We start from the raw sequence: 55,821 nt of genomic DNA, 5'->3' as shown, positions 1-55,821 counted from the left end.
GCAGCCAACCTGCTGACCAATCCGCAGCTCGATCCTTTTGGAAAGATTCCCGAATTCAAGTTCTGCGCGGCGAAGGTGGAGCGCGTGGTCGTCAGCGCGCCGGCTTGAGGATCATTCCCAAGGCCATCGCCACCAGAATGAGCGCGGCGAATTCCGGCCAGCCAGGCTGTTCGCCCAGCATCAGCATCGACGAGAAGACGCCGACCACCGGGATCATCAGCGTGCTCAGCCCGCTGACGCCGGCAGGCAGGGTGCGCACCAGCGTATTCCAGGCCCAGTAGCAGAAGACGAAGCAGATTGCGGCGTTATACAGCGCCGCCAGCCATGACCCGGCGGAGTAGACATACCAGCGGTCGCTCTCCAGCAGCGGCGCCATGACGAAGATCGGGATGCCGCCGAGGATCATCTGCCAGCCCACGAAAGGCACCGCCGCCATTGGCACGGCAAAGCGCTTGATCAGCACCGTACCGATGGCCCAGCTCAGGGCCGCGCCCAGCACCAGGGCAACGCCCAGCGGTGCCGAGGCCATGGCTTCCCATTCGCCGGCGATCAACACGATCAGACCGGAGAGGCCGACTCCTAAGCCAGCGAGCTTCCAGCCGGTCAACCGCTCATGCAGCACCAGCGCGCTCATTGGGATCACCCAGAGCGGCATGGTGAAAGCCAGAATGGTCGTACGGCCTGCCGGCAGCATGGTCAGGCCGTAGAGCACCAGCACATTCCAGGCGGTGATGTTGAAGAAGCTGATGAGGATCAGAGGCCATAGATGGCCGCGCGGAATATGCAGCGGCATGCGTTTGGCCAGTGCGATGGCAAACAGTCCGATGGCACCGCCGCCCAGGCAAAGGACGCGGAAGGTAAAGACCGGAATCTCCGCCAGCGCGATCTTCATGATCGGCCAGTTGACGCCCCAGAACAGCGTCAGCAGCGTCAGCAGGACAAGCGAATAAGCGGAGATGGTCTGGGCTGGACTGCCTGGATTGGAACGGGCAGCCGCGGCGCTTTCGGTCATGGGGAGGTCATTCCGTTTGTGTGCGGATAAATTAGCGTATCCGCCCCACGAAACTAGAGGAGATCGAGCACTTTCTCCGGCGGGCGGCCGACCACGGCATGGCCTTCATGCACGAAAATCGGCCGTTCCAGCGCAGCTGGATTGGCGGCGAGGCCGGCGATCAGATCGGCCTCCTTCATATCGGGGCTAAGGCCGGCTTCTGCGCCTTCCTTCTTGCGCAGAACGTCCCTGGCCTTGAGCCCGAGCAGGCCGAGCAGGCGTTGCAATTCGGCGGCGCTCGGCGGGGTCTTCAGATATTCGACAATGCGCGGTTCGATGCCGCGCTCCTGCAGCAGCGCCAGGGCCTGGCGCGATTTCGAGCAGCGCGGGTTATGATACAGAACGCTTCGATCCATGCTGGTTATCCTAATGCCAGGTGGCTGAGAATGCCATAATTCCAGGCGGTTAGCATCGACTCGCAAGAGTTGCAATTTGATGACCAGGGCTTAAATAGTGAACCCATGGCTGTACATTGGACGCTGGACGACATCCCCTGGGACCGCTTCGACCCCTCGAAGGTCGACCCGGACCTGCTGCGTGCGGTCAAGGCTGCGGCCCTCGTCGAGCATAATGCCGATGATTATGTAGCCTATCTTTGCAATGTTTTCGCGGATGACCCGGAATTCTGCGACGCCGCCCGCCACTGGGGCGTCGAGGAAGTCCAGCATGGCAAGGCGCTGGCGCTTTGGGCGCAGAAGGCCGATCCGAATTTCGATCCTGCCGTTGCCATGCAGCGTTTCACGGAAGGGTTCCGCCTGCCGCTCGATGCCACCGCCTCGGTGCGCGGCAGCCGCAACGGCGAACTGGTTGCACGCTGTGTCGTCGAATGCGGCACATCCAGCTTCTACAGCGCCATTCGTGACGCGACCGAGGAACCGGTGCTGAAATTCATCGCGGCCAAAATCGCCGCCGACGAATTCCGGCATTACAAGCTGTTCTACGACCATCTGCAGCGTTATCAGCAGAAAGCGCCGCTTAGCCGGCTGCGCCGCCTGGCTGTGGCGCTGGGCCGCATGCAGGAAGCCAGCGACGACGAACTCGCCATGGCCTATTGGTGCGGCAATGGCTGTGAAGGTGCCTACAGCCGCGAGAGACAAAGCGCCGCCTACGAGCTGCGCGCCAGCCGGGTTTACCGCTTCGGGCATATTCAGCGTGGCCTCGCGATGGCCTTGAAGGCCTGCGATCTCGATCCGCAGGGCCTGTTCAGCCGGTGGTTTGCGGCCATTGCCTGGCGCATGATCCAATGGCGCCAGCGCCGGCTGGCTGCAATCGCCGCCTGATTTTATTTTTCCGGCATTCCTTTTCTCCGGGTTGCCGTCCCTCCAAATCAGCTTAGGCTATTTGGGATGGGGCAAGAGCAAGAGCCGTCATCGCTGTCCCGCTATGGCATGGTTACGGAATCCGAATTGGATCCGCGCCTGAAGGGATTGTTGCGTTATTGGGAGGTCAAACGCGCCGGCCGGCGCTTCCCTGCTCGCGCCGATATCGATCCGCTCGAACTGAAGTCCGTGCTGGGCAACATCGTGATGGTCGATGTGGTGCCGCAGGAAAATGGCGAGGTCCGCTTCCGCTATCGTCTGTTCGGTACCGAGTTCGTTTTCTATCACGGCGCCGATCTGACCGGCCATTGGCTGGACGAGATTCCGAATGCAGGATTCCGCGAAGCGCTGATCGCCATGTACCGCATGGTGATCGACGATGGCGGCGTGCGGATGGTCTCTTACGATTACCTGCTGGAAAGCCGCCGGCATCGCTTCCAGGCGGTAATCCTGCCGCTGTCCAGCGACAACGAACAGATCGACATCATCCTGAGCTGCGGCTTGCCCGTCGCCGTTTTCTAGGGGACGCGTTCAGGTCCGCACTTTATCGATGAACTCGGCGACGATCATTTCATAGATCGGCCGCTTGAAGGGCACGATCATGTCGGGCAGAGAGCGGAAGGGCTGCCAGCGCCATTCCTTGAATTCCGGATGCGCGGTGGCGATGTTGATGTCGCTGTCCTTGCCCAGGAAGCGCAGCAGATACCATTTCTGCCGCTGGCCGCGATAACGGCCGTTCCAGACCTTGTCGGCCAGAGCCGGCGGCAGGTCGTAGGATAGCCAGCCGCGGCTTTCGGCGATCACCTCGGCCAATGAGGGGCTCACGCCGATCTCTTCCTCCATCTCGCGAAGAGCGGCTTTCAGCGGATCTTCGCCGGGATCGATGCCGCCCTGCGGCATCTGCCAGGCCTCCGCCGTCTGATCGATGCGCTGGCCGACGAAGACGAGATCGTCACGATTGAGCAGCGCCACGCCCACACCTTCGCGATAGGGCCGGGCTTCATATGGCTGCAGCGCGGCACCGGATGGGCGGCTCATGATAACAACTCCTCGCAGATCAACTCAGGTCATCACTCCGGCGTCTGCCGGTTGGCGATCGCCGATACAGGCGCCAGTGCAATCCCCTTGGCGTCAAGCGTTGCGGTCCAGGCCAGCAGCCGGTCGAGGGTCACCGGATAGGGGAAAGCCGAGCCGACGGCAACGCCATTGACCCGCGCGGTGCGCTCCAGCTCTTCCAGCCGCGCATCGATCAGCTGTGCGCTGGGCTGGGCATCGATCTGCCGGTTGGCGAAGGCATAGATGCCGCCGGTCTCGCGGACGACGCGGGCGGCGACGCTGCGCGGCGCTGTGCGGGAATCGAAGAACATCAGGCCGCGCGCTTTCAGCACAGTGGCGATGCTGCGCATGTGATCGGGCGAGGAGGTGTATTTTCCGCCCATCAGATTGGTGAAGCCGATATAACCCGCCGCGCGCGCCAACGCCCAATCCAGCCGGCGGTGATTCTCCTGCTCGTTCAGCGAGGTCAGCAGCGTGTAGGGTCCCGGGTCGCTGGAGGGGTAGTCGAACGGCTCCATCGGCAGGCCGAGCAGAACTTCATGGCCGGCCTGGCGCGCACGCTCGACCTGCGCGGCCAGATCCTGCGCGTAGGGATTGAAGGCAAAGCTGATTTCCGGCGCCAGCCGCTCGGCGGCCAGGGTCGTCAGCTGCGCGTTCAGCCCCATGTTTTGCAGCACGATGGCCAGGCGCGGCCGGGTCGGCGGCTCGTCGAAGGGGCGCGCATAGGCATTCCAGGGCTGGCGCCCATCGGCGCCGATTTTCGGGATCAGGCCGCGCGGCGAGGTTTCGCTCAAGGCCGGGTCCGGCGCCATCAGCAAGCCGCTGGGCAGGCGCCCGACGCTCGCAGGCGGGACTTCGCTGCTGACCTTCTGCTCGGGTGCCAGCTTGGCCTCCGGCGGCAGGGCCAGCCGCGCCACGCTGATGATGACTTCCGATCCAGGCAGTGCGGTCAGCGATTGACCCGCCGTGACCAGCCAGCCCCCGGTGCCGGCGAGCAGCAGCAGCACCAGCGTCCAGGCCGCCAGCAGCAGGCGGCGATTGACCGTGCTGGCATCGCCGCGCAGGAAGGGCGGCCACAGGATCAGACCGATAATGCGAAACAGCCGGGCCAGCTTGTGCTTGAAGCCTTCGCGGCGGGGCGGCGTGGGATAAGGATCGTCGGGGCCGCCGCTGATGCTGTGGATCAGGTCCGCATCCTCGTCCACCAGACGGGCCGGGTCATGCCCGTGCATATGCGTGGCGGCTGACTTTTTCCTCTTCCACCGCCGCAGGCCGAACAGACGGCGCAATAGACCGGCGTGGCGCCTGCCCCCTTCGGGCAGCGCACGATCGTCGGGATCGACGTGCAATCCGGTCTCGTCAGCCATGACTATGTCTCACGCCGCCAGACTAGCCCGGAGCGTGTTAACAGTCACTTGACGGCTGGCCGGCGGCTGGCAGCCGCCGGAGACGCCGCTGGGCTCCGGAGGCCGTCACTTCCGGGCCGAAGGCTTCGGCGGGGCCCGCAGCACTTCGATCGCGGCCTGCAGCACCAGATCGGGGCCGTCCTGGCCGGGGGCGGGAATCTGAGACGGCGGAGTGACGTTGTTCGGCTGCTGCTCCTGCGGCCGGTTTTCATCGGTCTCCCGCGTGCCGCTCAGCTCACGGCGTGCCTTCAGCGCGGCGGCGATCTGATGGTCACGCTCGTTCCAGGCCTCGACATCGGGGGTGATGCCGACCGTGTCGATCGAGCGGCCTGAGGGCGTGAAATAGCCTGCGGTGGTCAGCTTCATGCCACCGAATTCGCCCAGCGGAATCATGGTCTGGACCAGACCCTTGCCGAAGGTGGTGCTGCCCACGATCACAGCGCGATGGTGATCCTGCAGCGCGCCGGCGACGATCTCCGACGCCGAGGCCGAGCCGCCGTTGATCAGCACAGCAATCGGTTTGCCTTCGGCGATGTCGCCCCGCTTGGCGTTGTAGCGCTGGCCTTCATCGGCGGTAGAGCGCAGCGACCGCGTCGAAACGATCTCGCCCTGATTGAGGAAGGTGTCCGCCACCGAAATGGCCTGGTCGAGCAGGCCGCCCGGATTGTCACGCAGATCGATGATATAGCCCTTGAGTTCGGGGCCCATCTCCGCCTTCAGCTTCTCGATGGCGGCAACCAGATCCTGGGTCGTATGCTCGTTGAAGGACGAGATGCGCAGGTAGCCGAACTCGCCCTCGCGGCGCGAGCGCACGACGCGCGTCTTGATGATCGCGCGGGTGATCTTCACGTCGAAGGTCTTGGCGCTGCCCTCCACGCCGCGCCGGATCGTCAGCACGATCGGCGTATTCGGCGTGCCGCGCATTTTTTCGATGGATTCCTGCAGCGACTTGCCCATCACCGGATCACCATCCAGATGGGTGATCAAATCGCCCGGCAGGATGCCGGCGCGCTGCGCCGGCGTGTCGTCGATCGGCGAGACAACCTTGATCAGGCCGTTCTCCTGCGTGACCTCGATGCCGAGGCCGCCGAATTCGCCGCGCGTCTGCACGCGGGCTTCCTGGAAATTGCGTGGCGGCAGGTAGACGGAATAAGGATCGAGCGAGGCGAGCATGCCATTGATGGCCGCCTCCATCAGTTCCTCGTCCTTGGTTTCCTTGTAATAATCGTTGCGGACCCGTTCGAAGATTTCGCCGAACAGGTTGAGCTGCCGATAGGTTTCATTGGCCTGGAGCGAGCCGACTTTGCTCGGAGCGGCAAACAGCGCGACCGAGCCCATCAAAGCGAAGGCACAAACACCGCCGAGAAAGAAATTGCGCATCAGCCGCTTACCTTTCTGTCGCCCGAAGCCAACCAGGGCAAGGGGTTCACGGGTTCACCCTTACGCCGTAACTCGAGATATAGGACGGGTTTTTCGTTTGTCGCGGCGGTTGCGCTCATCAGGCCTACCGGCTCTCCGGCAAGCACCCATTGGCCGACCGCGCGGTCGATCCGTCCAAACCCCGCTAGTAAACTATGATATCCACCGCCATGGGCGATGATCAAGAGCTGCCCATATCCGCGGAATGGCCCGGCAAACATCACTTTCCCGTCAGCAGGCGCAATAACCTGTCCGCCGGGCCGCGTCTCGATGCGGATGCCCCGCAAGGGCAATCCGTTTTCATCCGTCTGCCCATAGCGGCCGATGATGCGCCCGCGCGCCGGCAGGGCCGCGCTGCCTTCCAATGCCGCATAGGCCTCAGGCGGTTCCCGGTCGGAGCCAGGCTTGGGTGAGGCCGCACGGCTTCGCGCCTCGGCGGCGCGCCGCTCCTGTTCGCGGCGTTCCTGCTCCAGGAAGCGATCTACCAGAGCGCGCAAATCCTTGGCCTGAGCCGCCAGTTGGGCTGCCCGCTCGCGCTCGCTTTCGCGCTGTTCTGCGGTTTCCGCCGCGGCGGCATTGGTCTCGGCCTGCAGCAGTTCCAGCTCGCGACGCTCCTGATCCAGCCGGGCGATGGCGGCGCCGAGCTTCTCCTGCTCGGCGGCCACCTCGGCGCGCAGCTTGCCCAGGCGGGTCAGTTCGTCTTTCAGCCGTGCGGCGCGGCCTTCGATCTCCGGCACCAGGGCCGCCATCAGCTGGCTGGCGCGCACCATGTCCAGCGCCGAGCCGGGCGCCAGCACCATGGCTTCCGGCGGCTGACGGCTCAAATGCGCAAGGCTCGCCAAGGTCTGGGCCAGTTCCGCACGGCGGCTTTCCAGCGCCTCACCCGCCTGCTTTTCATCGGCCAGCAATGCGGCGAGTTTTTCCTCGCTTTGCGAGACCAGATCCTCCTGCGCCTGCAGCTTGCGGGCAGCGGCGACCAGCTTGTTTTGCAATTCACGCTGCTTCTGCGCCAGCCTGGCGGCTTCCTGGCTCAGTGCGCGCTGGCGCTGCTGGCTTTCCTGCAGCTTCTTCTGCACATCGCGCAGCTGCTGCTGGGGCGCCGCGCTGTCCTGCGGCCATGCCGGCGCTGCGGCCGCGATGCCGATGCTCAGCAGCAAAGGCCCGATCAGGTTACGCAAGGCGGCGGGCGGCGTTCTGCGTGGTGGCGCCAGGCTTGGCAAGGCAGCGGCCGGTCATCTCGGCGGGCTGCTGCAATCCGAGGAAATGCAGCAAGGTCGGCGCAATGTCGCACAGCCGGCCATCTTCCAGCGCATAGCCATCGGTGCGCGCGCCGACCAGCAGCAGCGGCACGAGATTGGTGGTGTGCTGGGTATGCGGCTGGCCGCTTTGCGGATCGCGCATCTCTTCCAGATTGCCGTGATCGGCAGTGATCAGCAGCACGCCATCCATCTGCTTCACGGCCTCTTCCACACGGCCGACGCAGGCATCGACGGTTTCGGCTGCCTTGATCGCCGCCGGCATCGAACCGGTATGGCCGACCATATCGGGGTTGGCGTAGTTGACGACGATCAGATCGTATTTGCCCGAAGTGATCGCGGCCGTCAGCTTGTCGGTCAGTTCCGGCGCCGACATTTCCGGCTGCAGGTCATAGGTCTTTACCTTCGGCGATGGCACCAGGATGCGGTCCTCGCCCTCGAACGGCTTTTCCTCGCCGCCATTCAGGAAGAAGGTGACATGCGCATATTTTTCGGTTTCGGCAATGCGCAGCTGCGTCTTGCCAGCCTGCGCCAGCGTCTGGCCCAGCGTCATCGGATAGACCATCGGGCTATAGGCGGTGGCGAGGAATTCGTTGAGCTGCGCAGAGTATTCGGTCATGCCCACGGCGCCGGCAAACGCGATGGTCTTGGCGCGCTTGAAGCCGTCGAAATGCGGATCGAGCAGGGCGGTGAGGATTTCACGCGCACGATCAGCGCGGAAATTCGCCATCAGCACACCATCGCCATCCCGCATGCCGGCAAAGCCGCCGATCACGGTAGGCGTGACGAATTCATCGGTTTCATCGGCAGCATAGGCCTGCTCGATAGCGGCCTCGGCGCTGTCTGCCGTCTTGCCCTGGGCCTCGGTCAGCGCGAGATAGGCCTTCTCGATCCGCTCCCAGCGCTTGTCGCGGTCCATGGCATAGAAGCGGCCGGACACCGTGGCGAAGGAAATGCCATCGATGCCAGCGATCTGCTCGCGGAAACGCGCCAGGAAGCCGAGCGCGCTTTTCGGCGGTGTGTCGCGGCCATCCATGAAGGCATGGATCTGCACCTTGACGCCGGCCTGGGCGAAGATTTTCGCCACCGCGGCCATGTGATCCTGATGCGAATGCACGCCGCCGTCAGACAGCAGCCCCAGCAGGTGCAGGGCGCCGCCACTGGCTTTCAGCTTGGCGATCAGTCCGGTCAGCGCGGGATTGTCCTTCAGGCTGCCATCGGCAACGGCATTGTCGATGCGGCCCAGATCCGGCACAGCGATGCGCCCGGCGCCGATATTCATGTGGCCGACCTCGGAATTGCCCATCTGGCCATCGGGCAGGCCGACATCCCGGCCCGAGGTGCCGATCCGGGCGAAGGGCCGGGTCTCCAGCAGGCGGCGGTAATTCGGCAGCCGCGCCTGGGCCAGGGCGTTGTCGGCGGGATCATCGCGCAGGCCCCAGCCGTCGAGAATGCACAGAACGACGGGCTTGCGAGGTTCAGTCTGGGTCATGGCAGGCACCGGGTCGGCAATGGTTAAAATTCAGGCTCTAAATAGCGCATGCCGGGTCATACGTCACGCCGAGGCTGTCCATCACTCTGATCGAAAATTCTCATGCAATCACATCAACCGGAACGAGGCCCGTCAGTCGCGGTGCCCGTCAGTCGCGGTGATAGGGATGGCCGGTCTGCAGGCTCCAGGCGCGATAAAGCTGCTCCAGCAGCATGACCCTGGCCAGCAAATGCGGCCAAGTCATGGCGGATAAGGACAGGGTCAGCCGGGCCTTGCTCAGCACCACCTTGTCCAGCCCATCGGCGCCGCCGATCAGAAAGGCAATCTCCTGCTCACCGCCGTCGCGCCAGCCCGCTAAGGTATCGGCGAACTGGCGGCTGGTGAGGCTTTTGCCCTTTTCGTCCAGGGCGACGATCACCGCCCCCTTGGGCAGGCCGGTCAGCAGCAGGGCCGCCTCGCGGGCCCGGCGCTCCACCACCCCGCCGCCGGCTTTGCGGTCTTCCACCTCGCGGATGGTGACCGGCCAAGGCAGGCGGGTACGGTATTCGTCTATCAGGGCTTGGGCCGCGTCATGCTTGGCGCGGCTGGCTTTGCCGACGCAGGCGATGGTGATCTTCATGGCCCCAGCCTAGCAAAGCCGGGGCCAGTCGTCAGTCGGCTCGCTCAGGCAGCGGCCGGTTCCGGAATGGCGGCGCCCCACATCTTCTCGAGATTGTAGAAGCTGCGCACCTCGGGCCGGAAGATATGGACGACGATGTCGCCGGTATCGATCAGCACCCAGTCGCCGGCGGTCTTGCCTTCGGCCCGGACCTTGCGGCCGGTTTCCTTGGCGATGCGCTCGACCAGATGCTCGGCGATCGCGCTGACCTGACGCGACGAGCGGCCGGAAGCGATGACCAGATAATCGGCGATCGACGACTTTCCGGTGAGGTCGATGGATACGATGTCCTCGGCCTTATCATCATCCAGCGATTTCACGATCAGTTTGTGCAGCTTCTGGATCTCGGCGGGGATGCCGGTCTTCTTGGCAGCGGTCGGCGTCTTCTTGGCCGGTTTCGGCTTTGCCGCCGCCTTCGCGGCCTTGGTCACCGCGGTGGTCGCGGATTTCTGCTTTACTGCAGCCGCCGTCTTCTTGGCGCCTGGCTTCTTCGATGAACCTGGCTTCTTCGATGACTTTGCGGCCTTATTTGCGGCCTTAGGCTTGGACCCGGCGGCCGCGGCAGCGCGTTTGCGCGTCGTGGTGTTTGCGATGGCTCGGTCCTCCTGCAGTGTCACGCTCGATTCGAGCGAACCCGAATCGCGGTCAGTCTACCGCGACTCGGGGCTATCCACAATTACAGCCGTATGAAGGTTCAGCTAGAGCAGCCAGAGCCAGGTGACCAGGGCGAAAACCGGCAGCAGGATGGGAACCGACCATGCCATGTAGCCGAAGAAGCTCGGCATGCGGACGCCGGACTGCTCGGCGATCGCCTTGACCATGAAATTCGGGGCATTTCCAATGTAGGTCAGGGCCCCCATGTAAACCGCACCCATGGATATCGCGAGCAGGGTGCTGGCCAGCGGCCCCATCAGCGCTGCCGCGTCGCCTCCGGCCATGTTGAAAAAGACGAGATAGGTCGGGGCGTTGTCAAGGAAGCCCGACAGCATGCCGGTCAGCCAGAAATACATCTCGTCGCGCGGAGCGCCATCCGGGCCGGTCGCCAGGGCGATGATCTCGCGCAGGCTGCCATCGGGCCCGGCGCGCAGGATGGCGATCACCGGCACGATGGTAACAAAGATGCCGGCGAATAACTTGCCGACCTCCAGCATCGGTTCCCAGCTGAAGCCGTTGCCCGAGCGGGTTTCGCGCCGCGTCAGCAGCAGCGACAGCCCGGCCAGCCCGAGCAGGATGGCGTCGCGCAGCAGATTCTGCGGCAGCACCTCGATCCCGGCGACGCTGAATGCGTAATCCGGCTTCCACGAACCTGACATCAGCACGGCGCCGACAACGCCCGCCAGCAGGAAGATGTTGACGCCCCCCTCGACGCGGATGGAGGTATCCGGCGTCGGGTCGCGGGTTACGCCTTCCTTCACATAGAAATAGCGGTCGATCACATAGAAGAGCGCCAGCAGCAGCATGCTGACCAGAAGAGTCGGCGGGAACATCGCTTCCATTGTCCAGAAGAACCGCACGCCCTTCAGGAAACCAAGAAACAGCGGCGGATCGCCAAGCGGCGTCAGCGCACCGCCGATATTCGCCACCAGGAAGATGAAAAAGACCACCACATGGGTGCTGGTGCGGCGGTTGTCGTTCGCCCGGATCAGTGGCCGGATCAGCAGCATCGCGGCGCCCGTCGTTCCCATCCAGCTCGCCAGCACGGTGCCGACCGCCAGGATGCCGGTATTGAGGCTGGGGCTGCCATGCAGGTTGCCGACGATGCGCACGCCGCCAGCGATGGTGAACAGCGACAGCAGCAGGATGGTGAAGGGAATGTATTCGTGCAGCGCCACTTCAAGCACGACATGCGCGGCGCTGCCGATCCCGTCATAGATCGCGAAAGGGATCAGGAAGGCGAGCGCCCAAAGCGCTGCGATTTTGCCGTAATGGTGGTGCCAGATATTTGGCACCAGCAGCGGGCAGAGGGCGATCGACAGCAGGATGCCAACGAAAGGAATGGCCCAGAGCAGCGTAAGAGCCGCGCCATCGATGGCGGCCGCCTGCGCTGGCGCGGCGAACAGAACCATACTGAGCGCCGCGCCAACGACGCGAAGCGTTGCAACCGTCATCTAGAGATCCCCTCTCAGCCTTATCGTAGTTTTATGCCACGAATATGGGGCGAGAGGGGAAATTGACAACCCTGCCGTGTTTAAGCGGCAAAGAAGATCAGAGTGATGATGACGAAGCTGGGGATCAGGATGCCGATGCTCCACAGCATGTAACCGAAGAAGCTGGGCATCTTGACGTTCATTTCTTCGGCAATCGCCTTGACCATGAAATTGGGCGCGTTGCCGATATAGCTGTTCGCCCCCATGAACACGGCGCCAGCCGAAATCGCCAGCAGGGTCGTCGCAAGCGGGCCCATCAGGGTCGCCGCGTCGCCGCTCGCCATGTTGAAGAAGACGAGGTAGGTCGGGGCATTGTCGAGGAAGCTCGACAGAATGCCGGCAAGCCAGAAATACATCACGTTGTCCGGCGTGCCGTCTGGGTTGGACGCGAGACCAACCAATGAGCCCAGCGCACCATCGGTGCCGGCACGCAGGATGGCGATGGCCGGGATGATGGTGATGAAGATGCCGGCAAACAGCTTGGCTACCTCAACAATCGGCCCCCAGCTGAAGCCGTTGCCGATCCGGGTTTCCTTCGAGGTCAGCCGCAGCGACAGGAAGGCGATGACCAGCAGCAGCACGTCGCGAACAAGATTCTGCAGCTCCACGCCGACGCCGAAGATGTCAACGGTGACATCCGGCTTCCAGGTGCCCGACATCAGCACCGCAAGGATCACCGCACCCAGCAGGATCAGGTTGACGCCGCCCTCGATGCCGATGGCGCTGTCCGGCGTCGGATCGGGCTTGATGATGCCTTCCTTGCGATAGAGGTAGCTGTCGATGGCATAGAAGATGCCAAGCAGGATCACCACCATCACCATGGTGGGCAGGAACATGTATTGCGTGGTCCAGAAGAAGTCGACGCCTTTGAGGAAGCCAAGGAACAGCGGCGGATCGCCCAGCGGCGTCAGCGCACCGCCGATATTCGAAACCAGGAAGATGAAGAAGATCACCACATGCACATTGTGCTTGCGGTCGTCATTGGCGCGGATCAGCGGCCGGATCATCAGCATCGACGCGCCCGTCGTTCCCATCCAGCTGGCCAGCACCGTGCCGATCAGCAGCATCGCGGTGTTCAGGCTCGGGCTGCCATGCAAATTGCCGGTCAGGCGCACGCCGCCGGCCACGGTGAACAGTGCAAACAGCAGGATGATAAACGGGATGTATTCGTGCAGCGCGACTTCCAGCAGCACATGCGCGGTGGAGCCGATGCCGAGCGCAAGAGCAAACGGCACTGCAACGCACAGCCCCCAGAAGGCGGCAACCTTGCCGTAGTGATGGTGCCAGAAGTTGGGCAGGAACAGCGGCATCAGCGCGATCGACAGCAGGATGCCGGCGAAGGGCAGGGTCCAGAGGATGCTCAGCGTCTTGCCATCGAGCGAGGCGGCTTGGGCTGGCGCTGCCAGCCCCAGGCTCAAGACAATGGCTGGCGCAATCATGCGCATGACACGAATACCAGACATGGATCCCCCCAACAGAACGCAAATACCGCCGTGTGAAGGGGCGTAGATTAACGGCGCGGTGCCGCGCAATCAACGCGCGGCGTCGATGGGACTATATACGCCAATGTCGCCGGAAATCGGCGCTAAACCGTGCGGCCGGCAAAGGGTGGAAGATCCTCCAGCATCCCGGCCGGGTCCTGGTGGATGATCACCTCGGCGCCGGGAAACAGCACCAGCACCTCCCGCTCGATCTCTACCGCGATGGCATGGGCCTGGCGCAGCGGCATTTCCGGATCGAGCTCCAGATGAAACTGGATGAATACCTGATTGCCTGATTGCCGCGTGCGCAGATCGTGCATCGCAGCGGCCTCGGGGTGGCGACGCACCACATCCTTGATGCGCTCGCGTTCCTCGTCGGCCAGCTCGCGATCCATCAGATGATCCAAGGCACCGCGCACGATATCGATGGCGCTTTTCAGCACCACGGCGGCAACGATCAGCGCGCCGACTGCATCCACCCACAGGAATCCCGGCAGGCTGGTGATTGCGAGCGCGACCAGAACGGTGAGATTGGTCAGCAGATCGGACAGGTAATGCAGCCGGTCCGCCGAGATCGCCAGCGAATTGGTGTTGCGGATGACATGGCGCTGATACAGCACCAGCACCCCGGTTAGCAGGATGGAAAACACCATCACGCCGATGCCGGCCAGGCCGTAAGCCACCGGCTGCGGCGAAATCAGCCGCTGGATCGATTCCACGACGAGAAACAGCGCCGACCCGATGATCAGCGCGGCCTGGCCAAGGCCGGCCAGGGCCTCGGCCTTGCCATGGCCGAAACGGTGCTCCTTGTCGGCCGGCGTCAGCGCCTGGCGAACCGCAAACAGGTTGACCAGGGAAGCCAGCGCGTCGAGCAGGCTATCGATCAGCGATGCCAGCAAGGCAACGGAATCGGTCACCAGCCAGGCCGCCAGTTTCGCTGCGATCAGCACCACCGCGACTGTCACCGAGGCATAGGTGGCCCGCCGCATCAGGCGGTCGCGCATGGCAGGATTATCGACAAAATCGCGAGCCGACTGGGTCACGGGAACAGGCGTTCTGTCGTCCAGGCATCGCCAACGCGCCGGTAAACCAGCCGGTCATGCAGACGGAAGGGACGGTCGGCCCAGAATTCGATGCTCACCGGCGTGATGCGAAAGCCCGACCAATAGGGCGGCCGCGGCACTGCGCCGACGACGTATTTGGCAGCGTATTTGGCAACAGCGGCTTCCAGCGCAAACCGGCTTTCCACCGGGCGCGATTGCTGCGACGCCCAGGCGCCGATCTGGCTGTCGCGCGGGCGTGAGGCGAAATAGGCATCGGCCTCGGCATCGCTGACGCGGCTGACGCTGCCGCGGATGCGCACCTGGCGGCGCAGGCTCTTCCAGTGAAACACGGCGGCGGCTTGCGGATTGGCAAGCAGCTCCTGGCCTTTCTGGCTTTCGAAGTTGGTGTAGAAGACGAAGCCCTGCTCGCTATGCTCCTTCAGCAACACCATGCGCACATTCGGCAGGCCGTCTTTATCAGCGGTGGCCAGCGCCATGGCATTGGGATCGTTCGGCTCGCTCTTTTCGGCTTCGGCAAGCCAAGCGGCAAAATGAGCAAAGGGCGTGGTGAAAGCTTCCATGGCGTGCCTGCAACATCCTGAAAACGAACATACTTGTAGCGGCTTCATTTTGCGCCGCCTATAGCGGAGCCGCAACAATACCTAACGCCTGCCGCAATCCCGCCGCAATCCCCTCGCATATCTGCGCCGTGCCCGCCAGGGGCATGCTGCAAGGGAATCACACGTCATGCGCGCGCATGAGAAGCACAATCAGGTAGCGCCCCAACGTATCGCCTCAGGACGTATCGCCTCAGGACGCATCGCTTCAGGCCGCATCGCCTCGGTGGCCATCGCGCTGGTTACGGCAGCGGGCCTGTTGAGCGCTTGCGCCGATACCGGCCAGAAGCAGAATGTCGGCACCGTGCTTGGCGGCGTCGGCGGCGCAGTTGCTGGCGCCCAGTTCGGCAGCGGCACCGGCCGTCTCGTTGGCGTGGCAGCCGGTACGTTGATCGGCGCTTTGCTCGGCTCAGAGGTTGGCAAGTCGCTTGATCGCGCCGACCATGTCTATATGGAGCGGGCCAATCAGCGCGCCTTCGAATCCACGCCGTCGGGCACGCAAGTCTCGTGGCGCAATCCGGATAGCGGCAATGCCGGCACCGTGGTGCCGCAGCCGGCCTATCAGACCAAGAGCGGCGAATATTGCCGCGAGTTCCAGCAGACCATCACAGTCGGCGGTGAAACCCAGCAGGGTTACGGCACCGCCTGCCGCCAGCCGGACGGCAGCTGGAAAGTGGTGCAGTAAGCAGTTTCAGTCGAAGCGTCTTTATTCTCCCCTTCCCCCCAGACTCAGCGGCGCGTTCCACCCGGACCGCGCCGTCTTTTTTTGCATCGGGACGCGTAGCGATCAGGCTCGCCCGACGATCAGCGCGGCATTGACGCCGCCGAACCCGAAAGCATTGGACATCGCATAATCGATGGCTTTCGGTTTCGCCCGATGCGGCAGCAGGTCGATACCGTCAAAAGCGGGATCGATATTGTCCAGATTGCGTGTCGGCGGCAGCAGATTGTCCCGCACCGCCAGCAAGCTGTAGATCGCCTCTACGGCTCCGGCTGCGCCCAGCAGATGGCCGATGGCGGATTTGGTCGACGACATGGACAAGCCGCTGACGGCATCGCCGAACACGGCTCTGACGGCGGCGATTTCCGCCGCATCGCCCACCGGCGTCGCCGTCGCGTGGGCATTGATGTAGCCGATCTGGCGCGGCTGCAATCCAGCTTGGTTCATCGCCATCTGCATTGCCCGCCTGGCGCCCGCGCCGTCCTCCGGCGGCGCGGTGATATGATGGGCATCGCCTGTGGTGCCATAGCCCACAATGCGCCCGAGAACGGCAGCGCCGCGGCCGCGGGCGTGCTCTTCCGCTTCCAGCACCAGGATGCCGGCGCCCTCGCCCATCACGAAGCCATCGCGCGCGGCATCAAAAGGTCGCGAGGCGCGCGTGGGATCGTTGTTCTGCGCGGTCGCCAGCGCGCGCGCCGCCGCGAAACCGGCAATGCTGACGCGGTCGATGCAGGCCTCGGCGCCACCGGCGATCATCACATCGGCATCGCCCGCGCGGATCAGCCGCGCTGCGTCGCCAATGGCCTGCGCGCCCGCCGCGCAGGCCGTCACCGGACAGCCAAGCGGGCCTTCCAGCCCCCAGGCGATCGAGATATGCCCAGCCGCCAGATTGCCAAGGAAGGAAGGGATGACAAAGGGCGACAGGCGCCGCGGGCCGGATTGCTCGACGGTGCGGGTTGCTGCCGCAATCGCAGGAAAGCCGCCAATGCCGGTCGCAACGATGCAGCCTGCGCGCTGCTTCTCGGTATCGCTGCGCGGCTGCCAATCAGCCTGGCGCATCGCTTCCGCCGCCGCAGCCAGGGCGAAATGAATGAAACGATCCATCTTGCGGCGGTCTTTCGCAGGAGCCGCCTGCTCCGGATCGAAGCCATGCGGATCCCCGGCAATATCAGGCACGATTCCGGCGACCCTCGCGGGCAGGTCGGTGGTGTCAAAAGCCGTGATCGGCCGCAGGCCCGATGCGCCTGCGGTCAATCTGTCCCAATTCGCCGCCACGCCGCTGCCCAGCGGCGTAACCATGCCCATCCCCGTGACCACCACATCGCGCATGTCGCTCTTCCAAAATATGTATATACATGAATTGTAGATACAGTTAAGCCCGTCTTTGCCGCTTTGCAAGGGCCGGGAAACGCGTTATCACCGCTGCATGACGAAAAAACGCGGCGATCCCGCCGATCTTGCTTTTCAGCAGCTTTGCGATCTGGGCTGCACCGGTATGCGGCTGCAGGCGGCCACGCGGCTCGTCATGCAGCTTTACGGTGAGCATCTGGCCAAGGCAGGCCTGAGCAGCCCGCAATTCGCCACGCTTGCCTATTTGACCCGCGACGGCAGCCATTCGGTCAGCAGCCTTGCCGAACTGCTCCATACCGACCAGACCACGCTGACCCGTAATCTCCGCCTGATGGAAAAGCGGGGCCTGATCGCGCAAATGACCGCACCTGAGGATCGCCGCCGCAAGGTGATCCGCATCACCCCGGAGGGCCAGCGGCTGTTCCGCAAGGCGCTGCCGCTCTGGCAGCAGGCCCAGGCCGAGGTGACCAGGCGGCTGGGCCAGACGCAGACGACCCAGCTGAATCGTCAGCTCGATTTCGCTGTGCCGCGGCTGCAGACCTGAACAAGACTGACAAAAACTGACGAGGAGCGCCCGATGCTTTCACCGATATTCGATCTGGAGGTTGAAGTCGCCACGCCGCAATCCATCGGGCGCGGAGAGATGGGCGAGCGCCGCTGCATCCCGATCGCCGGCGGCCGCCTGAAGGGCAAGCTCAACGGCAAGGTGCTGCCGGGCGGCGCGGACTGGCAGGTTCTGCGTCCGGACGGCATGGCCGATCTGGATGCGCATTACATGCTTGTCACCGATGCGGGCGAGCAGATCGAAGTATGGAGCCGTGGCTTGCGGTCAGGTCCGCCCGAGGTGATGGCGCGGCTGGCGCGCGGCGAAAGCGTCGATCCGGCGAGCTACTATTTCCGCACGGCGTTGCGTTTCGAAACTGCTGCGCCGCAGCTGCAATGGCTGGTGCATCGCCTGGCCATCGGCTATGGCGAAAGGCGGCCCGATCAGGTTCTGCTGAAAGTCTACGCGGTCGACTGATTTCAGGCGGATCGATCCCAGTTTGATCGAACTCAGATCGGCCGATCCCAGTCGGGCGGATAGATGCGCAAAACGCCTTGCACCCGTCTGACCTGCCCCTGCGCGTCGCGCTCGGCGGCACCCAAAGCCTCGCGCCGCTCGCCGGGTGCGACGGCATCGGCCAGCCGGAAGACCACACGATCCTTTGCCGCTCCATTGCGCAGACGGCGATAATGCAGGCGCACCAGGTCGCGATCATCGGGGTGGACCTGCTCCAGCAAGCCGGCCAGCGAGGCCGGACAGGATTGCGGCGCCAGTCCGATCAGCCGGTAATACTCGTCCGACCAGGTCATCTGTTCGTCATCGGCATCCCAGCTCCAGCTACCCTGGCAGGCCAGGGCTTGCGCGCCGGCGAAATCCGCCAGCACGGCGCGATGGGCCTGCTCGATCTCGCGACGGCTGGCTTCGGCAGCGGCACGGGCGCGGTCCAGTTCGGCGATCAATTCGGCGTTGCGCAGCCGCAGGGCGATGCCCAGTCTTTCGCGGCGGTAGTTGAGATGCACCCAGATCGCCATGGCAGCCGCCATCACCAATCCGAAGAACGCCATGTAAAGCGCCGAACGCTCGCCCGAGATGAAGGTGCGCGCATAAAGCGGAATGGTCATTGCCGCCATGAAGGCATAGTAGGATGGCAGATGCGTGGTCCGGGTATTAGCGTTGCTGAACGACAATCCGGCCCACACGATCGCCAGCACGGCCTGCAATTCGACATTGCCCGGCGGGAAATACAGCCAGCCCAGCAAGCCCCAGGTCGCTCCGGTAACTGCCGATCCGACGGCGAAATGGCGGCCCCAATAGGCGGCATCGCCAGAACCCTCGCCATAGACGGCGTAGCGCTCGCGCATGCGATCCAGATACCAGGTGCCGAAGGCGTACAGAACCGTGAGGCCGACGATGCTCCACCAGGTGGCGTATTCGTGGAACATCAGGAAGGCGCCGAACAGCATCGGGAACGGCACATAACGGAAGGGGCCGCTCAGATGGTAGAGCCGCTCGATCATCAGGGCATCGATCTGCCGCTCGCGGCCCTCCAGCAGCGAGCCGTCGCCTTCCATCAGCCTGTGCAGCAGCGCTGCCGACATTGCCGGACGGTCGATTTCCGGGCGATCCACGCGGTACTCCCCCCCTTAAGCGACATGCCGCTGTCTTGGCCGTCACCCTGAAGCGATAGCATGATCAGGTTAGCATCGCGTCATTCGCGATGGCCAGCCAAACCGCACTGAGGAAGATGCGCCTTTAGGATAATTCGGCGCGCAGCTTCTGGCGCAGGATGTCGATCGGCTTCAGCTGCCCTTCGACTTCCATATGCCAGAACACCCAGCCATTGCAGGCGCTGGCGCCCATCACATGAGCGCCGACCTTGTGAATCGAGCCGACCGCATCGGCGGTGGCCAGGCTGCCATCGGCGCGCACCTTGGCGGAAAAGCGCCGCGACGGATCGAACAGGACCGTGCCGGGCGCAAGCAGGCCGCGTTCAACCACCCAGCCGAAGGGAATGCGCGGCTCGTCCTTCTTGGAGCGGGTCACTTCCACATCGTCGGGCGAGACCGGCTGCACCGTGCTGATGCGGCGCTCGGCTGCCTTGGCGTAAGTCTTGTCGCGCTCGATGCCGATGAAGCGGCGCCCCAGCCGCTTGGCGACGGCGCCGGTAGTGCCGGAGCCGAAGAAGGGATCGAGGATCACGTCGCCCGGCTTGGTCGATGCAATGATCACGCGATGCAGCAGCGCTTCCGGCTTCTGCGTCGGATGCGCCTTGGCACCGTCTTCGCCGCGCAGCCGCTCCGCGCCCGAGCAGATCGGGATCAGCCAGTCGGACCGCATCTGCAGGTCCTCGTTCAGCGCCTTCATGGCGTCGTAGTTGAAGGTATAACCCTTGGCGTCCTGGCTCTTGGCACACCAGATCAGCGTTTCATGCGCATTGGTAAAACGCTTGCCGCGGAAATTCGGCATCGGGTTGGTCTTGCGCCACACGATGTCGTTCAGCATCCAGAAGCCGAGATCCTGCAGCTGGGCGCCGAGGCGGAAAATGTTGTGGTAGCTGCCGATCACCCAGATCGTGCCATTGGGCTTCAGCAGCCGCCGCGCCGCCTGCAGCCAGGCTTTGCTGAAGGCGTCGTATTCGGCGAAGGAGCCGAACTTGTCCCAGTCGTCGTCGACCGCATCCACCACGGTGTCGTTCGGCCGGCGCAGCTCGCCGGTGAGCTGCAGATTGTAGGGCGGGTCGGCGAAGATGCAGTCGATGCTCTCCGCCGGCAGCCTGTTCATCTGCTCGATGCTGTCGCCCAGCAGGATGCGATCGAGCGGCAGCGCCGGATGAGGAGCGTCGATCCGGGTTTCGCCGGCGGCACCCTTGAGTTTCAGCTTGGTGGTGCGGCGCCGGCTGTCGGGATTGGCGCTCACGAGGCGCAGATGGCCTTTGCGCAGGGCCTTGCGGGCCGGATCATTCAACGTAGAAGCCATTTGCGGGTCCCCCTAAAAAGACCCGCAAGTCATTAGATTCTTTAGGTTATTAAGACGTTAACTCAAGATCTAGAGTCATTTGTTCATGAACAGGCGCAAAACCTAGTCGGTGATGCGGAGAAATGCCGGCAGCCTTCAGTCCGGCATGATGCGCCGGCGTGCCGTAGCCCTTGTTGCTGTCCCAGCCATAAGCGGGATAGCGCAGATGCAGTTTGGCCATCGCGCGGTCGCGGGTGACCTTGGCGATGATGGAGGCTGCGGCAATCGAAATGCTGAGCGCATCGCCATCGACCACCGCGGTTGCGGGACAGCAGAGCTGCTTGGGGCAGTGATTGCCATCCACCAGCGCATGATCGGGCACGACGCGTAGCGCGGTGACGGCGCGGCACATGGCCAGCATGGTCGCGTGGAAGATGTTCAGCCGCGCGATTTCGGCCACTGAAGCGGCGCCGATGCCGACGCGCCCGCGCTCCATGATGCGCCAGTAAAGGTCCTCGCGCTTTTCCGCCGTCAGCTTCTTGGAATCGTCGATGCCGCGCGGCACGCGCTTGCGGTCCAGGATCACCGCGGCGGCCACGACCGGGCCAGCCAGCGGCCCGCGCCCCGCCTCGTCGACGCCGCAGACCACTCCGCCCAGCCGTTTCTCCAGCGTGAAATCCGGCACCGATGCCCTCCTGGCTGCCCTGCTCCGGTCACGATTCGGGATTATATCCGTCGCCCGCTTGCCCGCATCCCGCGCGCTGTGGAAAAGTCGATAAAATGTAAGGAATAAATACAGCCGATTGAGCAGAGCAGAAAGCAGGACAGGAACGACGATGAGCGCGGCACCACAAATCGATCCGGATGGCGAAATCCTCACCCGGCTGGAGGGGACGGTGTTTGTCATCGGACTGAACCGGCCCGCCAAGCTCAATGGCTTCACGCCGAAGATGCTGCGCGAACTGGCTGCCGCCTACACCGCTTTCGAGCAGTCGCCCGAGGCCCGCGTCGCGGTGTTATATGCGGAAGGCCGGCATTTCACTGCCGGCCTTGACCTGCCCAAGGTCGCGCCCTTCATGGGGCAGAAGACGCTGTTCGTCGAACCCGGCCAGATCGATCCGCTCAACAACCTGCCGCCGCTCCGCACCAAGCCGGTAATCGCGGCCGTGCAGGGGATCACCTACACCATCGGCATCGAGCTGATGCTGGCCGCGGATATCGTGGTGGCCTCCAGCGATTGCCGCTTCAGCCAGCTTGAGGTCAGGCGCGGCATCATGGCCACCGGCGGCGCCACCATCCGCATGGTCGAGCGGGCTGGCTGGGGCAATGCGATGCGCTATCTGCTGACGGGCGACGAATTCGACGTCGCCACGGCGCTGCGGCTGGGCTTTGTGCAGGAGGTGACCGAGCCGGGCGGACAGTTCGACGCGGCGATGCGGCTGGCGCAGTCGATCGCGGCGCAGGCGCCGCTGGCGGTCAACGCCACCTTGCGCAACGCGCGGCTCGCCATCGAAGAAGGCCCGGCGGCGGCGGTGGCGGATTTCCAGCCGACGCAGGCGCGCCTGATGGCGACTGAGGATGTGAAGGAGGGCGTTGCCAGCTTCATCGAGAAACGCGTGGCGCGCTTCAAAGGATGCTGATGTCGAAATCCGTTCGAAAGCTTGGCGCCGTCCTGCTGGCGGCGATGCTTGTTTCGCCTGCCATGGCGCCTGCGCCGGTCACGGCGCAGATCTTCATGTCGCCCGATGAAGCCAAGAAGCTCGGTGCGCAGGAGCATCCGAAGATCGTCAAGGAATTCGGCGGCGTCTATGAGGATCCGGAGATCGGCGCCTATGTGGCCAGCATCGCAGGCCGCCTGGCCGGCCAGTCGGGTCAGCCCGCTGGCAGCTTCACCTTCACGGTGCTGAACTCGCCGATCGTCAACGCCTTCGCCCTGCCGGGCGGCTATGTCTATATCACCCGCGGCACCTTGGCTTTGGCCAATAACGAGGCGGAAGCCGCCGGCGTGCTCGGCCATGAAATCGGCCATGTCATCGCCAAGCATTCCGAGCAGCGCTACGACAAGTCCGTCTTCACCAATCTTGGTGTCACTGCCGGCTCCATCCTTGGATCGATCTTCCTCGGTCAGGGGGCAGGCCAGGCCATCGGGCAGATCGGCCAGGTTGCCGGTGGCGCCTATCTCGCCAGCTTCAGCCGCGAGAACGAATTCGAAGCCGATCTCATCGGCGTGCGGCTGCTGGCGCGTGTGGGCTATGCGCCCGATGCGCAGGCGGCCTTTCTGCAAAGCCTGAGCGACTACAGCGATCTCGCCACCAAGATGGCGGGTGCGGCAGGCCAGGATCGCACGATGGATCTTTTCGCCACCCATCCGCGCGGGCCGGATCGCGTCCGGGCCGCCATCGAGGAAGCGCGCGCCTATCCGACCGACCCGATCTATCGCCGCGACATCTATCTCGACCGCATCGACGGCATGATCTATGGCGACGACCCGAAGGAAGGCGTGGTGCGGGGCAACACCTTCGTGCATCCGGATTTGCGCCTAAGCTTTTCGGTGCCGGAAGACTGGCGGATTTCGAATACCTCGCAGGCCGTGATCGCCAGCCACAGCAACGGCCAGATGCAGTTCGATCTGGAGCGTGACAAGAAGAAGGTGCAGGCCTCGCGCAGTGCGCTCGATTACCTGACGCGCTACTGGGTGCCGAATCTGCGTCTGCAGAATACCGAGTCGATCACCGTGAACGGCATGCCGGCGGCGACCGGCTCGGCGCGGGTGCAGAGCAAGTCGGGCGGCACCGTTGATGTGCGTTTCGTCGCGGTCGGCTTTCCCACCGACGAAATCATCCGCTTCGTCATCATCGCCCCGGCCGGGGGTCTCAGCAAGATCGAGGCGACGATGATCAAAAGCGTGAATACGCTGAAATTCCTTTCCGAGTCGGAAGCGAAAGCCGTGCAGCCGCTGCGGCTGCGCGTCGTGAGCGTGAAACCCGGCGATACGGTGGAGAAGCTGGCCGAGAAGCTGCCGCTGTCGCGGTTCAAGCTGGAGCAGTTTCGCGTGCTCAACGGCCTGCGCGAGGGCGAGACGATCAAGCCCGGCGAACGCGTGAAGATGATTGAATAAGCAAAAGCATCTGCCGCGCATCCACGATGCGCCAATGTTCAAGATGAGACAAGATGAGAGCTGTGCCCGGCGATCCTAACTGGCCGGCGTGCCGCCTTCCCGCTGCAGGTCCGCGATGTCGGCCAGCCGCCGGCGCAGGCGTTTGAGCGCCTGATGCTCCAGCTGGCGGACACGCTCCTTGGAAATGCCGAGCTTCATGCCCAATCGCTCAAGCGTGACGGCTTCTTCGTTGAAGAAGCGCGCCTTGACGATGACGCGCTCACGTTCGGGCAGAGCGGCGACGGCTTCGCCGACCCAGCGGGCGCGAAGGCGCGTGTCACGCTGCGCCATCGTGGTCTCTTCCGGATTGGGCCGTTCATCCACCAGCAGGTCCTGCCAGGCGGCTTCGCCATCCTCGCCCACCACGGCATTCAGCGAGCGGTCCGAAGCCGCCAGCCGGCTTTCCATATGGACAACATCGCTCTCGCTGACATTGAGCTGATGCGCCAGCTTGCGGCGGCCTTCCGCAGTCAACGCTTCATGCCCGCCGCGCTCGATCTTGGCGCGCAGGCGGCGCAGGTTGAAGAACAGCGATTTGTGCGCTGCAGTCGTACCTGTACGGACGATCGACCAGTTGCGCAGCACGAAATCCTGAATCGCTGCCCGAATCCACCAGGCCGCATAGGTGGCAAAGCGCACTTCACGCTCCGGCTCGAAGCGGGCCGCAGCCTGCATCAATCCGAGATTGCCTTCCTGAATCAAATCGTTGAGCGGTAATCCGTAATGCCGGAAGCGCACGGCGGTGGAGATCACCAGACGCATATGCGGTGCAACAAGTTTATGCAGCGCGGTCTGGTCCTGACGGTTGCGCCAGCGTTTCGCGAGCGCCGCTTCCTCACTGGGCGACAGCAGCGGCAGCCGCATGGCGCGCCGCACAAAAGCCCGGTCACTGGCATCGGAAGAGGCGGCATTGGGACGATCTGGAACCATGGCAAGAGCCATGGTTAGCGAAGTTTAAGACGGAATTAGGGCAAAGCGTCCGCTCACGCGGATGTGTTCGCCATTTTCTGCACCGGTGCACGCCAGCGTCCGGCTGTGTTGCACGCGAGAAAGCGGCTTACCTTTCCATCCGGGCCGCATAGCGGTAGCGCAAGCCGCTGCCATGATTCCACTGAGACATGCGGCGGCGGATAATGCAGGCTGAAGAAGGCTTCCTGGCGCAGCCAGGCCACCCGATACAGCGCGCGAAAAAACACCGACATGTAATTGCCGCCGTCGATATCCGACACGCAGCGTCCGGTCATGTCCCGGCCATAGGTTTCCGCGACCTTGGTGCCGTAAAGACGGAACCGGCCGTCCCAGCCGTCGTCCAGCATATCGATCAGGACCACATGCCCCAAGGCAGGCTTCAGGTCGAAAGGCGAAATGTCGCTGGCTTTCGGGATACCCCTATCGGCTTTGAGCGAATGCCAATACTCCACCAGGAAGCGGATCGGCTTGCTCATCATTTCCGTAACGGTTGGGGACCATTGCAGGGTTTCAAGACGAGCGCCATGCGCCCTGAGATACGTCTCGATGCGGGAGATTTTGTCGGCCATCAGCCAGGCCGCCAAATTCTCCATATCCCCAGATGCCATGAGGGCATGCTAACGGGGGAAAACCGCCACGCCAATGGCCAGTGCAGGCTTAAAAATGCCCGTTTCCAATGAACCAAATGAATGATCAGATGGCGAAGCTTTCCACGATGGCACCGTCCAGCGAGAAGCAGGCGACGTTCAGCGGCCCGCCAAATCCGGCGCCGCCATCAAGACAGCAGGTAAAGGCATCGAGATGCGCGCCCTCACCGCGCGGATTGCAGCCGCTGATGACGCGGCGGAAGCCGGCATAGGGCTGTGAGAGATTGCGGAATGACGGCGAGCCCCACCACAGATGATCCGATTGCGATGCAAGCGGAATATTGGGATCGATGCCGGCATGGACGAACAGCAATTCGCCGCCGGCGGTGAAGGCAGCGCGGCGCAGGCTGCCGAACAATTCGTCATGGCCGGGATGGCGGCGGATGGTGGCGCGCAGGCCATTGGTCCAGCGGCTGATGCTCAGCGCGCCTTCGCGCAGCACCGCCTGCGCCTGGCGAGGCTCGACATCATAGGCGCGCAGCATCGGCTCCAGCCCATGACGCAGCATCCAGTCGAGCACCTCGCCGGGGCCGGAGGCGAACTGAATCTGCAGCAGCTTGCGCCACATCTCCTCCTGCGCACCGCGCAGATAGACGATGTCCTCCGGCTCCACGCCGGGCAGGCAAAGGAAGTCGCGGCGGAACGCCAGCAATTCGTCCAGCGTCGCAATGGTGGCCTGGCCATGGCCGATGAGATTGCCGAGATAGACCAGGCGGTCGCCCGGCAAAAGGCGCGCGGCCAGTTCCGAATGCGCTTCGCGCAGGCGGCCCACTTCGGCATGGATCGCAGCCACGGCCCAGATGCGGCGGGCATGGCGCAGGACCGAAAAAACCTCGGAATCGGTGGGCAGCGCCGGACGCGGTGCGGCATTGGACGCTGCGGCGCCAATGGACGGAGAGGAGCTTGGATGCGGCGCGGACAAAGTCTCTAACGAATCGGGCCAATAAGCGGGTCCCGAAGGCGAATGCTAACGAAGCCCTAGGGGAAAACGAAGTGAAAACCGAAGCGGCGGCGCCAAAAGCCGTGTGATCTTTTTGCGCCGCCGGACGCGCCGGATTTGAGGCCGCTTAGGCCGCCTTCAGAATCTTCTCCAGCTTCTTGGTCGCGGTCTCTTCGTCGATCCGCTCCACGGCCGCCAGCTCACGCATCAGGCGGTCCAGCGCCGATTCATAAATCTGCCGTTCCGAATAGCTCTGATCCGGCTGGCCGGCGTTGCGGTGCAGGTCGCGCACCACCTCGGCGATCGAGACCGGATCGCCGGAATTGATCTTGGCTTCGTATTCCTGGGCGCGGCGGCTCCACATGGCGCGCTTGATGCGGGCACGACCCTTCAGAGTCTCAAGGGCCGTGCGCATCTTCTGCGGCGAGGACAGCTTGCGGATGCCGACCGAGGCCACCTTGGACAGCGGCACGCGCACGGTCATCTTGTCGCGCTCGAATTCGACGACCATGAGGTCGAGCTCGAACCCGGCGATCATCTGACGCTCGATGCGCAAAATCTTGCCCACGCCATGGGTGGGATAAACGACATAATCGCCGGCGGCGAAATCGACTTTCACTTTTGCAGGTACTGGCTTGAGTTGCACGACTTTACTACTGGGTTGCTGGGGTTTGGGGTCCATCGCCGCCGGACGCACCGGCTGCGGCAATGGACGGCTCGGCGGAGCCGAAACGGCAAGCGGCTTCGACGGCGGCGTCGGCTTGGCGGGCGCAGCCGCCTTGGCCGCTGACGCGGCAGAGGCCTTGGCGGGCTTCGCGGCGGGCGCGGCCGAGGCTTGGGTCTTGGTGGCCTTCACAGCAGCGGCGGTCTTCGCCGGCTTGGTTTCGGTTTTCTTCCTGGCGGTCTGGCTGGAGGCCGGGGCGGTGGCCTTGACAGACTTGGCGGCAGCTTTCGGAGCCGGCTTGGCGGCGGTTTTCGCCGGGGCCTTCTGCTTTACGGTCGCGGGCTTCTTGGCCGCCGCGGCACGCGCGGCCGGCTGCTTGGTCTTGGCCGGCTTGGCTTTGCTGGCTGCGGCAGTCTTTGCCTTGGCTGGGCTCTTGGTCTTGGCTTTTTTCACTGGCCACCCTCGCTTCGTAACACGCCACCGTCAAAATAGACGACGAATACTTGCCGTTCAGGCTCGACGAGAACCTGGGGGCAGACAAGTTTAAGTCGTAACTTCCTGTCGGATGCAACCCGGAGTCATTTTGATCCAGAAGCCACCCAGCTCGTCCGGCGGCAATCCTGCGGACGAGGCTAAAAATTACAGATTAAATATACCCTAAAACTGCGCTTATGGACAGCGGCCAGCAGGACGCGAAACCGCCCAACAATACGCGCAGAGATAGAAATCTGTCCTTATGGGGCAGATGCTGGGTTACTTCGTCGTGCCCTCGCCAGGCTTCGGGCTGAAATATTTCTCGAATTTCCCGGGCACGCCCTTCCAGGAATCGGCATCGGCCGGGGGCTCGCCCTTGCGGGTGATATTGGGCCACTGGCTTGCATATTCCCGGTTCAGCTCCACCCAGGCCTCGGTCCGGCTATCGGTGTCCGGCAAAATGGCCTCGGCCGGGCATTCCGGCTCGCAGACGCCGCAGTCGATGCATTCGTCCGGATGGATCACCAGCATGTTCTCGCCAACATAGAAGCAGTCGACGGGGCAAACCTCGACGCAGTCCATGTATTTGCACTTGATGCACTGTTCGGTCACCACATAGGTCATTGGCTGAGAACCTTGGCTGACGGCTGATGAACGCTACCGGAATATATGGGGCAGCAGCGGCTCGTCGGGTAGCACAGCGACTACAGAGGGTCAATCTTTGCCGCCGCGGTCCGCTGTCGCAGCGTCATCCTCGCCGCGCTGAGGCGGGATTTCGACATATGTCGCCTGTGCTTCCGGCGCGGGGCCGCGGCGAAGCGGCAAACGCGTTATCTGCACCACGCGCACGCCGCCGGGCAGCGGCAGGGTCAGAACGTCGCCGATCCGCACCTGCGCATGCGTCTTGTCGATGACGCGGCCATTGATGCGGATGCGTCCTTTCTCGGCAAAACTTTGTGCGATGGCGCGTGACTTGCAAAACCGCGCCATCCAGAGCCACTTGTCCAGCCGCAGCGCGGTCTGGGAGGAAGACTGAGAAGAAGAAACCTCACCCATGCGGCCGGTAGTATAGCGCGCGCCGGCGCGCCCCGTCAGGCCGGTCGGGCAGCCACCTGCCTGGTCGTTGCAATCAGCCAGCCGACCACGGCGCGCAAGGCCTCGATACGGCTGGCGCCGGCCTGCCGCTTCTCGCGATACAGCGCGAGCTGCTGCGCGGCCGAGGTGCCGCGGACGAGGATCTGCCGGGCATGGGCGACTTCGGGGATGCAGCCGAGCGCGGCGGCATCTTCCTCGATCAGGCGCAGGATATCCTCGATCACGTCGGCGAACGGCGTGATGCGCTTGTTGTTGATGTCGATCAGGCCTTCGCTGGTGCCGTTGCGCTGGGCGCGCCAGCGGTTTTCCTCGATCAGCAGCCGGGTATGATTGCGCCAGGTGGCGTTGATGTCCGGCCGCCGCTGCAGCGCCCGCGCCAGGCAGCGATACAGCGCCGCGATGCACAGCGTATCTTCCAGATGGGTGCAGGAATCGGCGATGCGCAGTTCCAGCGTGGGAAAGCGTAAAGAGGGACGGATCGACCACCAGATATGGGTGGCATCCTCGATCACACCGGCCGAGACAAGCGTGTCGACATAGCCGTTGTAATCGGCAAGATCGGGGAAGAATTCCGGAATGCCGGTGCGCGGCAGTTCATCGTAGGCCGCCAGGCGATAGCCCATCAGTCCCGTCGTATGCTTGCGCCAGAACGGCGAGGAGGTGCTCAGGCCCAGCAGCACCGGCAGGAACGGCAGGATGCGGTTCATCACATCCAGCCGCTGGTGCGGATCGGCGATCTCCACATGGACATGCATGCCGCACAGCATGTTGCGGCGTGCCAGGATTTTCAGATCGTCGGCGATCTTGTGGTAGCGCGGCTTGTCGGTCGGCTCCTGCTCCGACCATTCCGCCAAAGGATGCGTGCCCGCGGCAAACAGCGCCATGTCGAATTCCGCAGTGGCCTCGGCCAGGGATTGGCGGCAATGCCGCAGGGCCTTGCGGGCATCTTCCAGCGAGCGGCAGATCGGCGTCGCGACCTCGATCTGCGATTGCAGCAGTTCCGTCTGCACCTGGTCGCCCAGCGCTTCCTTGCAGCGCCGCATTAATGCCTTCGGCATGCGCGGCACTGCATTCTTGGTTTCGGCATCGGCGAGGAAATACTCTTCCTCGATGCCGATCGGATAAGCGTCGGACATAAATGGCCCCCGTTTCTTTTGGCCTAGTATAGGCGGACTGGCGGACGAACGCGCCGCAGCCATGACGGCTGAATGCGGCAGCGATGTGGCGAATGGATTGTTTCCGCTGCCTCTCCTGCGGGAAATACCGCCCGTTCAGACCTAGGCCGCCAATTCGATCGGCAGCAGGTGATCACCGTCACGCAGGCGCTGCCTCCTGCCTTTGCCGCCAGCGCGGCGCCGGCTGGCCGCTGGCGCCGCCCGTGCTGGTGCGATAGATTTGCAACTATGACAGACCGTCAACGTACCTTGATCCTCACCGGCGCCAGCCGCGGTATCGGCCATGCCACTGTGAAGCGCTTTTCCGCCGCCGGCTGGCGCGTCTTCACCGTTTCGCGTCAGCCCTTTTCCGAACATTGCCCCTGGGAGGGCGGCGCCGAGAGCCATGTGCAGATGGATCTGGCCGATATCGACCAGCTGCCGGCCGCCATCGAGGCGCTGAAAAAGCGCCTGCCGGACGGCAAGCTCGATGCGCTGGTCAACAATGCGGCAATCTCGCCCAAGGGGCCGGGTGGTTCGCGCCTTGGCGTGCTCGACACCGACTTCGGCACGCTGATGAAGGTCTATAACGTCAATCTTTTCTCGGTGGCGATGCTGGCCCGCGGCTTCTTCAACGAACTGAAGGCCGCGCAAGGTTCCATCGTCAATGTTACCTCAATTGCCGGCAGCCGCGTGCATCCCTTTGCCGGCATGGCCTATGCCACCTCCAAGGCGGCATTGGCGGCGCTGACCCGGGAAATGGCCTGGGAATTCGGACCGCATAACATCCGCGTCAATGCCATTGCTCCGGGTGAGATCGATACTTCTATTCTCTCGCCGGGTACCGACGAGATCGTGCGGCGGGAAATCCCGATGCACCGGCTCGGCAAGCCCGAGGAAGTGGCCTCAACCATCTACTTCCTCTGCACGCCGACTTCGTCCTATGTGAATGGTGCCGAAATTCACATTAACGGCGGCCAGCACGTCTAGATTCCCTGCAAGCCCTTGTGGTTTTAATTTAGGTGGATTAGCGTGAAGCACAGTCCGGCCGCGTGATTTCCCTGCGGCTGGCCATAAGCCGGACGAGGGCATGCTGAAGGGCAAACGCATTCTGCTGGTGATTTCGGGCGGCATTGCTGCCTACAAATCGCTTGAGCTGATCCGCCGCCTGCGCGAGCGCGGTGCCAGCGTGCGCTGCGCCATGACCAAGGCGGCCGAGCAATTCGTCACGCCCCTGAGCGTCTCGTCGCTGAGCGGCGAGAAGGTCTCCACCGATATTTTCTCGCTGACCGACGAAGCCGAGATGGGACATATCGAGCTGTCCCGCGACGCCGATCTGGTCGTGGTCGCCCCGGCGACCGCCAATATTCTCGCCCGTATGGCCCAGGGCCTGGCCGACGACATGGCCACGACCCTGCTGCTGGCCACCGACAAGCCGATCCTCGTCGCGCCGGCAATGAATGTCCGCATGTGGCTGCATCCGGCCACCCAGCGCAACGTCGAACAGCTCAAACAGGACGGCGTGGCCTTCGTCGGACCAAACGACGGCGAGATGGCATGCGGCGAATATGGCCCCGGCCGCATGGCGGAGCCGCTGGAGATCGTTGCCGCCATCGAGGCGCAGTTCGGCAAGCCGCTGCCCAAGCATCTCATGCTCGTGCAGCCGCCGCCTGCGCAAAGCCTGAAGGGCCGCAAGGTGATCGTCACCTCCGGGCCGACGCATGAGCCGATCGATCCGGTGCGCTATATCGCCAACCGTTCCTCGGGCAAGCAGGGCCATGCCATCGCTGCCGCCCTGGCTGCGCGCGGCGCCGAGGTGATCCTGGTCACCGGCCCGGTCAGTCTGCCCGATCCGCCGGGCGTGAAGACGATCCATGTGGAAGCGGCGCGCGACATGTTTTCCGCCTGCTTCCTCAACCTGCCGGCCGATGCCGCGATCTTTGCCGCCGCGGTGGCGGACTGGCGCGTCGCCGTCGAAGCATCACAGAAGCTGAAGAAGACCAGCGATACGCCGCCGACGTTGCGGCTGGCGGAGAACCCGGACATTTTGCGCGCCATCGCCACCACGGACGCCAAGCGCCGCCCCACGCTGGTCGTCGGCTTTGCCGCCGAGACCGAGAATGTCGTCGCCTATGCGAAGAAGAAGCTGGCTTCGAAAGGCTGCGACTGGATCGTCGCCAACCATGTCGGCGAGGGATCGGATACCTTCGGCGGCGACAGCAACAGGGTGCATCTGGTGCGCCAGGATGGCGTGGAAGACTGGCCGCGCATGAGCAAGGCGGAGGTCGCAGCGCAGCTGGCGGATCGCATCGCTGCCTTCTTTAGCGAATCCGCTCCGGTCGTGAAGCTCACAAAACCGAAAATCAGCAAAGGACGCTCCTGATGACCCGACCGGTACCCCTGCATGTACCGATCAAGCGCCTGCCCCATGCCGAGGGACTGCCGCTGCCGGCTTACGCCACGCCGGATTCCGCCGGCCTCGATCTGCTGGCCGCGATCTCCGAGCCGATCACCTTGCAGCCGGGCGAACGCCGCCTGGTGCCGACCGGGCTGGCCATCGCCGTGCCGCCGGGTTTTGAGGCGCAGGTGCGGCCCCGTTCCGGCCTTGCGCTGAAACATGGCGTCACCGTGCTGAACGCACCAGGCACCGTCGATGCCGATTACCGCGGTGAGGTCGGCGTCGTGCTGATCAACCACGGGCAACAGCCTTTCGTCATCAATCGCGGCGAACGCATCGCGCAGATGGTCGTCGCCGCCTATAGCCGCGTCGACTGGGTCGAGGCGGCCGAACTGCCGGAGACCCAGCGCGGCGCCGGCGGCTTCGGCTCGACCGGCACCGCCACGCCCGCGGCGAAAGCAGCCACAGGAGACTGAACCTCATGCTGAAATGCACGCGACGCACCATGCATGCCCTCGAAGCGGTGGTCGACATCGCTTTCCATGCCCGCCCCGAGCCGGTGCAATCGAAGGACATCGCGGCTCGCCAGGGCGTGCCGCAGCGCTATCTCGAACAGGTAATGCAGCATCTGGTGCGCAACGGAATCCTTAAAGGCGTGCGCGGCCCGCGCGGCGGCTACACGCTGGCCCGCGAACGCCGGCGCATCACGGTGGGCGAGGTCATCCGCATCGTTTCCGAACTGGACGCCGATAGCGAGGACAGCTTCGCTGCCGGTTCCGATCTTGGCCGCCGCACCGTGCAGCCGATCTGGGAAGAGTGTCAGGCGGCAGTGATGGCCAAGGTCGACAAGATCACGCTTGAGGATTTGTGCAACCGCGCGGAACAGTCCGGCCTCGCCGCCGAGCTCGAGACGGCCGACTTCGCGATCTGATACTGGCCGCCTGAGTGGACCCCTTGAGCCAGGCGTGCCGCGCGGCAGCTAAAACCCAGGGGCAAGGCGTCATCGCCGCCCTGGATATGGGCTGTCGCGGAAACGACGCCATCGGCCTAACGGAAGAAACCGCCATAACGGAAGAAACAACTGGATAACGCATCGGAGGAATCATGACCCAAGCGCGCCCGAATATCGCCCGAGCCCCCAACCCACCGCGCGGTCGCGTCTACAACTCGATCGTCGACACGATCGGCGCGACGCCGCTGGTGCGCATCAATCGCCTGGCGCAGGAAGCCGGCGCCAAGGCCGATCTGCTGGCCAAGCTGGAATTCTTCAACCCGCTGGCCTCCGTGAAGGACCGCATCGGCATCGCGATGATCGAGGCGATGGAAAACAGCGGCAAGCTCAAGCCCGGTGCCACCATTGTCGAGCCGACCTCGGGCAATACCGGCATCGCGCTGGCCTTCGTCGCCGCGGCAAAAGGCTATCGCCTGATCCTGGTGATGCCGGAAAGCATGTCGCTGGAACGGCGCAAGATGCTCAAGTTCCTCGGCGCCGAACTGGAACTGACGCCGGCGCCGCTCGGCATGAAGGGGGCCCTGGCCCGTGCCGATGAATTGCTGAAGGAAATTCCCGGTGCGGTGATGCCGCAGCAGTTCGAGAACCCGGCCAATCCGGACATCCATCGCAGCACCACGGCGGAAGAGATCTGGACCGATACCGAGGGCAAGGTCGATGTGGTGATTTCCGGCGTGGGCACCGGCGGCACGCTCACCGGTGTCGGCAGCGTGCTCAAGCAGCGCAAGCCGGGCCTGCGCATGGTGGCAGTCGAGCCGGAGGACAGCCCGGTCATCTCCGGCGGCAAGGCCGGCCCGCATAAGATTCAGGGCATCGGCGCGGGCTTCATCCCGGGCAATCTCGACACCAAGCTGATCGACGAAGTCATCACGATCGGCAACGAGACGGCGTTCGAGACCTCGCGCCGTCTGGCCAGGCTGGAAGGCATTCCGGCCGGCATCTCGTCTGGCGCGGCGATGGCGGCGGCGCTTGAAGTCGCCTCGCGCCCTGGCATGGAAGGCAAGACCGTGGTGGTGATCATCCCGTCCTTTGCCGAACGTTACCTGTCGACGGCTCTGTTCGACGGTCTCTGAGCAGGCAGCGGCGACATGGTGTTCTCCCAGGAGGAACTGGAGCGCTATGCTCGCCATGTGATCCTGCCGGAGATCGGCGGGGCCGGGCAGCAGAAGCTGAAGAATGCCCGCGTGCTGGTGATCGGCGCCGGCGGGCTCGGCTCTCCCATGCTGCTCTATCTGGCCGCGGCAGGTGTTGGCACGATTGGCATCGTCGACGACGATACCGTGTCGCTGTCGAACCTGCAGCGCCAGGTGGCGCATGACACGACGCGGATCGGCACGCACAAGACCGAAAGCGCCGCCATCGCCGTGGCGAGCCTCAATCCGCATGTCCGCGTCATCGAGCACACCTTGCGGCTGACCGAGGAGAATGCCGAGAAGATTTTTGCCGGCTATGACATCGTCGCCGATGGCAGCGACAATTTCGACACCCGCTTCCTCGTCAACGACACCTGCTACCGCCTCAAGAAGACCTTGGTCACGGCGGCGATCCTGCGCTTCGATGGACAGCTTTCCACCTTCAAGGCGCATCTTGGCGCGCCGCATCCCTGCTATCGCTGCGTCTTCCCCGAACCGCCGCCGCCCGGCAGCATTCCGGCCTGTTCCGAAGCCGGCGTGCTCGGCGCTCTGGGTGGCGTGATGGGCAGTCTGCAGGCGCTCGAGGTCGTAAAAGAGATTCTCGATCTGGGTGATAGCCTGTCGGGCCGGCTGATGCTCTACGACGCGCTGCGGGGCGATTTCCGCACGGTGCGGCTGCGCCGTGATCCGCATTGCCGGACCTGCGGTCACTGAACCGCGCAGCATCGCACCCGGTTTCGCTTCCCAAGCACTACGACTAACGAACCATCGACGCTGCCGTCACGAATGCCATAGTATGCTTTCATATCCGAGACGCGAAATACGCGCTCGAAAAGGGGGGCATAACAAAAGGCATGAGAGCAGTCGAAGAGGCTGGCCTATCCGGCGAGGAGCAGACCGCACCTCCGGGCATCTGGCCCACTTTCAGCGACCCGCGCTTCATTACGTTTCTGCGCTGCTGGGCGGAACGCCGCCGCGGCCTGATGCAGCCGCGCAGCAGCATCGATCCCGCCACCATCAAATCCTGCCTGCCGCATGTATGGCTGATCCAGCATCGCCGGCAGGAAGGCGATTTCATCTGCACGCTGGCGGGCGAAAAGGTCAACGAAGCCTGGGGCCAGAGTGTCATCGGCAAACCGCTGACCACCTTCATGCCGTCCGATTACGCCGAAAGCTGCGTAAGCCAATACCGCGAAATCATGCAGCGCCCGGCGCTGCTGGTGAGCCGGCGGCGCATCAACCCGCTGAAGCGATCAGAGAAGGCAGCCGAGCGCCTGGTCGCGCCGCTCAGCGATGACGAGGGCCGGCCCTACGGCGTGTTCGGCATGACCTTGTACTATTTCGATCCGGTCACCCAGGCCCGCGACGTGGTGGACGTGACGGGCGAGACATTGTTCTACAACTGTGCGGATCTACCCAACGGCTTGCCGGGCTGAACGCTGAAAGCTCCGGTTGCAGCTCGACGGCCGTTTGCGCGTGACATAGCATGGCGAGGAATGGACGCACGGCGGAATGATATCGGTGGGGCGGCCGATGGCAGGATCGGGCCGCCGGGCCGCTGGCCGTCATTCAGCGATCCCCGGTTTCGTCTCTTCCTGCGCCACTGGGCCGAACGCCGTGTCGGGCTGGTTGTCCCGCGCAGCGCCATCGATCCGGCCGCGCTGAAGCCATGCCTGCCATATGTCTATCTGATGCGCTATGACCCGGCCTTCGATACCTTCATCTGCACCCTGTCGGGCGAACTGGTAAACCAGGCCTGGGGCACCACCCTGATGGGCAAGCGGCCGCACGACTTCATGCCAGCCAGCAGCGCCGCCCTGGCGAATGAGATCTACCGCCGCATCGTCCTTACCCCCATCCTGCATGTCGGGCATCGCCATTCCGGGTCGCCGGACGTGCCGGTAAAGGCAGCCGAGCGCCTGGTCGTGCCGCTCAGCGACGCCGATGGCCGCCCTTATGGGCTGTTCGGCCTGTCGGTCTATCATTTCGACCCGATAGCGGAGGCCACCTACGCCCCGCATGTCGGCAGCAACTTCACCGAATATTTCTGCGCCGATCTGCCGGCCGACCTGCCGCCGGAATGACGCAAAAGCCGCCCCCTGCGGCGGAATGTCGCAGCTTGTGGCAGCCGTTCGGCATGGCGGGTTCAGGTGAAAACGGCCGCCGGACCGCGAACGGGAATAGGTGATAAAAACCCTGCATTTACAAAGGGGTTGATTTGGCAGATGCAAATAATTCGCAAGTTTGCCGGGGCGGCGGCACTGCTTGACTGGGTAAACCGCTGTTTCTATGGTGCCCCCGCTTTCTGGGGGGCGGCTGCTCTGCGGCGCCGGAGTGTCTATGGCTGATCAAGATCATCCGCCGAAACCAGAAGACGGACCCCCAAGGTCCGATGCCGACGCCCTTGCCCGCCTGGGCCGCGACCTGGAAACGGTGCGCGAGCGCAAGGCGGCCGAGAATGCCAAGCGTCGACCCGATGCCGATCCCCGCTCCATGCGGCAGGTCGGCAAGGCCTGGTCGCTGGCAATCGAAATGGTGGCGGCGGTGGTGGTGTCGCTGTTCATCGGCTGGTGGGTCGACCGCTGGTTCGATACGGCACCCTGGGGGTTGCTGGGATTCATTCTGCTGGGCGTCGCTGCCGCTTTGTGGTCGGCGATCCGCACGGCGATGCTGATGCAGGCGCAGCAGCAGGCGGATAACGCCGCTGAGGCTGCCGGGAAGAACAAGGAAAGGGATTGAACGTGGCCGCCGAGTCCCATAGCCCGCTCGAGCAATTCAAGATCAAGTGCCTTGCCCTTTGCGGCGAAGGCGGCGAGCTGCAGGCCTATTCCTTCACCAATTCCTCGCTGTTCATGGTGCTGGCCGTCATCGGCGCCACGCTGCTGATGGTCTACGGCATGCGCCAGCGCAGCCTGGTGCCGGGCCGCCTGCAGTCGGTGGCCGAGCTGTCTTATGAATTCGTCGCCAACATGGTGCGCGAGAATGTCGGCACCAACGGCCGGCAGTATTTCCCGTTCATCTTCACGCTGTTCATGTTCATCCTGTTCTCGAACATGCTCGGCATGGTGCCCTACAGCTTCACGGTCACCTCGCACATCATCGTCACCTTCGCGCTCGCCATCGTGGTCTTCCTCGGCGTGACGCTGATCGCGATTGCCCGCAACGGCATCCATTTCTTCACGCACTTCATGCCGGCTGGCGTGCCGCTCTGGCTCGCGCCGGTGATCATCCCGATCGAGATCATTTCCTACCTGTCGCGCCCGATCTCCCTCAGCCTGCGTCTCGCCGCCAACATGCTGGCGGGCCACACCACGCTGAAGGTCTTCGCCGGCTTCGTCGTTTCGATGATCGGCATGGGCGGCGTGCTCTCGGCCAGCGGCATCCTGCCGCTGATCATGGTCACCGCGCTCACCGCGCTCGAATTCCTGATCGCCTTCCTGCAGGCCTACGTCTTCTCGATCCTGACCTGCCTGTATCTGAGCGAAGCGGTCAACATGGAGCATCACTGAGATCGCGGATCTCAGGACGGCGTAATCCAGTCAGTTCAACCAACGAGACAGTAAACCCAAGAAAGGATGAGTATCATGGATCTTGCTTCTGCGAAGATGATCGGTGCCGGCATTGCGGCGATCGGCATGGGCGGTGCGGCGATCGGCGTGGGCCTGATCTTCGCGAACTTCCTGAACGCTGCTCTGCGCAACCCGGGCGCTGCTCCGAAGCTGTTCGGTAACCTGATGCTGGGCTTCGCCGTGACCGAAGCGCTCGGCATCTTCGCCCTGCTGATCGCGCTGCTGATCCTGTTCGTCTGAGTTAAATGCCTCAGCTCGAAACAGCCACCTTCCTGCCGCAGCTCGTTTGGCTGCTGATCACCTTTGTCCTGCTCTATGTGCTGATGGCAAAGGTGGCGCTGCCGCGCGTGGCTGCGGTCATCGACGAGCGCAAGCGCCGCGTCGATCACGATCTGGAAGAGGCGGCTCGGCTGAAGCGCGAAACCGAAAAGGCCATCGCCGAATATGAGCAGGCGCTGGCCCAGGCCCGCAGCAAGGCGCAGGCGATAGCCGGCGACACCCGCGCGAAGATTGCCGCCGATGCGGCGGCGTCCCGCGCCAAGGTGGAAGCCGAGATCGCCGAGCAGACCAAGGCGGCGGAAGCCCGCATCCAGGCGGCCAAGCAGCAGGCGCTCGCCTCGCTGCAATCGGTCGCGGCGGCTGCGGCGGCTGATGTGGTTTCGCGCTTGAGCGGCGCGGCGCCGGCGGCAGATGCGGTGGAAGCCGCGGTCGCGCAGGCGCTGGCCAAGCAGCGTGGCTAGGCCAAAAGAGGGAAGACCATGTTTCATGATCCTACCTTCTGGGTGCTGGTCGGCTTCGTTGCCTTCTTCGCCCTGATCTTCTGGCTCAAGGTGCCGGGCAAGCTCGGCACCCAGCTGGACGAACGGGCCGCCAAGATCCGCCAGGAACTGGAGCAGGCCGAGAAGCTGCATCAGGAAGCGCAGCATCTGTTCGCCGAGTATCAGCGCAAGCAGCGCAACGCCCTCAACGAAGCCGCCGAGATCGTTGCGGCGGCTGAGGCCGAGGCGAAGGCGCTGATCAAGCAGACCGAGGCCGAATTGGCCGCGAGCTTGGAACGCCGCCGCAAGCAGGCGGAAGACAAGATCGCCCAGGCCGAGAAGCTCGCTGTGCAGGAAGTGCGCGATACCGCCGTCGAGGTGGCCATCGCCGCGGCCGGCCAGGTGCTGACGCAGTCGCTGCAGGGTCCGGCTGCCGCCGCCCAGATCGATCGCGCCATCGGCGACGTCAAGGCCAAGCTGCACTAAGCGCCATTTCCAGTCTGGATAAGCAAAGGGCCGCGGTTTCAGACCGCGGCCCTTTTTTTGCTGCCGATTTCTTTTTTTGCCGCCCGCTCAGTCGATGACGCGGCAATAGACCCGGTACAGGCGGATGATCTTGGCGTCCATGGCGCTGATGCGGATCGCCCAATGCTCGCCTTCTGAAATGACCCAGTCGCGCTCGTTCGGATCGGCGTTCTTGCCCTTCGCTTTCACCTCCGCGGCATATCTGGCGAAAGACTCGATCACCGCGCTTTTCAGCTCGTGGGTGACATCTTCCATGTAGCAGACGATGAAATTCAGGCTTTCCAGTTCCGCCTGCAGGCCTTCCGGCGTCAGCAGATGCGGCTTGACCGGCTCGCGATCCCACCAGACTTCATAGGTGCGGCTTTCCGTCGAGCCGGTGAGCAGGAAATCGGTGAACATCAGCTGGCCGCCCGGCTTGATGGCGGCGCGGATCTTGGCCAGCAGCAGACGCTTGTCCTGCGCCGAGATCAGGCCGTCCTTGGAGAGGACGACGTCGATGCTCTTGCGCTTGAGCTGAAGCTGATCGAGCGGTTCGGACCGGATGTTGATATGCTGCTTGACGCCCTGGTTGCGGGCCAGCTCGATGGCGGCCTGGGCCAGATCGGGGTCCGGCTCGTAGGCATCGATCCATAATCCCTCGCGCGCCATCATGCGGCTCATCCCGCCCAGGCCGCAGCCCAGTTCGGTGATCGACAGATTGGGATTGAGACCGAGCGGCGAGATCAGCGGCTTCATCAGCTCTTCGCCGCCGGGCTGGTTGAAGCCCTCGCCGAACAGCTTCTGGACGATCTGCTGGCGCCGCGGCGGCCAGCCGATGATGGTCGGGATGTCGCGCGGCTCCGGCTCTGCCGGCTCCAGGCTGGGCAGCGGTTCTTCGGGCCTGGTCCGGTAATCGGCGACCATGTGGCGCATGACGTAGTCGTCGCCATGCCACCAGGCGCGAAGCTTGTCGCGCCAGGAGGCGTCGTGGGATCGCTCGGTAGTCTCCTTCACCACCAAAATCGCACCTGCATCACCGAAAGCCCAACCGCATATAGAGCCAGGCGGAAATGTGAATCGGACAAAAGGCTGCAGCAGAACGGTTTATTTTCTATTGCCGCCTATCTACCAGAATTTCCTGTGGTTCAGTCTGACGCAGCAGGCGCACATAAGCAAGCGCCCGCAGAAATGCGGGCGCTGCAAGACTTTAAATTGTCGTGCTGAAAGATCAGCGGCGGCCGGCGATGCGTTCCGGCAGCAGGTCGCGCACGCGGCGGCGCGCTTCCGAATCGCGGATGCGGGCGGACTGCGCGGTGGTGATCAGCCGCGGCGCCGGCGGATTGGCCAGCACGGTCACCGGATCGGTCAGCAGGCTGTCGGCCAGCTGCTTGATCTCGGCCGGCAGCGTGGTGGCGAAAACGATGGTCTGGCGCTCGGTCGGCGCCGCCTCGAAGATGGTACGCAGTTCGTTGGTCACGCCCAGTTCGAGCATGCGGTCGGTCTCGTCCAGCACCATGATCTCGAGCTTGTTCAGCTCAAGCTGGCCGGCATTGAGCAGCTCGACCACGCGGCCGGGCGTGCCGATCAGAATATCGATGCCGCGGCTCAGCGCCTGCGCCTGCGCCGCCTTGCCCGGGCCTTCGTAGACGGTGGCCTGGCTCAGGCGCACGAAGCGGCCATAAGCGCGGAAGCTTTCCTGGATGTGCTGCACACGCTCGCGCGAAGTGGTGAGGATCAAAGCGCGGGCCTTGCGGGCACCGGCCGGATGCCGGTCGATCGACAGATGCTGCAGGATCGGCAGGGTAAACGCCACGGTCTTACCGGCGCCGGCTTCCGCCTGGCCGAGCAGATCCCGGCCCTGCAACAGATGTGGGATGGCCTTGGCTTGAATCGGCGTCGGCGCGACGTGCTTCTCAGCCGTAAGGGCCCGCTGGATGGGTTCTACAAGATCAAGCTGCGAGAATTGGACGGCGTTCAACATCTGTCATCAATCAATGGTTCGTGCGGTAGGTCCGCCGGATGACAACTCCGCCCTGTCCGGCAGCGCTGGAAGCGCGGCGGCGAACAAGGTGGCTGTCACGGAAGCCAGGGTGACCGGAACGTTAGTACGGCGGCGTCCGGCGGGAGACCGCGAACCCGCAGGATACTAGCGGCGGTTCCTGGTTTTGCAAGTGCGAAACCTACCGATGCGACAATCACGCAAGACGGGTGGATCAACACTTATCCGTGGCCTGCTCTCGCGTGTTGATGTAGTGATAATTTGAGGTTTTTCAAGTAGATTTACGCATAGCGCCCGTCACAGCGCGTTTTTCCCGGACCCCAGCCAAAATCGTCCTACAACCCCTGATCGGGCCGTCTCTTTGACCACCCGCACAGGTGCCAGTGGCGGGGTTCCAGAGCATCGTCCAGCCCCCTCCAGGCAGCGACTCGGGGATAATCTGCCCACCGGCTCCAGCGGCAGGACGGGTCGGCCCGGCAAACACCGCCGGCGGGGGGTGCGCTGCGGATTTTTCCGGGTGAATCCAGTTGCAAAGCCATGCCGCGGCGGCTAAAACCGCGCCTCCAATCGGGTGTTCCGGCTTATAGGGCTGCCGTGTCCGCCTCGAAGCTCACTCCCCATCTGGAGGTTATGCAAATGCCCAAGTTGAAGACCAAAAGCGCTGCCAAGAAGCGCTTCAAACTCACTGCGACCGGCAAGGTCAAGCGTGCCCATGCGGGCAAGCGCCACGGCATGATCAAGCGCACCAACAAGCAGATCCGCAATCACCGCGGCACCACCGTGGTGTTCGAGGGCGATGCGCGCAAGATCATCAAGAACTATCTGCCGAACGCCTGAGCCTAAGGAGCAATTGTCATGGCACGTGTGAAACGGGGCGTTACCGCCCGCGCTCGCCACAAGAAGGTCCTGAAGCTCGCCAAGGGCTATCGCGGCCGTAATTCCACCGTCTTCCGGGTTGCGATCGAGAAGGTCGAGAAGGGTCTGCAGTATGCATTCCGCGACCGTCGCGCCAAGAAGCGCAATTTCCGCTCGCTGTGGATCCAACGCATCAATGCCGCTGCCCGTGAGCAGGGTCTGACCTACGGCCGATTTATCAACGGCCTCGCGCTCGCCGGCATCGAGGTCGACCGTAAGGTTCTGGCCGATCTCGCGGTGCACGAGCCCGAGGCCTTCAACGCCCTGGTGGCGCAGGCGAAAGCCGCTCTGCCCGCCAAGGCGGCCTAACGGCCCCGACTCGCCAACATTACCGCGCGACCGTTTGCGAAGGGGCCGTTACCCAACGGCCCCTTTTTATTTTTTCACGCCCATGGCGTCGTGCGAGGAGCGGTAAGAGGAACGATGACCGAGATCACCACGCTGGCCAGCGAAGCCGAACGCGCTGTCGCTGCCGCCGAAACCCTTGATGCCCTGGAAGAGGCGCGCTTGAGCGTGCTGGGCAAGAAGGGCTGGCTGTCCGCTGCCTTGAAGGAGCTTGGCTCGCTGACGCCCGATGAGCGCAAGCAGCGCGCCCAGACGCTGAACGAGGTGAAGGAGAAGCTGACCGCCGCCATCGAGGCGCGGCGTACCGCTTTGGCCGATGCCGCGATCAACGCGCGGCTGAAGGCCGAGACCTGGGATATGACCCTGCCGGTCAGCGAAAGCGCCGAGATGCAGGGCCGCATCCATCCGGTCAGCCAGGTGATCGACGAGATCACGGAGATTTTCGCGGCGATGGGCTTCAGCATCGCCGAAGGTCCCGATATCGAGGACGACTTCCACAATTTCACCGCGCTGAACATTCCGCCCGAGCATCCCGCCCGGCAGATGCAGGATACCTTCTATCTGCCCAAGCGCGCCGACGGCGAACAGATCGTGCTGCGCACCCATACCTCGCCGGTGCAGGTGCGCACGATGGAAAGCGGCCCGCCGCCGTATCGCATCGTGGTGCCCGGCCGCACCTACCGCAGCGACTACGACATGACCCATACGCCGATGTTCCACCAGATCGAAGGTCTGGTCATCGATCGCAACATCCATATGGGCCATCTCAAGGGCGTGCTGACCGAATTCTGCAAGGCCTTCTTCGAGACCGAGAACGTCAAGATGCGCTTCCGGCCGAGCTATTTCCCCTTCACCGAGCCGTCGGCGGAGGTCGACATCAACTGCTCGCGCGAAGGCGGCGTGCTGCGTGTTGGCGAAGGCGACGACTGGCTGGAGATTCTCGGCTCCGGCATGGTGCATCCGCGCGTGCTGCAGCATTGCGGCATCGATCCGAATGAATGGCAGGGCTTTGCCTGGGGCATGGGCATCGACCGCATCGCCATGCTGAAATACGGCATTCCCGATCTGCGCGCCTTCTTCGACGCCGATCTGCGCTGGCTCAAGCATTACGGCTTCGTGCCGCTGGATGTGCCGACTCTCGGCCAGGGGGTGGCGCGATGAAGTTCACGCTTGCCTGGCTGAAGCAGCATCTCGACACCACTGCTTCGCTCGAAGAGATCACCGCCAAGCTCACCAGCATCGGCCTTGAGGTCGAAAGCGTCACCGACCGCGCTGCAATCTATGCACCGTTCGTCGTTGCCGAAGTGAAAAAGGCCGAGCCGCATCCCAATGCCGACAAGCTGCGGGTCTGCGAGGTCTTCACCGGCAAGGAGACCTTGCAGGTCGTCTGCGGCGCGCCGAACGCGCGCGCCGGCATGAAGGGCGTCTTCGCGCCGGTCGGCTCGACGGTGCCTGGCATCAATCTGCTGCTCAAGGCTGCCACCATCCGCGGCGTTGCCTCCAACGGCATGCTCTGCTCGGAACGCGAGATGGGCCTGACGGATGAGCATACCGGCATCATCGATCTGCCGGCCGATACGCCGGTGGGCGCGCCTTTTGCCTCCGTCATGGGTCTCGATGATCCGATCATCGAGATCAAGCTGACGCCCAATCGCGGCGACTGCCTTGGCGTGCGCGGCATCGCCCGCGACCTTGCCGCTGCCGGCCTCGGCACGCTGAAGCCCTATGACGTCTCGGCCGTTCCCGGCACGTTCAAAAGCCCGATCGGTGTGCGCCGCCAGTTCTCGCCCGAACAGGACAAGACCTGCGCGATCTTCGCCGGCCGCCTGATCCGCGGTGTGAAGAACGGCCCCTCGCCCGTGTGGCTGCAGCAGCGCCTGAAGGCCATCGGCCTGCGTCCGATCTCAGCATTGGTCGATGTCACCAACTACATCACCTACGATCTCGGCCGCCCGCTGCACGTCTTCGATGCGGCCAAGGTCAAAGGCGATATCCAGCCGCGCATGGCCAAGCCGGGCGAGAAGCTTCTGGCGCTGGATGGCCGCGAATACACGCTGGACGAAACGATGTGCGTGATCGCCGACGATGCCGGCGCCGAAAGCATTGGCGGCATCATGGGCGGCGAGCATTCCGGCTGCACGGAAGAGACCACCGACGTCTTCGTCGAATGCGCCTGGTTCGATCCGGTCAGCATCGCGACGACGGGCCGCAAGCTCGGCATCCATTCCGATGCGCGTCACCGTTTCGAGCGTGTCGTTGATCCGGCCACGATCCGGCCCGGCATCGAAGTCGCCACCCGCATGATCCTTGAACTGTGCGGCGGCGAGCCTTCGGAAGTCATCGTCGACGGCAAGGAGCCGGAATGGCGACGCAAGATCGCCTTGCGTCCGTCGCGGCTGAAGAACCTTGTCGGCTTCGATCTGCCGGTGGAACGCCAGGTCGCGATTCTGCAGGCGCTGGGTTTCGAGGTCGAGAAAACCGGCGACACGCTATCGGTGCAGCCGCCGTCCTGGCGGCCCGATATCGACGGCGAGGCCGATCTGGTCGAAGAGATCGCACGCCTGCATGGCTTCGATGCCATTCCGGCCGAGCCGCTGCCGCTTTTGCGCGCCGTGCCGCAGCCTGCCGTCAATCTCGCCCAGCGCCGCGTGCGTCTGGCGCGCCGAGCGCTGGCGGCGCGCGGTCTGGTCGAGGCCGTGACCTATTCCTTCATCAAGCGCAGCGAAGCCTCGCTCTTCGGCGGCGGCCAGGATGAGCTGATCCTGGTCAACCCGATCAGCGCCGACATGGACGCGATGCGGCCTTCGATTTTGCCGGGCCTGATCGCAGCGGCGAAGCGCAACATGGATCGCGGCACGGTGGATCTCGCGCTGTTCGAGGTCGGCCCGCAATATGCGGCGCCTGGCATCGAGGGGCAGATGATCGTCGCCACCGGCATCCGCCGCGGCCAGACCGGCCCGCGCCACTGGCGCGACAAGCCGCGCAATGTCGATGCCTATGACGCCAAGGCCGATGCCTATGCGGCACTGGCGGCTGTCGGCCTCGCCACTGATGCGCTGATGGTCATGGATGGCGCGCCGGATTGGTATCATCCCGGCCGCTCGGGCACGCTGCGCCTGGGCCCGAAGACCATTCTTGCCAGTTTCGGCGAGCTGCATCCGCGCGTGCTGCAGGCGATGGATATCAAGGGCCCGCTGGTCGGCTTCGAGATCTTCCTCGATCGCGTGCCGGCGCCGCGCGCGGCGAAGGGCGGCGGCCGTGCCAAGGCGGCGCTGAAGCTGTCCGAGCTGCAGGCGGTCGAACGCGACTTCGCTTTCATCGTGGATGCGGGCGTCAGCGCCGATACGCTGCTCAAGGCGGTCAAGGGCGCCGACAAGGCGCTGATCGCCAAGGTCAGCGTTTTCGACGTCTTCGCCGGCCAGGGCATCCCGGAAGGCAAGAAGTCGCTTGCCATCACCGTGCGGCTTGAGCCGCAGCAGCAGACGCTCACCGACGCCGAGATTGACGCTGTCGGGAAGAAGGTCATCGCCGCCGCGGCCAAGGCCTGCGGGGCGGTGCTGCGCGGATAGCGGCGGCGACATGCTGGTGCTCGGCATCCATTCCGGATGGCAGGATGCCGGCGCCGCCTTGTTCGATGAGTATCGTCCGCTGGCGGCGGTGCCGTTGTCGCGCGTCACTGGTGTTGCGCATGACGGCGGCCGCCTGCCGGTCGAGGCGATTGCCGAATGCCTGGAGATTGCCGGCGTCACGCGCCGTGACATCGGCGGCGTCGCCTTTTCCCATGGCCTGTTTCCCAGCCGCTATTACACCCTGCCTCTGACGCGCCGCCTCGGCCGCCGTCTGCGGACGATCATCGGCCGCGTCAAGCACACAAATCTTGCCGAGGAATGCCTGCGCCATGGCCGCGAGGCGGCCGAAGCCATGATCGACACGGAGACCTTGCTGGGCGAGCTCGGCCTTGGCCGTCATCTTCCGGTGCGCTTCTACAGCCGGCATACCGCCTATGGCCTGCTGCCGCTGTTCCAGACCGATTGGCAGGAAGCACTGTTGTTCACCGCCGATGCCGGCGGCGATGCCGTCGCTTGCGATGCGCGCATCCTGCGCTATGGCCGCCTGGCTTCGTTCTTCGGCGAGGACGATGCCGCGCCAAAGGATGGCGGCGAGCCGGTCGGCCGTCTGATTGCCCTGGCGATCGAGGGCCTCGGCCTGCCCGACATGGCGGCGCTGGTTGCGCTCTCCGCCTATGGCGAACCAATGCTGGCCCAGGCGCTACTTGCGCATATCCATATCGACGGCGAAGGCCGCATCCGCACCGATTTCGAAAAAGAGGGCGGCGCGGCGAAATGGCTGCGCCGCCTGGCGGAAGGGCATTCGCCGGCTGTCGTTGCCGCCTCCTTGCAGAAGATGCTGGAAGATGTCTTCGGCGAAGCCATCGGCCGCCTGATGGAACGCCATGGCCTGCGCAACCTTGTGCTGGGCGGCGGGCTGTTCGCCAATCCGCGCCTGTTGCATAGCCTGATTGAACGCCTGAATCCCGATGGCTTTGCGGTGCATCCAGATGCAGGCGATCTCTCCCTGCCCTTGGGCGGCGTGTTGCATTTCCTGCAGGCGCGGGACGGCATGGAGGAATGGCTGCGCCGGCGCCGCCCCTTCCCCGATCCGCCGTCCGGCCGGGATTACGGCGCGGATATCGATCCGGTCCTGGGCAATGCCGGCTGCCGGCTGGTCAGCCAGGACGCCGTTCAGGCCGCTGCCGCTTTGCTGAATGCGGGCAAGGTCGTGGCACTCTACGGGCGGCAGGCATTCGGCTTGCGCGATCATGCCGAGCGTTCGGTGCTGTTCACCGCCGGCGAAGCGGGCATGGCAGGCGCGGTCAATGCGCAGCTCGACCGGCCCGAGATGATGCCGCCAGTTCTCTACCTGCAGCGCCAGCGCGCCAGCGATCTTCTGGAGACGCCGTTCTCTGCGGCTGCGCCCGCCCGCATCGCCGAGCCATTGGCAAAGATCTGGCGCGGCCGTCTGCCGGCGGCGATGGCGCCGGATTTCCTCTGTCTGCCGCATGCCGCCGATCCGGACCAGGAACCATTGCTCGCGGCGATCCTGGACGCCTATGCGGAATTGTCGGGCCTGCCGGCCATCATGGGCCTGCCTTTGCAGATCGGCGCCGGTGTGCCCATCGACACGCCGGCCGATGCGCTCCGGCTGTTGCAGGAGGGGCGGGTGGACTACATCGCCACCGAACAGGCCGTGTGGGAACGCGGCGAATAGGCGTGCCCTGTCAACTTACGCCTGCTCAGCGTGACCACTCTCCGGCATCACTTGTAGGCGCGACGCCTTGAAGCCGTTGGCGTCCCATTTCGTTGGGTAGGCGATTTCAGTCCTGCCTGATCAAGGCGCCTCGACCACGCTCTTTGCGCCCGTCCATTGATCCAGGGTTTCGTGGAAGTCGCGGATGCTGGCTTCCAGCCGGCCATAGATCATCGTCTTGTTGGCGCCGGAGGCCATGCCGATCTGCGCCTGCTCGGCGATGTATAGGTCTTCCGCCTGGAACACGCCGCCTTCGATCAGCTCCAGTGAGCGCCGCCAGTGATCGTCTTCCTTGGCATCGCGCGGCGCATGCGGCGTCAGCATGATGTGGCAATACAGCGTCTCGTCCGGCGCTGCCGGATACATGGTCAGCATGCTGGTATAATCGGGACTGAGCACCAGGATGGTGTTGGGAAAGATGGCATAAGCGAAAGTGCAATGCTGGCGGCCATCCCAGGCCGATTCCGGCAGGCCGGCCACTTCGCTGATCTCGCGCCGCGCCAGCATGCTGCGCTGATGCGGCCCGACGCGATCCATCACCGCAGCATTGTCCAGGAAGAACGCGCCGATGGTGTCCTGGTGCAGCCGCACGACATGGTAGCTTTCCAGGAAAGCATCCATGATCAGCTTCCAGTTGGCTTTGCGCCGCGCCAGGCGGCGGGCATAGACATGCATGCCGCCGAAGCCATGGACTTTCAGGTCGGCATCGATCCCGGCGAGGAAGCCGGTCAGGTCCATCTTTGCATCCGGATCGACCATGCCGAAGATCACCCCCTCGCGCACCTCCAGCGGAATCCGCGTCAGACCATAGGCCGCGTGATCCAGGCCGGGAAAGCCTTCCGCCTCCAGCGGCACATGCTTCAGCCTGCCGTCGAGGTCATAGACCCAGTTGTGGTAGCGGCAGACGAAGCTTGAGCGGCGCTGCACCTCGTCGCCATTGCACAGCCTCGTGCCACGATGGCGGCAGACATTGAGGAAGCCGCGGATCTCATTATCGCGCCCGCGCGCCAGCAGCAGCGGCTGGCCGATCACATCCATCACCAGCGTGTCGCCGGCTCTGGGCAGCATCCCAGCATGGCCCAGCACCAGGGGCGCCCGGCGGAAGACGCGCTCGATTTCCAGCGCATGACGCTCCGGCCGCCAGTAGACATCCGGCGTCATGTGGAAGGGCTCGGCCGCCAACTCGCGCCCCTCGCCCTGCATGAAGGCCAGCATGCGCCGGAACTGCGCCAGATGTGCCGGATGGTCCATGGCATTTCCTCCAGGAAAACGGGCGGCATTCTGGCGGCCGCCTCTGCGTCTTCAGAAGCCAAGCACAGACACCCGAAAAGGCAAGCGAATTCGGAAAACCTTCCGTAACGTCAAATAGTTAACGGCACGGGCCAAGGTTTTGCGGAATTGGCCGGACCGGCCCCGGACACCCCACGTTGCCGGGGCAGTCCGCGGGTGCTACAACCCCCGCCCATGAACGCGCCCCCCGCCATCGCCAAAGCCGTGCCCGCCGGATTCAAGCAGCTCGACTTCATGGGCTTCATGGCGGTGAACGGACCGCTCTGGGGGCGGCTGGATGAGGCCGACGGCCTGCCTGTGATGGGGTTCCGCGTCGAGCTGCGCCATTGCAACCCGATGCAGAACTGCCATGGCGGCATGCTGATGACCTTTGCCGACATGCTGCTGGGCTTTACCTGCTCGGTGGCGGCCGGCGGCAAGAAGTTTCTGCCCACGGTGAACCTGACCGGCGATTATGTCGGCCCGGCGCCGCTGGGAAGCTGGGTGGAAGGCAAGGGCCGGCTGATCCGCAACACCCGCAATCTCGGCTTTGCCGAGACATTGATCACCGCCGATGGCGCGCCCTGCTTGCGCGTATCCGGCATCATGAAAATTCCTGCGCAGGAAAGCCCCGAGGCCGATGTCCTGCGCTTGTTTGGCTGATGTTAGGCTGACCGTGGCAACCGATCTCGAACTGATCCGCAACTTTTCGATCATCGCCCATATCGATCATGGCAAGTCGACGCTCGCCGACCGCCTGATCGAGGCCTGCGGCGCGCTGGAAAAGCGCGAGATGACCGAGCAGATCCTCGACAATATGGAGATCGAGAAGGAGCGCGGCATCACGATTAAGGCGCAGACGGTGCGCCTGAACTACAAGGCCAAGGACGGCAAGACCTACGTGCTCAACCTGATGGACACGCCGGGCCATGTCGACTTCGCCTATGAGGTCAGCCGCTCGCTGGCCGCCTGCGAAGGCTCGCTGCTGGTGGTCGATGCGAGCCAGGGTGTGGAAGCGCAGACGCTGGCCAACGTCTATCAGGCGCTGGACGCCAATCACGAGATCGTGCCGGTCCTGAACAAGATCGACCTGCCGGCCGCGGATCCCGATCGCGTGAAGCAGCAGATCGAGGATGTGATCGGCCTGGATGCCACCGATGCGGTGGAGATCTCGGCCAAGACCGGCCTTGGCATCGAAAACGTGCTCGAAGCGCTCGTCACCCGCCTGCCGCCGCCGAAGGGCGAGCGCAATGCGCCGCTGAAGGCGTTGCTGGTCGATAGCTGGTACGATGCCTATCTCGGCGTCGTCGTGCTGTTCCGCGTCATCGACGGCGTGATCAAGAAGGGCATGAAGATCAAGTTCATGTCGTCCGGCGCCGTCCATCCGGTGGAGCGCGTCGGCGTGACCACGCCGAAGAAGGTGATGGTCGACGAGCTCGGCCCCGGCGAAATGGGCTTTTTCACCGCCGCGATCAAGGAAGTGGCCGACACCTCGGTTGGCGACACCATCACCGATGCCCAGCGGCCAGCGGCCGAGCCGCTGCCGGGCTTCAAGCCCTCCATTCCGGTGGTCTTCTGCGGTCTCTATCCGGTCGATGCCAGCGCCTTCCCTGAGCTGCGCGACAGCCTGGCCAAGCTGCGGCTCAACGATGCCAGCTTCCATTTCGAGATGGAAAGCTCGGCGGCATTGGGCTTTGGCTTCCGCTGCGGCTTCCTCGGCCTGCTGCATCTGGAAATCATCCAGGAGCGCCTGGAGCGCGAGTTCAATCTGGACCTGATCACCACCGCGCCCAGTGTGATCTATCACGTGCATCTCACCGACGGTTCGATGATCGAGGTGCACAACCCGGCCGACATGCCCGATCCGATGAAGATCGACCGCATCGAAGAGCCGTGGATCAAGGCCACCATCATGGTGCCGGATGAGCATCTCGGCGCGATCCTCAAGCTCTGCGAGGAAAAGCGCGGCCGCCAGATCGAGCTGACTTACGCTGGCAACCGCGCCATGGTGGTCTATCGCCTGCCGCTCAACGAAGTGGTGTTCGATTTCTACGACCGCCTGAAATCGGTCAGCCGCGGCTATGCCAGCTTCGACTACCAGATGGATGGCTACGAGCCGGGCAACCTGGTGAAGATGACCATCCTGGTGAACGGCGAGAATGTCGACGCCCTGGCCACCATCGTGCATGCCACCCGGGCCGAGGCGCGCGGCCGCCAGCTTTGCGAGCGGCTGAAGGAACTGATCCCGCGCCAGATGTTCAAGATCGCCATCCAGGCGGCGATCGGCGGCCGCATCATCGCCCGCGAAGACATCTCGGCCTTGCGCAAGGACGTGCTGGCGAAATGCTATGGCGGCGACATCACGCGCAAGCGCAAGCTGCTGGAGAAGCAGAAGGAAGGCAAGAAGCGCATGCGCAATGTCGGCAATGTGGAGATTCCGCAGGAAGCCTTCATCGCCGCGCTCAAGATTTCCGACCAGTAAGGCTGGCTGGCGGGCCTGCGCCCGCAAGCTTACGCCCAACGGCTACGACAGCAGGCTTAGGACAGCGCCCCGAACCGGGGGCGCTTCTTCTGCGCCCGCTTGCGGAAGATCGCGAGGAAAAGAAGGCCCAGCAGCCCCAGCACGGCTACCGCGGGCAGGGCCAGGATCGGGGCAAGGCCGAAATCCCAGACCACCGGCAGCAGCGAGCGCTGAACTCCGGTCTGCACCGCCTCCAGGCTGTCGGGGGCGAACTGGCGCCAGACCTCGCCCAGAGCAATGAATTGCAGGTCGCCGCTTTCTAGCCAGCGCAACCCGTCGCCGCCCAGCGCCAGCAGCGCCAGCGCGATCAGCAGCCATCCGAAAAGGCGTCCCAGCAGCACCGCCGCTCCCCGCAATTTACTCGCCCAGACAGGACTTTACGCAAAAGCCGGGGCGCATTGCAAATTCGCCAGCCGTGGGTATAGTGCGCCCCGCGCTGGAGGGATGGCCGAGTGGTCGAAGGCGCACGCCTGGAAAGTGTGTATACCTCAAAAGGGTATCGTGGGTTCGAATCCCACTCCCTCCGCCACAATCCGATTGCAAACTTCCAACAGCCCTATTTGGGCGCCGAAATTCCTTTTGATTTCAAAGGGGGTTAGCGGTTTCGACCGAACCTCTGAGACTGAATCAAACCCGATTTTCAGTCTCTGAATGGCTTTCGTCTCAAACCATGCGAACCTCGGCCGATTTGGTTCTGTCTAAAAATTCATTATGGTTTCAATGCGTTGTGGTTTTGGTACCACGCAAAAGTTGTAACGGGCGCTGCCACCAGTCAGTTTGAACAGAGACACCCGAGGTGGACGTTTCCGGGCGGAATCCAACGCAGTGCAACGAGCCAATATCACTGCAGAATAACGTCGGAAATGGGGTGGGAACCGGAACGGCTGGTTTGTATGGGCACTTAAGACAGCGGCCGTCCGGCGATGAGGGAACTGGGGTTGAAGTGGCAAGTCAGCTCAGGAGCATACCCTTTTCATTCACCTCTTGAGGGCCAGTGGGTCGTCGCTGGTAAGATTGCTGGCTGCCCAGTCCAGACTCATCAAAAGGCACAACCGCGCAAACTGTTCTGCAAGCGCCCGAGTAGATGACCAGTCGTTGGTGATCTTATCGTTTGTGCCGTGTATCGTGCGGCTGCGGCCCGAGCTGTATATCTCTTCTACCGCTTGGCGCATGGTGGGGCCATCCTTGCGGATCGGATTCTCATCCTGCATGCCGAGGCGCGCTCGGACCAGGCTTCTGATCCCATTGGACTTGCCGCCACTGGCGAGAGCGTCAAGGCACGCCGAGAACTTCACCACGGCCATCAGTTCCACTTCATCGCGGCACCCCTCATGGAACCATAGTAGCGACTGCGCAAATGTATTCATGAGCCGGGGACGCGCGACCTTCCCATCACGCGAAAGGTAGTAATTGATTGCTTCGCCCACCACATCGAAGTAATCGCGGTAGTCGGCTAGCTCTTTCGCCCAGTCTCCGGGACTAATGTTGGGACCATGCGGCAGGCCCATCAGGTTGCCGCCGCACAGCGTTTTGACCTTCGGTATGAACACCAGCGAGCGCTGGCGACGAACTGACGGATCAACTAACAGGCGAAAGCCCTCGAGTGCTTTGGACGATACTGCCCAGCGTAGGGCAATTCCTGTCAGTGCGAGGCGCGCAGCCGTCTGCGCTTTAAGACGACCGGCTTCGGAGGCGAGCCCCTCCGTACGGACACTACACACATACGGACACTTGCCCACTGCATCGAGGATATCCTGCTCCCGTATGGAATCGACTGATGTCTTGCGCTTACGCGGCTTGCCTCCAGACCAGACGCGCATGACGCGCCGCGCGGTAGTCTTGCTAACGTCACCTTCGGTAAGTTTGCGTTCAAGCCACGCCGGACGTGGCTCAAACTGCACTGGACCAATCGAAAACGGTGCGACCTCAAAGTTGCTAAATAGAGTGCAGCCGAACGCATGCTCAGCAGGGCCGTGTGTCTTGACAGGTCCACTAACGGCGGCGCGGACGGCAGCGAGAACAGTGCGGGCATTCTTCTGCCGGTCGTCATCGAGATCGATCAGCATCAGCGCTGGGCCGAAGGCACCCCGCACTATCCGATTCCATTCACTATCAGTATGAGAGCGGCTTAGGACCGGATCGCTGCGCTTGAGTTCCCGCGAAGAAAGCTCGATCAGCCGCTCCATCTCCCGCGTCGTCGTTATGAAGCGGTCATTCCCAACGGCAATTTGTCCTGGAAACGAAAACCCTTCCTTATCCGGTCCCGGTACTGTTCCGGGATCTTGAATGCGGGTCAGTTCTGCGATCAATGCCTCTACATACGATTCCAGTGTCGCCATAGGCGATCTCCCTGCCGGGCAAGTCTACCACATTCGAAGCCAAAGGAACGCGGCCCGTTTGGATAGCGGGTATTGCACACAAGGCTAAGCGGATCGCCGTCACCAACCACGCCGATCGCGAGCGTCAGCAACTCAGAATTCCCGCTCAGGATCGAACCGCAAAAATAGGGTCGGAAGCTGCCTCACGGCGCAGAAGCTTATGGCAACCCGGACACTGTCTCCATATGCTCTGCCCATGGCTCGTCTATTTATTGAGCAACAAGGCCGGTGGAATGCCTCAGATGATCCCTACTGGAAGGGGCAGCGTCGCCCCTCCCACCGGTGCGTTTCAGGATCTTCCGGACACTGCGCCGCGTGGCTCCGCCATCAGACCGCGAATCAGAGCGTAACAGCCGAGCAGGAGGACAATTGCGAAAGGCAGGCCGGTTGATACTGAAGCTGCCTGCAACGCTGCAAGGCCACCACCCAGCAGCAGTGCAATCGCAACCAGGCCCTCGAAGACAGCCCAGAAGATCCGCTGCGCCACCGGTGCGTCGACTTTTCCACCTGCGGTGATCGTGTCAATCACCAGCGAGCCGGAGTCGGACGAGGTGCAGAAAAATACCACCACCAGAATGATGCCGACGAAGGAAGTGATCGCCGTCAGCGGCAGATGCGACAGCATGGCGAAGAGCTTGAGCTCGAGCGCCGAGTCGGTGATGTCGGTGAAGCCCTCGCCGATCAGGCTGATAGCGGTGCCTCCGAAGCTCGTCATCCATACCACCGATACGAGTGACGGGATGAGCAAGACGGCAATCATAAACTCGCGCACGGTCCGGCCGCGGCTGACCCGGGCAATGAACATGCCGACGAACGGCGACCATGATATCCACCAGGCCCAGTAGAATGCAGTCCAGCCCTGTCGAAAATTGTCATCCTCTCGCCCGAAGGGGTTCGCAAGCGCCGGGAGATGTTCGACATAGGCGCCAAGGTTCAGGAAGAAGGCCTTGATGATCGTCAGCGTCGGGCCGGTGAGGATCACAAACAGCAACAGCAGTGCGGCAAGCACCATGTTGATCTCCGACAACCGTCGTACGCCAGCGTCCAGTCCCGCAATGACCGAAAGCGTGGCGATTGCGGTGATGCCGATGATCAGCAGGACCCTCGACGTGTCGGTATCCGGCATGCCGAACAAGAAATTCAGTCCCGCGTTCGCCTGCTGCGCGCCCAGCCCGAGCGACGTGGCCAGTCCGAATAGGGTCGCGAAAACCGCGAGGATGTCGATGACGTGCCCCGGCCATCCCCAGACGCGCTCGCCGAAAACGGGGTAGAAGATCGACCTCATCGTTAGCGGGAGACCCTTGTTGTAGGCGAAGAGCGCCAGGCCCAGCGCAACGACGCCGTAGATCGCCCAGGGGTGAAGCCCCCAGTGGAAGATCGTTGCCGCCATGGCGAGGCGCCGCGCTGCCTCGCTATCGCCTGCCGCACCGCCAAGTGGCGCCCAGTCCGTGCGGGCGCCGCCTTCTCCAGCAATTCCCCCGAAGGCGGCGTCATAGTGGCCAATCGGCTCGGCCACTCCATAGAACATGAGTCCGATGCCCATGCCGGCGGCAAAAAGCATTGCAAACCAGGCAGAATAGCTGAAGTCCGGTGTCGCCTCCCGTCCGCCGATCCGGATCGAGCCCCAGGGAAGGACGATGACAGCCACGCACACCAAAACGAAGATGTTGCCAGCAATCAAAAAGAACCAGTCGAGATTGGCCGTCAACCAGTCGCGAAGGCCGGTGAAGAAGGCGTCCGCCTCGTTCTGCATCGCCAGCGTGAGTATGACGAAGGCGACGATTACCAGCCCGGAGATTGCAAATACCGGGTTGTGAACGTCGAAGGAAATCGCCCCCATTCTCCGCTGGACATTATCTTGACCGATCTCATAGTCCGTCTCGATGATATCCGTAGGTCCCTCGGGATCAGGAATCCCGGTCGTTTGAGTCTCGGTCATAAGCTTCCTCCGAAAACATTAAATCCGGCCGCGGCCGTTCGCTTACTTGCCTCCTCGCGCATTGCGAATCATTAGTCATATACTAGGCCGTGTGGACGGATTTGGCCAAGATGAAGCCTGCGACGAGCGCGACGAAGGAAGCAAAGTTTCGCTTTGTCT

58 protein-coding genes and 1 tRNA gene (1 of these 59 only partly in view) are annotated in these 55,821 nt (G+C 63.6%); 29 read left to right on the top strand and 30 right to left on the bottom strand.

Annotated features, from left to right (window positions below):
- Nucleotides 1–108 carry the final stretch of a formate dehydrogenase subunit alpha gene (gene fdhF / locus Q0603_RS16160; RefSeq protein ID WP_298727573.1) on the top strand. It extends 2,637 nt beyond the left edge of the window, so the window shows 108 of its 2,745 coding nt (coding positions 2,638–2,745); the start codon falls outside the window, past its left edge; its stop codon occupies nt 106–108.
- Here fdhF and Q0603_RS16155 read toward each other — a convergent pair.
- Both Q0603_RS16155 and arsC read right to left on the bottom strand, forming a co-directional pair.
- Nucleotides 92–1,012 (bottom strand): DMT family transporter, encoded by a 921-nt coding sequence (locus Q0603_RS16155; protein ID WP_298727571.1) that lies wholly within the window; start codon nt 1,010–1,012, stop codon nt 92–94. The genes fdhF and Q0603_RS16155 overlap by 17 nt on opposite strands.
- Before the next feature lie 53 nt (nt 1,013–1,065).
- The gene (gene arsC, locus Q0603_RS16150; RefSeq protein WP_298727570.1) at nt 1,066–1,407 is read right to left on the bottom strand and encodes an arsenate reductase (glutaredoxin); all 342 of its coding nucleotides are present in this window, start codon (nt 1,405–1,407) and stop codon (nt 1,066–1,068) included.
- Between the two features lie 105 nt (nt 1,408–1,512).
- Between arsC and Q0603_RS16145 the strand changes: the two genes are divergently transcribed.
- Nucleotides 1,513–2,331, top strand: a complete 819-nt coding sequence (locus tag Q0603_RS16145) for a ferritin-like domain-containing protein (RefSeq protein WP_298727568.1) — start codon at nt 1,513–1,515, stop codon at nt 2,329–2,331.
- Between the two features lie 66 nt (nt 2,332–2,397).
- Nucleotides 2,398–2,892 (top strand): PAS domain-containing protein, encoded by a 495-nt coding sequence (locus Q0603_RS16140; protein WP_298727566.1) that lies wholly within the window; start codon nt 2,398–2,400, stop codon nt 2,890–2,892.
- Nucleotides 2,893–2,901: 9 nt separating this feature from the next.
- Here the strand turns inward: Q0603_RS16140 and Q0603_RS16135 are convergent, their stop codons facing one another.
- The 11 genes from Q0603_RS16135 to pdxH all read right to left on the bottom strand — a co-directional run bounded on the left by Q0603_RS16135 (nt 2,902) and on the right by pdxH (nt 14,909).
- Complete coding sequence (locus Q0603_RS16135) at nt 2,902–3,408, bottom strand: RNA pyrophosphohydrolase (protein WP_298727564.1); 507 nt, start codon at nt 3,406–3,408, stop codon at nt 2,902–2,904.
- A gap of 32 nt (nt 3,409–3,440) precedes the next feature.
- On the bottom strand, nt 3,441–4,793 hold the full coding sequence (locus Q0603_RS16130) for a divergent polysaccharide deacetylase family protein (RefSeq protein ID WP_298727562.1): 1,353 nt from the start codon (nt 4,791–4,793) through the stop codon (nt 3,441–3,443).
- 105 nt (nt 4,794–4,898) lie between these two features.
- Entirely contained in the window at nt 4,899–6,212 is a 1,314-nt protein-coding gene (locus Q0603_RS16125) for a S41 family peptidase (protein ID WP_298727560.1), read from the bottom strand.
- Nucleotides 6,212–7,429: a peptidoglycan DD-metalloendopeptidase family protein gene (locus tag Q0603_RS16120; RefSeq protein ID WP_298727559.1), complete on the bottom strand. Its 1,218-nt coding sequence runs from the start codon at nt 7,427–7,429 to the stop codon at nt 6,212–6,214. Before Q0603_RS16120 ends, Q0603_RS16125 begins: the two co-directional genes overlap by 1 nt.
- Nucleotides 7,422–8,999: a 2,3-bisphosphoglycerate-independent phosphoglycerate mutase gene (gene gpmI / locus Q0603_RS16115; RefSeq protein ID WP_298727558.1), complete on the bottom strand. Its 1,578-nt coding sequence runs from the start codon at nt 8,997–8,999 to the stop codon at nt 7,422–7,424. The genes Q0603_RS16120 and gpmI overlap by 8 nt, the downstream gene beginning before the upstream one ends.
- A gap of 148 nt (nt 9,000–9,147) precedes the next feature.
- Nucleotides 9,148–9,618, bottom strand: a complete 471-nt coding sequence (locus Q0603_RS16110; protein WP_298727557.1) for a 23S rRNA (pseudouridine(1915)-N(3))-methyltransferase RlmH — start codon at nt 9,616–9,618, stop codon at nt 9,148–9,150.
- A gap of 44 nt (nt 9,619–9,662) precedes the next feature.
- Entirely contained in the window at nt 9,663–10,274 is a 612-nt protein-coding gene (gene rsfS / locus Q0603_RS16105) for a ribosome silencing factor (RefSeq protein ID WP_298727555.1), read from the bottom strand.
- Nucleotides 10,275–10,355: 81 nt separating this feature from the next.
- A complete protein-coding gene (locus Q0603_RS16100; RefSeq protein ID WP_298727553.1) occupies nt 10,356–11,765 on the bottom strand; it encodes a sodium:proton antiporter in 1,410 nt (469 codons plus the stop codon).
- A gap of 80 nt (nt 11,766–11,845) precedes the next feature.
- Nucleotides 11,846–13,267 carry a sodium:proton antiporter gene (locus Q0603_RS16095; RefSeq protein ID WP_298727551.1) on the bottom strand — a complete coding sequence of 474 codons (1,422 nt, stop codon included), beginning with the start codon at nt 13,265–13,267 and terminating at the stop codon, nt 11,846–11,848.
- A 122-nt stretch (nt 13,268–13,389) separates the two neighbouring features.
- Nucleotides 13,390–14,328, bottom strand: a complete 939-nt coding sequence (locus Q0603_RS16090; protein ID WP_298727549.1) for a cation diffusion facilitator family transporter — start codon at nt 14,326–14,328, stop codon at nt 13,390–13,392.
- Nucleotides 14,325–14,909: a pyridoxamine 5'-phosphate oxidase gene (pdxH, locus tag Q0603_RS16085; RefSeq protein WP_298727547.1), complete on the bottom strand. Its 585-nt coding sequence runs from the start codon at nt 14,907–14,909 to the stop codon at nt 14,325–14,327. Before pdxH ends, Q0603_RS16090 begins: the two co-directional genes overlap by 4 nt.
- A gap of 166 nt (nt 14,910–15,075) precedes the next feature.
- Here pdxH and Q0603_RS16080 point away from each other — a divergent pair, with 166 nt between their 5' ends.
- Nucleotides 15,076–15,630: an RT0821/Lpp0805 family surface protein gene (locus tag Q0603_RS16080; RefSeq protein ID WP_298727545.1), complete on the top strand. Its 555-nt coding sequence runs from the start codon at nt 15,076–15,078 to the stop codon at nt 15,628–15,630.
- A 102-nt stretch (nt 15,631–15,732) separates the two neighbouring features.
- On the opposite strand, the gene fabF is transcribed toward Q0603_RS16080, so the two are convergent.
- Complete coding sequence (fabF, locus tag Q0603_RS16075) at nt 15,733–16,995, bottom strand: beta-ketoacyl-ACP synthase II (protein ID WP_298727543.1); 1,263 nt, start codon at nt 16,993–16,995, stop codon at nt 15,733–15,735.
- A 97-nt stretch (nt 16,996–17,092) separates the two neighbouring features.
- On the opposite strand from fabF, the gene Q0603_RS16070 reads away from it, so the two are divergent.
- Both Q0603_RS16070 and Q0603_RS16065 read left to right on the top strand, forming a co-directional pair.
- Nucleotides 17,093–17,560 carry a MarR family winged helix-turn-helix transcriptional regulator gene (locus Q0603_RS16070; RefSeq protein ID WP_298727541.1) on the top strand — a complete coding sequence of 156 codons (468 nt, stop codon included), beginning with the start codon at nt 17,093–17,095 and terminating at the stop codon, nt 17,558–17,560.
- A gap of 33 nt (nt 17,561–17,593) precedes the next feature.
- Nucleotides 17,594–18,037, top strand: coding sequence for a DUF3237 domain-containing protein (locus Q0603_RS16065; RefSeq protein WP_298727539.1), 444 nt, complete (start codon nt 17,594–17,596; stop codon nt 18,035–18,037).
- A 32-nt stretch (nt 18,038–18,069) separates the two neighbouring features.
- Here the strand turns inward: Q0603_RS16065 and Q0603_RS16060 are convergent, their stop codons facing one another.
- The 3 genes from Q0603_RS16060 to Q0603_RS16050 form a co-directional block, all read right to left on the bottom strand.
- Nucleotides 18,070–19,188 carry a PAS domain-containing protein gene (locus Q0603_RS16060; protein ID WP_298727537.1) on the bottom strand — a complete coding sequence of 373 codons (1,119 nt, stop codon included), beginning with the start codon at nt 19,186–19,188 and terminating at the stop codon, nt 18,070–18,072.
- Between the two features lie 124 nt (nt 19,189–19,312).
- Entirely contained in the window at nt 19,313–20,341 is a 1,029-nt protein-coding gene (locus tag Q0603_RS16055) for a site-specific DNA-methyltransferase (RefSeq protein ID WP_298727729.1), read from the bottom strand.
- A 244-nt stretch (nt 20,342–20,585) separates the two neighbouring features.
- A complete protein-coding gene (locus Q0603_RS16050; protein ID WP_298727535.1) occupies nt 20,586–21,200 on the bottom strand; it encodes a ribonuclease HII in 615 nt (204 codons plus the stop codon).
- A gap of 151 nt (nt 21,201–21,351) precedes the next feature.
- On the opposite strand from Q0603_RS16050, the gene Q0603_RS16045 reads away from it, so the two are divergent.
- Both Q0603_RS16045 and Q0603_RS16040 read left to right on the top strand, forming a co-directional pair.
- On the top strand, nt 21,352–22,155 hold the full coding sequence (locus Q0603_RS16045; protein WP_298727533.1) for a crotonase/enoyl-CoA hydratase family protein: 804 nt from the start codon (nt 21,352–21,354) through the stop codon (nt 22,153–22,155).
- The gene (locus Q0603_RS16040; RefSeq protein WP_298727531.1) at nt 22,155–23,633 is read left to right on the top strand and encodes a M48 family metalloprotease; all 1,479 of its coding nucleotides are present in this window, start codon (nt 22,155–22,157) and stop codon (nt 23,631–23,633) included. The genes Q0603_RS16045 and Q0603_RS16040 overlap by 1 nt, the downstream gene beginning before the upstream one ends.
- 75 nt (nt 23,634–23,708) lie before the next feature.
- Here the strand turns inward: Q0603_RS16040 and Q0603_RS16035 are convergent, their stop codons facing one another.
- The 7 genes from Q0603_RS16035 to Q0603_RS16005 form a co-directional block, all read right to left on the bottom strand.
- Nucleotides 23,709–24,602, bottom strand: coding sequence for an RNA polymerase factor sigma-32 (locus tag Q0603_RS16035; RefSeq protein ID WP_298727529.1), 894 nt, complete (start codon nt 24,600–24,602; stop codon nt 23,709–23,711).
- 53 nt (nt 24,603–24,655) lie between these two features.
- Entirely contained in the window at nt 24,656–25,225 is a 570-nt protein-coding gene (locus Q0603_RS16030; RefSeq protein ID WP_298727527.1) for a PAS domain-containing protein, read from the bottom strand.
- Nucleotides 25,226–25,334: 109 nt separating this feature from the next.
- On the bottom strand, nt 25,335–26,210 hold the full coding sequence (locus Q0603_RS16025) for a hypothetical protein (RefSeq protein WP_298727525.1): 876 nt from the start codon (nt 26,208–26,210) through the stop codon (nt 25,335–25,337).
- 145 nt (nt 26,211–26,355) lie between these two features.
- Entirely contained in the window at nt 26,356–27,345 is a 990-nt protein-coding gene (locus Q0603_RS16020; RefSeq protein ID WP_298727523.1) for a CarD family transcriptional regulator, read from the bottom strand.
- Between the two features lie 300 nt (nt 27,346–27,645).
- Nucleotides 27,646–27,990: a ferredoxin FdxA gene (gene fdxA, locus Q0603_RS16015; protein ID WP_298727522.1), complete on the bottom strand. Its 345-nt coding sequence runs from the start codon at nt 27,988–27,990 to the stop codon at nt 27,646–27,648.
- Between the two features lie 90 nt (nt 27,991–28,080).
- Nucleotides 28,081–28,422: an RNA-binding S4 domain-containing protein gene (locus Q0603_RS16010; RefSeq protein WP_298727520.1), complete on the bottom strand. Its 342-nt coding sequence runs from the start codon at nt 28,420–28,422 to the stop codon at nt 28,081–28,083.
- A gap of 35 nt (nt 28,423–28,457) precedes the next feature.
- Complete coding sequence (locus Q0603_RS16005; RefSeq protein WP_298727518.1) at nt 28,458–29,597, bottom strand: carboxylate-amine ligase; 1,140 nt, start codon at nt 29,595–29,597, stop codon at nt 28,458–28,460.
- A gap of 267 nt (nt 29,598–29,864) precedes the next feature.
- On the opposite strand from Q0603_RS16005, the gene Q0603_RS16000 reads away from it, so the two are divergent.
- From Q0603_RS16000 to Q0603_RS15940, 13 genes are all read left to right on the top strand, one after another.
- Nucleotides 29,865–30,605, top strand: a complete 741-nt coding sequence (locus Q0603_RS16000) for an SDR family oxidoreductase (RefSeq protein ID WP_298727516.1) — start codon at nt 29,865–29,867, stop codon at nt 30,603–30,605.
- A 100-nt stretch (nt 30,606–30,705) separates the two neighbouring features.
- Entirely contained in the window at nt 30,706–31,998 is a 1,293-nt protein-coding gene (coaBC, locus tag Q0603_RS15995; protein ID WP_298727514.1) for a bifunctional phosphopantothenoylcysteine decarboxylase/phosphopantothenate--cysteine ligase CoaBC, read from the top strand.
- Complete coding sequence (gene dut / locus Q0603_RS15990; RefSeq protein WP_298727512.1) at nt 31,998–32,489, top strand: dUTP diphosphatase; 492 nt, start codon at nt 31,998–32,000, stop codon at nt 32,487–32,489. The genes coaBC and dut overlap by 1 nt, the downstream gene beginning before the upstream one ends.
- Nucleotides 32,490–32,494: 5 nt before the next feature.
- On the top strand, nt 32,495–32,944 hold the full coding sequence (locus Q0603_RS15985; RefSeq protein WP_298727510.1) for an Rrf2 family transcriptional regulator: 450 nt from the start codon (nt 32,495–32,497) through the stop codon (nt 32,942–32,944).
- A 173-nt stretch (nt 32,945–33,117) separates the two neighbouring features.
- Nucleotides 33,118–34,098: a cysteine synthase A gene (cysK, locus tag Q0603_RS15980; RefSeq protein WP_298727508.1), complete on the top strand. Its 981-nt coding sequence runs from the start codon at nt 33,118–33,120 to the stop codon at nt 34,096–34,098.
- A gap of 15 nt (nt 34,099–34,113) precedes the next feature.
- Nucleotides 34,114–34,872, top strand: a complete 759-nt coding sequence (moeB, locus tag Q0603_RS15975) for a molybdopterin-synthase adenylyltransferase MoeB (RefSeq protein WP_298727506.1) — start codon at nt 34,114–34,116, stop codon at nt 34,870–34,872.
- A gap of 140 nt (nt 34,873–35,012) precedes the next feature.
- Nucleotides 35,013–35,594: a PAS domain-containing protein gene (locus Q0603_RS15970; protein WP_298727504.1), complete on the top strand. Its 582-nt coding sequence runs from the start codon at nt 35,013–35,015 to the stop codon at nt 35,592–35,594.
- 60 nt (nt 35,595–35,654) lie between these two features.
- A complete protein-coding gene (locus tag Q0603_RS15965; protein WP_298727502.1) occupies nt 35,655–36,242 on the top strand; it encodes a PAS domain-containing protein in 588 nt (195 codons plus the stop codon).
- A 256-nt stretch (nt 36,243–36,498) separates the two neighbouring features.
- The gene (locus Q0603_RS15960) at nt 36,499–36,897 is read left to right on the top strand and encodes an AtpZ/AtpI family protein (protein WP_298727501.1); all 399 of its coding nucleotides are present in this window, start codon (nt 36,499–36,501) and stop codon (nt 36,895–36,897) included.
- A 2-nt stretch (nt 36,898–36,899) separates the two neighbouring features.
- Nucleotides 36,900–37,667 carry a F0F1 ATP synthase subunit A gene (locus tag Q0603_RS15955; RefSeq protein ID WP_298727500.1) on the top strand — a complete coding sequence of 256 codons (768 nt, stop codon included), beginning with the start codon at nt 36,900–36,902 and terminating at the stop codon, nt 37,665–37,667.
- Between the two features lie 75 nt (nt 37,668–37,742).
- A complete protein-coding gene (locus Q0603_RS15950; protein WP_298727499.1) occupies nt 37,743–37,967 on the top strand; it encodes a F0F1 ATP synthase subunit C in 225 nt (74 codons plus the stop codon).
- 5 nt (nt 37,968–37,972) lie between these two features.
- Nucleotides 37,973–38,467, top strand: a complete 495-nt coding sequence (locus Q0603_RS15945; RefSeq protein ID WP_298727498.1) for a F0F1 ATP synthase subunit B' — start codon at nt 37,973–37,975, stop codon at nt 38,465–38,467.
- 18 nt (nt 38,468–38,485) lie between these two features.
- Complete coding sequence (locus Q0603_RS15940) at nt 38,486–38,971, top strand: F0F1 ATP synthase subunit B (protein WP_298727496.1); 486 nt, start codon at nt 38,486–38,488, stop codon at nt 38,969–38,971.
- Nucleotides 38,972–39,058: 87 nt separating this feature from the next.
- Here Q0603_RS15940 and Q0603_RS15935 read toward each other — a convergent pair whose 3' ends face one another.
- The gene (locus Q0603_RS15935; protein WP_298727494.1) at nt 39,059–40,006 is read right to left on the bottom strand and encodes a class I SAM-dependent methyltransferase; all 948 of its coding nucleotides are present in this window, start codon (nt 40,004–40,006) and stop codon (nt 39,059–39,061) included.
- A gap of 211 nt (nt 40,007–40,217) precedes the next feature.
- Nucleotides 40,218–40,970 (bottom strand): DEAD/DEAH box helicase, encoded by a 753-nt coding sequence (locus Q0603_RS15930; protein ID WP_298727492.1) that lies wholly within the window; start codon nt 40,968–40,970, stop codon nt 40,218–40,220.
- 654 nt (nt 40,971–41,624) lie between these two features.
- Here Q0603_RS15930 and rpmI point away from each other — a divergent pair.
- The 5 genes from rpmI (at nt 41,625) to Q0603_RS15905 (ending at nt 47,516) form a co-directional block, all read left to right on the top strand.
- On the top strand, nt 41,625–41,825 hold the full coding sequence (gene rpmI, locus Q0603_RS15925; protein WP_298727490.1) for a 50S ribosomal protein L35: 201 nt from the start codon (nt 41,625–41,627) through the stop codon (nt 41,823–41,825).
- Between the two features lie 18 nt (nt 41,826–41,843).
- A complete protein-coding gene (rplT, locus tag Q0603_RS15920) occupies nt 41,844–42,212 on the top strand; it encodes a 50S ribosomal protein L20 (RefSeq protein ID WP_298727488.1) in 369 nt (122 codons plus the stop codon).
- A gap of 114 nt (nt 42,213–42,326) precedes the next feature.
- Entirely contained in the window at nt 42,327–43,409 is a 1,083-nt protein-coding gene (gene pheS / locus Q0603_RS15915; protein WP_298727486.1) for a phenylalanine--tRNA ligase subunit alpha, read from the top strand.
- On the top strand, nt 43,406–45,817 hold the full coding sequence (pheT, locus tag Q0603_RS15910; protein ID WP_298727485.1) for a phenylalanine--tRNA ligase subunit beta: 2,412 nt from the start codon (nt 43,406–43,408) through the stop codon (nt 45,815–45,817). Before pheS ends, pheT begins: the two co-directional genes overlap by 4 nt.
- A gap of 10 nt (nt 45,818–45,827) precedes the next feature.
- The gene (locus Q0603_RS15905; RefSeq protein ID WP_298727484.1) at nt 45,828–47,516 is read left to right on the top strand and encodes a carbamoyltransferase C-terminal domain-containing protein; all 1,689 of its coding nucleotides are present in this window, start codon (nt 45,828–45,830) and stop codon (nt 47,514–47,516) included.
- Between the two features lie 120 nt (nt 47,517–47,636).
- Here the strand turns inward: Q0603_RS15905 and Q0603_RS15900 are convergent, their stop codons facing one another.
- On the bottom strand, nt 47,637–48,806 hold the full coding sequence (locus tag Q0603_RS15900) for an SRPBCC family protein (RefSeq protein WP_298727483.1): 1,170 nt from the start codon (nt 48,804–48,806) through the stop codon (nt 47,637–47,639).
- A 213-nt stretch (nt 48,807–49,019) separates the two neighbouring features.
- Here Q0603_RS15900 and Q0603_RS15895 point away from each other — a divergent pair, with 213 nt between their 5' ends.
- Nucleotides 49,020–49,487, top strand: coding sequence for a PaaI family thioesterase (locus tag Q0603_RS15895; protein WP_298727482.1), 468 nt, complete (start codon nt 49,020–49,022; stop codon nt 49,485–49,487).
- Between the two features lie 13 nt (nt 49,488–49,500).
- Nucleotides 49,501–51,306, top strand: coding sequence for a translation elongation factor 4 (lepA, locus tag Q0603_RS15890; RefSeq protein WP_298727480.1), 1,806 nt, complete (start codon nt 49,501–49,503; stop codon nt 51,304–51,306).
- A gap of 56 nt (nt 51,307–51,362) precedes the next feature.
- On the opposite strand, the gene Q0603_RS15885 is transcribed toward lepA, so the two are convergent.
- Nucleotides 51,363–51,686 (bottom strand): hypothetical protein, encoded by a 324-nt coding sequence (locus Q0603_RS15885; protein WP_298727478.1) that lies wholly within the window; start codon nt 51,684–51,686, stop codon nt 51,363–51,365.
- A gap of 97 nt (nt 51,687–51,783) precedes the next feature.
- Between Q0603_RS15885 and Q0603_RS15880 the strand changes: the two genes are divergently transcribed.
- Nucleotides 51,784–51,874, top strand: a tRNA-Ser gene (locus Q0603_RS15880).
- A 448-nt stretch (nt 51,875–52,322) separates the two neighbouring features.
- On the opposite strand, the gene Q0603_RS15875 is transcribed toward Q0603_RS15880, so the two are convergent.
- Nucleotides 52,323–53,684 carry a hypothetical protein gene (locus Q0603_RS15875; protein WP_298727476.1) on the bottom strand — a complete coding sequence of 454 codons (1,362 nt, stop codon included), beginning with the start codon at nt 53,682–53,684 and terminating at the stop codon, nt 52,323–52,325.
- Nucleotides 53,685–54,012: 328 nt separating this feature from the next.
- Complete coding sequence (locus Q0603_RS15870; protein ID WP_298727474.1) at nt 54,013–55,662, bottom strand: BCCT family transporter; 1,650 nt, start codon at nt 55,660–55,662, stop codon at nt 54,013–54,015.
- Between the last annotated feature and the right edge of the window lie 159 nt (nt 55,663–55,821).

It is taken from the genome of uncultured Ferrovibrio sp. (genome assembly GCF_937960835.1).
Lineage (GTDB): Bacteria > Pseudomonadota > Alphaproteobacteria > Ferrovibrionales > Ferrovibrionaceae > Ferrovibrio.
This window is presented reverse-complemented; position numbering and strand designations above follow the sequence as displayed.

Excerpts from the sequence above, each read along its gene's own strand:
- Q0603_RS16010 (WP_298727520.1), bottom strand. The coding sequence starts at position 28,422 with ATGGGTGAGGTTTCTTCTTCTCAGTCTTCCTCCCAGACCGCGCTGCGG.
- rplT (WP_298727488.1), top strand. The coding sequence starts at position 41,844 with ATGGCACGTGTGAAACGGGGCGTTACCGCCCGCGCTCGCCACAAGAAG.
- Q0603_RS15945 (WP_298727498.1), top strand. The coding sequence starts at position 37,973 with ATGCCTCAGCTCGAAACAGCCACCTTCCTGCCGCAGCTCGTTTGGCTG.
- Q0603_RS16155 (WP_298727571.1), bottom strand. The coding sequence starts at position 1,012 with ATGACCGAAAGCGCCGCGGCTGCCCGTTCCAATCCAGGCAGTCCAGCC.
- Q0603_RS16045 (WP_298727533.1), top strand. The coding sequence starts at position 21,352 with ATGAGCGCGGCACCACAAATCGATCCGGATGGCGAAATCCTCACCCGG.
- Q0603_RS15970 (WP_298727504.1), top strand. The coding sequence starts at position 35,013 with ATGAGAGCAGTCGAAGAGGCTGGCCTATCCGGCGAGGAGCAGACCGCA.
- Q0603_RS15960 (WP_298727501.1), top strand. The coding sequence starts at position 36,499 with ATGGCTGATCAAGATCATCCGCCGAAACCAGAAGACGGACCCCCAAGG.
- Q0603_RS15895 (WP_298727482.1), top strand. The coding sequence starts at position 49,020 with ATGAACGCGCCCCCCGCCATCGCCAAAGCCGTGCCCGCCGGATTCAAG.
- Q0603_RS15875 (WP_298727476.1), bottom strand. The coding sequence starts at position 53,684 with ATGGCGACACTGGAATCGTATGTAGAGGCATTGATCGCAGAACTGACC.
- Q0603_RS16145 (WP_298727568.1), top strand. The coding sequence starts at position 1,513 with ATGGCTGTACATTGGACGCTGGACGACATCCCCTGGGACCGCTTCGAC.
- Q0603_RS16130 (WP_298727562.1), bottom strand. The coding sequence starts at position 4,793 with ATGGCTGACGAGACCGGATTGCACGTCGATCCCGACGATCGTGCGCTG.
- coaBC (WP_298727514.1), top strand. The coding sequence starts at position 30,706 with ATGCTGAAGGGCAAACGCATTCTGCTGGTGATTTCGGGCGGCATTGCT.
- Q0603_RS15940 (WP_298727496.1), top strand. The coding sequence starts at position 38,486 with ATGTTTCATGATCCTACCTTCTGGGTGCTGGTCGGCTTCGTTGCCTTC.
- fabF (WP_298727543.1), bottom strand. The coding sequence starts at position 16,995 with ATGCGCGATGTGGTGGTCACGGGGATGGGCATGGTTACGCCGCTGGGC.
- rpmI (WP_298727490.1), top strand. The coding sequence starts at position 41,625 with ATGCCCAAGTTGAAGACCAAAAGCGCTGCCAAGAAGCGCTTCAAACTC.
- Q0603_RS16135 (WP_298727564.1), bottom strand. The coding sequence starts at position 3,408 with ATGAGCCGCCCATCCGGTGCCGCGCTGCAGCCATATGAAGCCCGGCCC.
- Q0603_RS16125 (WP_298727560.1), bottom strand. The coding sequence starts at position 6,212 with ATGCGCAATTTCTTTCTCGGCGGTGTTTGTGCCTTCGCTTTGATGGGC.
- Q0603_RS16080 (WP_298727545.1), top strand. The coding sequence starts at position 15,076 with ATGCGCGCGCATGAGAAGCACAATCAGGTAGCGCCCCAACGTATCGCC.
- fdxA (WP_298727522.1), bottom strand. The coding sequence starts at position 27,990 with ATGACCTATGTGGTGACCGAACAGTGCATCAAGTGCAAATACATGGAC.
- moeB (WP_298727506.1), top strand. The coding sequence starts at position 34,114 with ATGGTGTTCTCCCAGGAGGAACTGGAGCGCTATGCTCGCCATGTGATC.
- Q0603_RS15950 (WP_298727499.1), top strand. The coding sequence starts at position 37,743 with ATGGATCTTGCTTCTGCGAAGATGATCGGTGCCGGCATTGCGGCGATC.
- Q0603_RS16070 (WP_298727541.1), top strand. The coding sequence starts at position 17,093 with ATGACGAAAAAACGCGGCGATCCCGCCGATCTTGCTTTTCAGCAGCTT.
- cysK (WP_298727508.1), top strand. The coding sequence starts at position 33,118 with ATGACCCAAGCGCGCCCGAATATCGCCCGAGCCCCCAACCCACCGCGC.
- Q0603_RS16035 (WP_298727529.1), bottom strand. The coding sequence starts at position 24,602 with ATGGTTCCAGATCGTCCCAATGCCGCCTCTTCCGATGCCAGTGACCGG.
- Q0603_RS16140 (WP_298727566.1), top strand. The coding sequence starts at position 2,398 with ATGGGGCAAGAGCAAGAGCCGTCATCGCTGTCCCGCTATGGCATGGTT.
- pheT (WP_298727485.1), top strand. The coding sequence starts at position 43,406 with ATGAAGTTCACGCTTGCCTGGCTGAAGCAGCATCTCGACACCACTGCT.
- Q0603_RS15930 (WP_298727492.1), bottom strand. The coding sequence starts at position 40,970 with ATGTTGAACGCCGTCCAATTCTCGCAGCTTGATCTTGTAGAACCCATC.
- Q0603_RS15965 (WP_298727502.1), top strand. The coding sequence starts at position 35,655 with ATGGACGCACGGCGGAATGATATCGGTGGGGCGGCCGATGGCAGGATC.
- arsC (WP_298727570.1), bottom strand. The coding sequence starts at position 1,407 with ATGGATCGAAGCGTTCTGTATCATAACCCGCGCTGCTCGAAATCGCGC.
- Q0603_RS16065 (WP_298727539.1), top strand. The coding sequence starts at position 17,594 with ATGCTTTCACCGATATTCGATCTGGAGGTTGAAGTCGCCACGCCGCAA.
- Q0603_RS15900 (WP_298727483.1), bottom strand. The coding sequence starts at position 48,806 with ATGGACCATCCGGCACATCTGGCGCAGTTCCGGCGCATGCTGGCCTTC.
- pdxH (WP_298727547.1), bottom strand. The coding sequence starts at position 14,909 with ATGGAAGCTTTCACCACGCCCTTTGCTCATTTTGCCGCTTGGCTTGCC.
- gpmI (WP_298727558.1), bottom strand. The coding sequence starts at position 8,999 with ATGACCCAGACTGAACCTCGCAAGCCCGTCGTTCTGTGCATTCTCGAC.
- Q0603_RS15985 (WP_298727510.1), top strand. The coding sequence starts at position 32,495 with ATGCTGAAATGCACGCGACGCACCATGCATGCCCTCGAAGCGGTGGTC.
- Q0603_RS16100 (WP_298727553.1), bottom strand. The coding sequence starts at position 11,765 with ATGACGGTTGCAACGCTTCGCGTCGTTGGCGCGGCGCTCAGTATGGTT.
- Q0603_RS16040 (WP_298727531.1), top strand. The coding sequence starts at position 22,155 with ATGTCGAAATCCGTTCGAAAGCTTGGCGCCGTCCTGCTGGCGGCGATG.
- dut (WP_298727512.1), top strand. The coding sequence starts at position 31,998 with ATGACCCGACCGGTACCCCTGCATGTACCGATCAAGCGCCTGCCCCAT.
- Q0603_RS15905 (WP_298727484.1), top strand. The coding sequence starts at position 45,828 with ATGCTGGTGCTCGGCATCCATTCCGGATGGCAGGATGCCGGCGCCGCC.
- Q0603_RS16055 (WP_298727729.1), bottom strand. The coding sequence starts at position 20,341 with ATGAACAGGCTGCCGGCGGAGAGCATCGACTGCATCTTCGCCGACCCG.
- Q0603_RS16005 (WP_298727518.1), bottom strand. The coding sequence starts at position 29,597 with ATGTCCGACGCTTATCCGATCGGCATCGAGGAAGAGTATTTCCTCGCC.
- pheS (WP_298727486.1), top strand. The coding sequence starts at position 42,327 with ATGACCGAGATCACCACGCTGGCCAGCGAAGCCGAACGCGCTGTCGCT.
- Q0603_RS15870 (WP_298727474.1), bottom strand. The coding sequence starts at position 55,662 with ATGACCGAGACTCAAACGACCGGGATTCCTGATCCCGAGGGACCTACG.
- Q0603_RS16000 (WP_298727516.1), top strand. The coding sequence starts at position 29,865 with ATGACAGACCGTCAACGTACCTTGATCCTCACCGGCGCCAGCCGCGGT.
- Q0603_RS16095 (WP_298727551.1), bottom strand. The coding sequence starts at position 13,267 with ATGTCTGGTATTCGTGTCATGCGCATGATTGCGCCAGCCATTGTCTTG.
- Q0603_RS16110 (WP_298727557.1), bottom strand. The coding sequence starts at position 9,618 with ATGAAGATCACCATCGCCTGCGTCGGCAAAGCCAGCCGCGCCAAGCAT.